This is a genomic window from Nostoc sp., from assembly GCF_036919495.1.
GTDB lineage: Bacteria > Cyanobacteriota > Cyanobacteriia > Cyanobacteriales > Nostocaceae > Nostoc.
Window position 1 is genome coordinate 1 of record NZ_JBALBZ010000210.1, and the last position, 47,253, is coordinate 47,253.

The 47,253-nt window shown below is 40.3% G+C and carries 40 protein-coding genes, 1 pseudogene and 1 CRISPR repeat array; of the genes and pseudogenes, 16 read left to right on the forward strand and 25 right to left on the reverse strand.

Features of this window, described 5'->3' with window-relative positions; translation table 11 throughout:
• Positions 1–139 precede the first annotated feature (139 nt).
• The 3 genes from V7K25_RS29885 to V7K25_RS29895 all read left to right on the forward strand — a co-directional run bounded on the left by V7K25_RS29885 (position 140) and on the right by V7K25_RS29895 (position 5,487).
• Positions 140–532: an endonuclease domain-containing protein gene (locus V7K25_RS29885; protein WP_335163275.1), complete on the forward strand. Its 393-nt coding sequence runs from the start codon at positions 140–142 to the stop codon at positions 530–532.
• Between the two features lie 483 nt (positions 533–1,015).
• Positions 1,016–3,904, forward strand: coding sequence for an isoleucine--tRNA ligase (gene ileS, locus V7K25_RS29890; RefSeq protein WP_335163277.1), 2,889 nt, complete (start codon positions 1,016–1,018; stop codon positions 3,902–3,904).
• A 431-nt stretch (positions 3,905–4,335) separates the two neighbouring features.
• Positions 4,336–5,487, forward strand: a complete 1,152-nt coding sequence (locus tag V7K25_RS29895; protein WP_335163279.1) for a histidine decarboxylase — start codon at positions 4,336–4,338, stop codon at positions 5,485–5,487.
• Between the two features lie 316 nt (positions 5,488–5,803).
• On the opposite strand, the gene V7K25_RS29900 is transcribed toward V7K25_RS29895, so the two are convergent.
• Together V7K25_RS29900 and V7K25_RS29905 are read right to left on the reverse strand one after the other, a co-directional pair.
• Positions 5,804–9,187, reverse strand: coding sequence for an amino acid permease (locus tag V7K25_RS29900; RefSeq protein ID WP_335163281.1), 3,384 nt, complete (start codon positions 9,185–9,187; stop codon positions 5,804–5,806).
• Between the two features lie 227 nt (positions 9,188–9,414).
• Complete coding sequence (locus V7K25_RS29905; RefSeq protein WP_335163349.1) at positions 9,415–10,299, reverse strand: ParA family protein; 885 nt, start codon at positions 10,297–10,299, stop codon at positions 9,415–9,417.
• Positions 10,300–10,541: 242 nt separating this feature from the next.
• Between V7K25_RS29905 and V7K25_RS29910 the strand changes: the two genes are divergently transcribed.
• The gene (locus V7K25_RS29910) at positions 10,542–11,717 is read left to right on the forward strand and encodes a homospermidine biosynthesis protein (RefSeq protein WP_335163283.1); all 1,176 of its coding nucleotides are present in this window, start codon (positions 10,542–10,544) and stop codon (positions 11,715–11,717) included.
• Positions 11,718–11,777: 60 nt separating this feature from the next.
• On the opposite strand, the gene V7K25_RS29915 is transcribed toward V7K25_RS29910, so the two are convergent.
• The gene (locus tag V7K25_RS29915) at positions 11,778–13,679 is read right to left on the reverse strand and encodes an adenylate/guanylate cyclase domain-containing protein (protein WP_335163285.1); all 1,902 of its coding nucleotides are present in this window, start codon (positions 13,677–13,679) and stop codon (positions 11,778–11,780) included.
• A gap of 532 nt (positions 13,680–14,211) precedes the next feature.
• Here V7K25_RS29915 and V7K25_RS29920 point away from each other — a divergent pair.
• From V7K25_RS29920 to V7K25_RS29935, 4 genes are all read left to right on the forward strand, one after another.
• Positions 14,212–14,520 (forward strand): tetratricopeptide repeat protein, encoded by a 309-nt coding sequence (locus V7K25_RS29920; protein WP_335163287.1) that lies wholly within the window; start codon positions 14,212–14,214, stop codon positions 14,518–14,520.
• Positions 14,521–14,613: 93 nt separating this feature from the next.
• Complete coding sequence (locus V7K25_RS29925; protein ID WP_335163289.1) at positions 14,614–15,018, forward strand: Uma2 family endonuclease; 405 nt, start codon at positions 14,614–14,616, stop codon at positions 15,016–15,018.
• 33 nt (positions 15,019–15,051) lie between these two features.
• Complete coding sequence (locus tag V7K25_RS29930) at positions 15,052–15,411, forward strand: VOC family protein (RefSeq protein ID WP_335163291.1); 360 nt, start codon at positions 15,052–15,054, stop codon at positions 15,409–15,411.
• A gap of 64 nt (positions 15,412–15,475) precedes the next feature.
• A complete protein-coding gene (locus V7K25_RS29935; RefSeq protein WP_335163293.1) occupies positions 15,476–16,801 on the forward strand; it encodes a recombinase family protein in 1,326 nt (441 codons plus the stop codon).
• 8 nt (positions 16,802–16,809) lie between these two features.
• Here V7K25_RS29935 and V7K25_RS29940 read toward each other — a convergent pair whose 3' ends face one another.
• Complete coding sequence (locus V7K25_RS29940) at positions 16,810–17,973, reverse strand: hypothetical protein (RefSeq protein ID WP_335163295.1); 1,164 nt, start codon at positions 17,971–17,973, stop codon at positions 16,810–16,812.
• A gap of 523 nt (positions 17,974–18,496) precedes the next feature.
• Here V7K25_RS29940 and V7K25_RS29945 point away from each other — a divergent pair.
• Together V7K25_RS29945 and V7K25_RS29950 are read left to right on the forward strand one after the other, a co-directional pair.
• A complete protein-coding gene (locus tag V7K25_RS29945) occupies positions 18,497–20,116 on the forward strand; it encodes an ArnT family glycosyltransferase (protein WP_335163297.1) in 1,620 nt (539 codons plus the stop codon).
• A 242-nt stretch (positions 20,117–20,358) separates the two neighbouring features.
• A complete protein-coding gene (locus tag V7K25_RS29950) occupies positions 20,359–21,363 on the forward strand; it encodes a hypothetical protein (RefSeq protein WP_335163298.1) in 1,005 nt (334 codons plus the stop codon).
• Positions 21,364–21,527: 164 nt separating this feature from the next.
• Here V7K25_RS29950 and V7K25_RS29955 read toward each other — a convergent pair whose 3' ends face one another.
• The 3 genes from V7K25_RS29955 to V7K25_RS29965 all read right to left on the reverse strand — a co-directional run bounded on the left by V7K25_RS29955 (position 21,528) and on the right by V7K25_RS29965 (position 24,231).
• Positions 21,528–22,550: a zinc-dependent alcohol dehydrogenase gene (locus V7K25_RS29955; RefSeq protein WP_335163351.1), complete on the reverse strand. Its 1,023-nt coding sequence runs from the start codon at positions 22,548–22,550 to the stop codon at positions 21,528–21,530.
• A 371-nt stretch (positions 22,551–22,921) separates the two neighbouring features.
• Positions 22,922–23,107, reverse strand: coding sequence for a hypothetical protein (locus tag V7K25_RS29960; protein WP_335163300.1), 186 nt, complete (start codon positions 23,105–23,107; stop codon positions 22,922–22,924).
• 53 nt (positions 23,108–23,160) lie between these two features.
• On the reverse strand, positions 23,161–24,231 hold the full coding sequence (locus tag V7K25_RS29965; protein ID WP_335163302.1) for a glycosyltransferase family 4 protein: 1,071 nt from the start codon (positions 24,229–24,231) through the stop codon (positions 23,161–23,163).
• Between the two features lie 455 nt (positions 24,232–24,686).
• Between V7K25_RS29965 and xth the strand changes: the two genes are divergently transcribed.
• Positions 24,687–25,469 (forward strand): exodeoxyribonuclease III, encoded by a 783-nt coding sequence (gene xth / locus V7K25_RS29970; RefSeq protein WP_335163304.1) that lies wholly within the window; start codon positions 24,687–24,689, stop codon positions 25,467–25,469.
• 45 nt (positions 25,470–25,514) lie between these two features.
• Positions 25,515–26,199: direct repeats of the CRISPR family, unit length 37 nt; unit sequence GTTTCAATCCCTAATAGGGATTTTGATTAATTGCAAT.
• Between the two features lie 268 nt (positions 26,200–26,467).
• On the opposite strand, the gene cas2 is transcribed toward xth, so the two are convergent.
• The 5 genes and pseudogenes from cas2 to V7K25_RS29995 form a co-directional block, all read right to left on the reverse strand.
• Positions 26,468–26,755 (reverse strand): CRISPR-associated endonuclease Cas2, encoded by a 288-nt coding sequence (cas2, locus tag V7K25_RS29975; RefSeq protein WP_335163309.1) that lies wholly within the window; start codon positions 26,753–26,755, stop codon positions 26,468–26,470.
• Positions 26,756–26,804: 49 nt separating this feature from the next.
• Positions 26,805–27,808, reverse strand: a pseudogene (gene cas1d, locus V7K25_RS29980) (type I-D CRISPR-associated endonuclease Cas1d).
• A 170-nt stretch (positions 27,809–27,978) separates the two neighbouring features.
• Positions 27,979–28,572: a CRISPR-associated protein Cas4 gene (gene cas4, locus V7K25_RS29985; RefSeq protein ID WP_335163311.1), complete on the reverse strand. Its 594-nt coding sequence runs from the start codon at positions 28,570–28,572 to the stop codon at positions 27,979–27,981.
• A 31-nt stretch (positions 28,573–28,603) separates the two neighbouring features.
• Positions 28,604–29,470, reverse strand: a complete 867-nt coding sequence (gene cas6, locus V7K25_RS29990) for a CRISPR-associated endoribonuclease Cas6 (RefSeq protein ID WP_335163313.1) — start codon at positions 29,468–29,470, stop codon at positions 28,604–28,606.
• Entirely contained in the window at positions 29,460–30,080 is a 621-nt protein-coding gene (locus V7K25_RS29995) for a 2OG-Fe(II) oxygenase (protein WP_335163315.1), read from the reverse strand. Before V7K25_RS29995 ends, cas6 begins: the two co-directional genes overlap by 11 nt.
• Before the next feature lie 109 nt (positions 30,081–30,189).
• Between V7K25_RS29995 and V7K25_RS30000 the strand changes: the two genes are divergently transcribed.
• Positions 30,190–30,600 (forward strand): hypothetical protein, encoded by a 411-nt coding sequence (locus V7K25_RS30000; RefSeq protein WP_335163317.1) that lies wholly within the window; start codon positions 30,190–30,192, stop codon positions 30,598–30,600.
• Here V7K25_RS30000 and cas5d read toward each other — a convergent pair whose 3' ends face one another.
• The 8 genes from cas5d to V7K25_RS30040 form a co-directional block, all read right to left on the reverse strand.
• A complete protein-coding gene (gene cas5d, locus V7K25_RS30005; RefSeq protein WP_335163319.1) occupies positions 30,601–31,308 on the reverse strand; it encodes a type I-D CRISPR-associated protein Cas5/Csc1 in 708 nt (235 codons plus the stop codon).
• Positions 31,308–32,324: a type I-D CRISPR-associated protein Cas7/Csc2 gene (cas7d, locus tag V7K25_RS30010; protein ID WP_335163321.1), complete on the reverse strand. Its 1,017-nt coding sequence runs from the start codon at positions 32,322–32,324 to the stop codon at positions 31,308–31,310. Before cas7d ends, cas5d begins: the two co-directional genes overlap by 1 nt.
• 65 nt (positions 32,325–32,389) lie before the next feature.
• On the reverse strand, positions 32,390–35,674 hold the full coding sequence (gene cas10d, locus V7K25_RS30015) for a type I-D CRISPR-associated protein Cas10d/Csc3 (RefSeq protein WP_335163323.1): 3,285 nt from the start codon (positions 35,672–35,674) through the stop codon (positions 32,390–32,392).
• 17 nt (positions 35,675–35,691) lie between these two features.
• Complete coding sequence (locus V7K25_RS30020; protein WP_335163325.1) at positions 35,692–36,711, reverse strand: PDDEXK nuclease domain-containing protein; 1,020 nt, start codon at positions 36,709–36,711, stop codon at positions 35,692–35,694.
• Positions 36,712–36,898: 187 nt separating this feature from the next.
• The gene (locus V7K25_RS30025; RefSeq protein ID WP_292819790.1) at positions 36,899–37,090 is read right to left on the reverse strand and encodes a hypothetical protein; all 192 of its coding nucleotides are present in this window, start codon (positions 37,088–37,090) and stop codon (positions 36,899–36,901) included.
• Positions 37,091–37,113: 23 nt separating this feature from the next.
• The gene (locus tag V7K25_RS30030) at positions 37,114–37,347 is read right to left on the reverse strand and encodes a hypothetical protein (RefSeq protein WP_292819787.1); all 234 of its coding nucleotides are present in this window, start codon (positions 37,345–37,347) and stop codon (positions 37,114–37,116) included.
• 196 nt (positions 37,348–37,543) lie between these two features.
• Positions 37,544–39,721 (reverse strand): type I-D CRISPR-associated helicase Cas3', encoded by a 2,178-nt coding sequence (gene cas3, locus V7K25_RS30035; protein WP_335163327.1) that lies wholly within the window; start codon positions 39,719–39,721, stop codon positions 37,544–37,546.
• A 63-nt stretch (positions 39,722–39,784) separates the two neighbouring features.
• Complete coding sequence (locus V7K25_RS30040; protein ID WP_335163329.1) at positions 39,785–40,033, reverse strand: DUF433 domain-containing protein; 249 nt, start codon at positions 40,031–40,033, stop codon at positions 39,785–39,787.
• A gap of 169 nt (positions 40,034–40,202) precedes the next feature.
• Here V7K25_RS30040 and V7K25_RS30045 point away from each other — a divergent pair, with 169 nt between their 5' ends.
• From V7K25_RS30045 to V7K25_RS30060, 4 genes are all read left to right on the forward strand, one after another.
• Complete coding sequence (locus tag V7K25_RS30045) at positions 40,203–41,069, forward strand: WYL domain-containing protein (RefSeq protein ID WP_335163331.1); 867 nt, start codon at positions 40,203–40,205, stop codon at positions 41,067–41,069.
• A gap of 333 nt (positions 41,070–41,402) precedes the next feature.
• A complete protein-coding gene (locus V7K25_RS30050) occupies positions 41,403–41,537 on the forward strand; it encodes a hypothetical protein (protein WP_335163333.1) in 135 nt (44 codons plus the stop codon).
• A gap of 200 nt (positions 41,538–41,737) precedes the next feature.
• Positions 41,738–42,976, forward strand: a complete 1,239-nt coding sequence (locus V7K25_RS30055; protein WP_335163335.1) for a phosphotransferase family protein — start codon at positions 41,738–41,740, stop codon at positions 42,974–42,976.
• A gap of 81 nt (positions 42,977–43,057) precedes the next feature.
• Positions 43,058–44,134, forward strand: a complete 1,077-nt coding sequence (locus V7K25_RS30060; protein WP_335163337.1) for a T3SS effector HopA1 family protein — start codon at positions 43,058–43,060, stop codon at positions 44,132–44,134.
• A 20-nt stretch (positions 44,135–44,154) separates the two neighbouring features.
• Here V7K25_RS30060 and V7K25_RS30065 read toward each other — a convergent pair whose 3' ends face one another.
• From V7K25_RS30065 to V7K25_RS30085, 5 genes are read right to left on the reverse strand one after another with little or no spacing between them, the layout of a single operon-like run.
• On the reverse strand, positions 44,155–45,354 hold the full coding sequence (locus V7K25_RS30065; RefSeq protein WP_335163339.1) for a tyrosine-type recombinase/integrase: 1,200 nt from the start codon (positions 45,352–45,354) through the stop codon (positions 44,155–44,157).
• The gene (locus V7K25_RS30070) at positions 45,351–45,704 is read right to left on the reverse strand and encodes a hypothetical protein (RefSeq protein ID WP_335163341.1); all 354 of its coding nucleotides are present in this window, start codon (positions 45,702–45,704) and stop codon (positions 45,351–45,353) included. The genes V7K25_RS30065 and V7K25_RS30070 overlap by 4 nt, the downstream gene beginning before the upstream one ends.
• Positions 45,705–45,717: 13 nt before the next feature.
• Positions 45,718–46,047: a hypothetical protein gene (locus tag V7K25_RS30075; protein WP_335163343.1), complete on the reverse strand. Its 330-nt coding sequence runs from the start codon at positions 46,045–46,047 to the stop codon at positions 45,718–45,720.
• Positions 46,048–46,091: 44 nt separating this feature from the next.
• Positions 46,092–46,343, reverse strand: a complete 252-nt coding sequence (locus V7K25_RS30080) for a hypothetical protein (RefSeq protein ID WP_335163345.1) — start codon at positions 46,341–46,343, stop codon at positions 46,092–46,094.
• Positions 46,309–46,992, reverse strand: a complete 684-nt coding sequence (locus tag V7K25_RS30085; RefSeq protein ID WP_335163347.1) for a hypothetical protein — start codon at positions 46,990–46,992, stop codon at positions 46,309–46,311. The genes V7K25_RS30080 and V7K25_RS30085 overlap by 35 nt, the downstream gene beginning before the upstream one ends.
• Between the last annotated feature and the right edge of the window lie 261 nt (positions 46,993–47,253).

A 47,253-nucleotide genomic window follows, 5' to 3' on the forward strand; every position in this document is an offset into this window, starting at 1 on the left:
TCTCAAAAAGGAAAATTGTATTTTCAACATCAGATGACGACACAAAATTTGCATGAACTTTTCTGAGTGGTTTTCCCACAAAGTCAACACCCTAGATTAAGGGGGGTAATCCTGGGAATAATAAGCAGAGTCCAGGAATATGAAAACGCTGATGACAAAGCTGTATAACCAAACCTCAGAAAAGCGAAAACGGCAAACTCTCAGAAACAATATGCCCCCATGTGAAAAAATAGTTTGGGCAAAACTTAGAAATCAACAAATTGAAAGCTGTAAATTTCGCAGACAATACAGTATTGACAGGTTTGTAGTGGATTTTTATTCTTCGGAATTGAGACTTGCCATAGAAATTGATGGTGATAGTCACTATCAAGATGGAGTTCTAGAATATGACCGCGATCGCCAAGCATTTTTGGAATCAAAAGGTACGAGGTTTTTGAGATTTACGAATCAAGAAGTTTATCAAAATATTGATGGTGTGGTGGAGAAGATTAAGGAAGTTATTTGTAGGTTGAGGGAAGTTACCCCACCCTAACCCTCCCCTTATAAAGGGGAGGGAATTAGATTTCTTTTTTCCCCCCTTTCTAAGGGGGGATTAAGGGGGGTAATTCGACTTGTGTGTACGCCGTAGCTTATAAACGGGAGGGAATTAGCGTCAACTAACGGTAAAAGCACAACTCCTTTGCTGCAATAATCCACTTCACTCATAAATCTAGTGCCGTGTCAAGCTTATATTTAATGCATCTGAATTTTATAGTGGCGATGTCTACGATGGGCTATGACGCTCGATAGCGCAGCGTTAGCGACGGCAGGCGTCTGACTCGCTACCGCTTCTCTACGAGACGCTGCGCGAACGCTATCGGCGTCGCCCTTGTGGAAGAGTCCTATTGCAACTTTATTAACGAAAATTCAAGGTAGGGAGAGGTTTATCAAACTCGCGTTCAAATAGCAAAATTTGGTTTTGATGCCATCTTCTATAATTGATAAAACCTGCACACCTATTTTTAGGCATGAGACTGTGACCGAATCAGGAAGTTACAAAGATACTGTAAACCTACCCAAGACTAATTTTGATATGCGGGCAAACGCCATCAAGCGTGAGCCTGAAATCCAAAAATTTTGGGAAGAAAATAAAATTTACGATCGCCTTTCCGAAAATAACCCTGGCGAATTATTTATACTGCACGATGGGCCTCCCTACGCTAATGGCTCACTCCATATTGGTCATGCCTTAAATAAAATTCTCAAAGATATTATTAATCGCTACCAACTGCTACAAGGGCGTAAAGTTCGCTACGTCCCTGGTTGGGATTGTCACGGTTTACCAATTGAGTTAAAAGTTTTGCAGAATATGAAGTCAGCAGAACGGCAAAACTTAACATCTTTACAACTGCGGCAGAAAGCGGAAGAATTTGCTCTAAGTACGGTAAACGACCAGCGCCAAAATTTTCAACGCTACGGTATTTGGGGTGATTGGAACCACCCTTATCTAACTTTGAAGCCAGCTTATGAAGCGGCTCAAATTGGCGTGTTTGGTCAGATGTTCTTGAAAGGCTACATCTATCGAGGTTTGAAGCCGGTTCACTGGAGTCCCAGTTCTAAAACCGCTTTGGCTGAAGCTGAGTTGGAATATCCTGAAGGTCACGTTTCCCGCAGTATCTATGCAGCTTTTGCAGTTACAAGTTTGGCGTCAGCTGTAAAACCATTGTTGGCAGAATATCAGTCCGATTTGGGTGTGGCTATTTGGACAACTACACCTTGGACAATTCCAGGGAATTTGGCTGTGGCGGTGAATGCAGATTTGAATTATGCAGTGGTGGAAGTTTCCCGCCCAGAAACGGAGGCGCAGAGTAATTTTAAATATCTCATCGTTGCTGCTGATTTAGTGGAACGTTTATCTTCAACCTTGGGAGTTGAGTTAACTGTAAAAGCCACGTTTAAGGGGAACGATTTAGAACATACTACTTACCGTCATCCTCTATTTGACCGAGAAAGTCCGATTGTTGTGGGCGGTGATTACATTACTACTGAGTCGGGTACTGGATTGGTACATACTGCACCTGGTCATGGTCAAGAAGACTACATTGTTGGCCAGCGCTACGGTTTACCCATCCTTGCACCAGTGGATGACAATGGCAATTTTACCGAAGAAGCGGGACAATTTGCTGGGTTGAATGTGCTGGGTGATGGGAACCAAGCGGTGATTGATGCACTGGCGGGGGCTGGTTCCTTGTTGAAAGAAGAACCATATCCCCACAAGTATCCTTATGATTGGCGGACGAAGAAACCAACGATTTTCCGCGCCACTGAACAATGGTTTGCTTCCGTAGAAGGATTTAGAGAAGAAGCATTAAAGGCGATCGCAACTGTAAAATGGATTCCAGCCCAAGGTGAAAATCGCATCACGCCAATGGTAGCGGAACGTTCCGATTGGTGTATCTCTCGTCAACGGAGTTGGGGTGTACCTATTCCCGTTTTCTATGATGAAGCCACGGGGGAAGTACTGCTGAATGAGGAAATTATCAACCACGTTCAAGGAATTATCGCTGAAAAAGGTTCTGATGCTTGGTGGGAACTTTCAGTGGAGGAGTTATTACCCGAATCTTATCGTCAAAATGGTAAATCTTACCGCAGAGGTACAGACACAATGGATGTATGGTTTGATTCTGGCTCATCTTGGGCGGCTGTCGTCCAACAGCGTCCAGAGTTACGCTACCCTGCTGATATATATTTGGAAGGTTCCGACCAACATCGTGGCTGGTTCCAGTCAAGTTTGCTCACCAGTGTAGCGGTAAATGACATTGCACCTTACAAAACTGTACTAACTCACGGCTTCGCTTTGGACGAACAAGGGCGAAAGATGAGTAAGTCAGAAGGAAACGTGGTTGACCCAAATACAATCATTGAAGGCGGAAAAAATCAAAAAGTAGAACCGCCCTACGGTGCAGATGTATTGCGATTGTGGGTATCATCGGTAGACTACTCTGGCGATGTCCGCATTGGCAAAAACATCATCAAGCAGATGAACGATGTCAGAGGCAAAATCCGCAATACGGCGCGGTTTTTGTTGGGTAGCTTGGATGATTTTGACCCGGAAAAAGATACAGTCCCCTTCGAGGAATTGCCAGAACTTGACCGTTATATGCTGCACCGTATCACCGAGGTATTTGAGGAAGTAACCGTTGCCTTTGAGAGTTTCCAATTTTTCCGCTTTTTCCAAACAGTGCAGAATTTCTGCGTGGTAGATTTATCCAACTTTTATTTAGATGTTGCCAAAGATAGGCTGTACATCAGTGCAAAAGATGCTTTCCGCCGTCGCAGTTGTCAAACGGTGCTGAAGATAGCTTTAGATAATTTAGCACGAGCGATCGCACCAGTACTATCCCACACCGCCGAAGATATCTGGCAATATCTCCCCTACAAAACACCTTACAAATCGGTATTTGAAGCTGGTTGGGTGCAGGTAGAGGAAAAATGGCGTAATCCAGAGTTAGCAGAATTTTGGAAAACATTGCGACAACTTCGCACCGATGTTAATAAGGTTTTAGAGCAAGCTAGGGTAGAAAAAATTATTGGTTCTTCTCTAGAAGCAAAAGCGTTAATTTATGTCAATGATGAAAAATTACGCATTGCTATTAAAGCTTTAAACCCTGTTAATGGTGATGGTGTTGATGAAATGCGCTATTTATTCCTTACCTCCCAAGTGGAATTATTAGATACTGCTGACGCATTGCAAGGATTGAAAACCTTAAGTGTTCAAGGTGAGGATAACTGGGGAATTGGTGTGGTGAAAGCAGACGGTCAAAAGTGCGATCGTTGTTGGAACTACTCTACTTACGTGGGAGAATCAGCAGAACATCCCTTAATTTGCGAACGATGCGTTGCAGCCTTAGCCGGAAAGTTCTAGTAAATATACGTTAGTTCAACAAACCTCTCCCTAACTCCAACTAAAGTTCAAGTTTTTCCCTCTCTGACTCAGAGAGGGAATTTTTTGGCTAGTAAAACCTCTTAGTGGTCTTTTCAATTCAGCTAATTAGATAGACACTACATCATCCGTAGAATTAACGTTAAATCAGGTTCCAGTCACCGCCTGAAATAGATATTTTGCGTAATACACATTATGGTTATTTTCTTCAGTACGTAGGTTCTAAGTGTAATAGGCTTTTTAGCAAAAAATTTAAGTATTATTACTGGATTAGTCTAAGTATTATTATGGAGATTTTCTAATTAAATAGCCCTATAAAGAGATTGTTAAGAAAACATGAAGGTATGGATTAATACGTATAACCTAGATTAAAACATGTATTAAGCCAATCAAAATTTAAGAGATACAAAGATATGTCAAATAAAGTTGCTAAAGACTTGGCAGATTTTTTGGTGCAAATAGAACAGCGATCGCAGTTTCATGCAGGCTATCCATATAATTTAAGTTGTGATTATAGTGCGATCGCAAAATTTTTCAATCATCTATTAAATAATGCTGGAGATCCATATATTGAGCCAGATTTTGGTCTTCATTCTCGTAAGTTTGAGCAAGAAGTCTTATCTTTTTTTGCTCACCTCTATAAGATTCCAGAAGATGAGTTTTGGGGTTATGTTACTGCTGGCGGAACTGAAGGTAATTTATATGGAATGTTCTTAGCAAGGGAAATCTACCCGAATGGGATTCTTTACTCATCACAAGACTCTCATTACTCAATTCCTAAAGCAGCTAAATTATTCCGCATTCAACATAATGTTATTAATTCGCAAATTAATGGAGAAATGGATTATCGCCATTTTGAACAACTACTTAGTGAAAATCGTAGTTATCCAGCCATCATAAATTTAAATATTGGGACTACTGTCAAAGGTGGAATTGATAACTTAGACAAAGTTCTAAAAATTTTAGAGCGCAATCAAATTAAAGATTACTATATTCATTGTGATGCTGCACTTTCAGGATTAATATTACCATTTTTAGATGGCGCTCCCCAAATTAACTTTCAAAAACCCATAGATAGTATAGCTATTTCTGCTAAATTCATTGGTTCTCCGTTACCTTGTGGTGTAGTTTTAACTAAAAAGAAATGGGTAGAAAAAGTTGAAACAGAAATTGAATATATTGGTTCATCAGATACAACTATTCTAGGATCTAGAAACGGTCATACTCCCCTAATTCTCTGGTATGCAGTGCAAACAAGAGGTCATGATGGATTAGCTAGAGAAGCAAATACTTGTATTGATAATGCTCAATATCTTTTCCAACAACTTCAAATAAGAGAATATCCATGCATGTTAAATAAATTTTCTAATACCGTAGTATTTCAAAAACCTTCTCAAAGGTTAATTAAAAAGTGGCAGTTAGCAGTTTTTGAAGATTGGGCACACATTATAGTCATGCAGAATATTAATCAGAAGAAAATCAATATTTTTATTAATGAACTTTTGCAAGAAGAAGGGTTACTTGATAACGCCGAGGATTTCCAGCTACAGCCAGTACTACACTAATGTAGATTATCAAGCAATCTTAATCGCCCAATTTTACGAGATTTTTTCTAAAGAGAATTTAATTCCAAGATTTTATGAAAAGAATTCAGAACCCAGGGGCGGAGCCGGAGACGCTCCGCCGAGGCGTCAGAATTCAGTATTAATTCTGTACGACTAGCTTCTAAATATTGGTTTAAAACCATACTTCTCTACGAGAGGCTACCGCGAACGTTCCGCCACGCACCTTTGCCCCTGATAGAAGCAACTAGCATTAAAAATTTTCCTCTTAAAACTTTATCCTTTTATGGGTAGAGTATTCTGAATTCTGACTCCTGTTTTATTTCTTTAAAAAGTTTTTATAACACAAGTTAGCAGCAAGTAATGTTTCTACTTCTGCACTTTCCATAGCTGGGAAGAAAAAATACCCTTGTCCATAATCACATTGTAAAGCCTTCAGTTGTGCTAATTGCTCTACAGTTTCTATCCCTTCTGCTGTTACAGACATATTTAAATTATGAGCTAATGTCACAATAGCTCGAACAATTTCTAAATTTTCTCCTCGACTACCTATATTACTGACAAAAGAACGGTCAATTTTAAGGGTTTTGATTGGTAGGCGGTGCAGATAATTCAAAGATGAATAGCCAGTACCAAAATCATCCATGTGCAACTCGACATTCAGAGCTGTTAACTGGGAAAGTACGGTGGTAGCTAATTCAAAATTATCCATCAATAAGGTTTCAGTAATCTCCAATTTCAAACTGCATGGGTTCAGCCCAGTCTGCTCTAAAATATATTTAACTTGTTTAAATACATCAGGTTGGGTGATTTGTTTCCCAGAAAAATTAACGCTAACTGTCAAAGGTAATGAGCTAGGAAATTGTTTATGCCATTTGTGCATTTGATGACAGGCTTCATAAAGCACCCATTGGCCGAGACTAACAATCATTCCAGTTTCTTCTGCCAAGGGAATAAAATCTTGAGGGGAAACAAGCCCTCGTTCTGGATGATGCCAACGTATCAGAGCCTCAAATCCAATAATTTTGCCAGTTGTCAGTGAAATAATTGGCTGGTAATCAAGGCAAAATTCTTCTGGTTTGAGCAGTGCATTTCGCAGAGCAGTTTCTAACTCCAAGAGCAAAGATGCACCCTCGTGCATTTTTCGGTCAAAGACCTGATAGCGTGCCTTACCAAGTGATTTAGCGCAGTACATTGCCACATCGGCATCGCGGAGAATCTGTGCTGCTTGCTCATAATCTACTTTACTTAAAGCGATGCCAATACTAGCATTAGTAAACACTCTATGCTCATTTAATTGAAATGGTAAAGCTAGCACTTTTTTAATGCGCTCGGCTACCTGTATAGCAGTGCTGATATCCTCAATTTCCTCAATTAAGATTGTGAACTCATCTCCACCAAAACGGGCAACTATGTCTCCAACTCGTAAAACTGATTTTAGCCGATAAGAAATTTCAATTAAAAGTTGATTTCCCTGTAGATGTCCAAGACTGTCATTAACAACTTTAAAACGGTCTAAGTCTAAGAATAGTACGGCAAATAAATATTTATTTTGCTCTTTAGTACGTTCTATTGCCCCCTGCACTCGCTCCAAAAATAATCGTTGATTAGGTAATCCAGTTAGCCCATCATGAAGACTATTGTGCAGTAATTGCTCTTGTGCTTGTTGACGCTTGATAATGTCTTGCTCAAGTTGTTGATTCACTCTAATAAGTTCAACGGTGCGTTCTAGAACCATCTGCTCAAGCTGATGACGATACTGAACTAATTCTTTTTCTACTAACTTACGTTTAGTGATGTCACGGATAATAACAACATACTCTCGTAGCTGGGAATTAAATGGCTGTGAAATAGTCGATTCAACAATTAGTAGACCTTGGTTGATTTTTAAGGTTTGCTCACTTCTAATAGACCATTGCTCTGGTTTGCCGCGATAGCTGATTAAGAGTTGATTCAATTTTCTGCCAAGTAGCTGCTGAATAGTTGTTTGAAATAATTCTTCAGCAGCAGCATTTGTCTGGCAAATTTTACCGTTTTCATCTAAAACTAAAATAGTATCAGGGACGGTATCAAGAGTAGTAATAAACAGGCTTTTTGCTTGTTTGCGTGCATTATCAATAGCAACAATTTGTGGTAAGGTTGTCCAGCAAGCGATCGCAACCCCTGCAACAGAAAGCGTCACTAACAGAATAGCTAGCAAAGAATTATGAACGTTATGATAATTTTTGTCTAATAAATCGCGGAGAAGCCAACTGCTTGTGGCAGTAATACAAATTAATGAGACTAGGACAATCACCTGTAGTACAACAAAATCCTGGTTGTTTCTATTAAACCTAACGTTGTAATGCTGTCTCCACCATTTTAGGTGTAATGGTTCTAAATTTAAGCGACGTAGCGCAACATCTCCTATCATCAGAATAATGGGTAATAATAAACCCACTAAAAAATCTCTCCAATTCCAAGCTAAACCTCCTACTATTAAAACTACTGCTTCTATACAGAAAAAACTAAGTGACCACCAAGGCCATAACACCTGCGGTTTGCCCCGACACAGCCATAATCCCAGATGTAGACCCATAATCGACACGAGATAACATGTGCCTGCTACTGTGACAAGTTGAGGTACATTTCCCAAATTTAGACAAAGCAGACTGAGTAGAAAGGTAACTAAGATAGCGGGCCCAAGGACACCTTGGGGGGAAACTAATGTAAATAGAGGAGAAAGCTGCTCGTCTAAAGCAAGTTGATATAATATCCGAGGAGAGTTGGAAACTGCCGTAGTAGCACTTAAAAGGCAGGATACAGTAATGAGAAGTGTAACTATAAAAGAGGCAGATTCACCCCAAAAAGGCTTAGAAGCCGCCACTAGATTTAAGAACACATCGCCATCTATTGCTGGGTTTGGAGACGAACACATTAATACCCAAGAAGCACCTAAAAACACCGCAGGAATGAGCCAAGCAGCTACGGTTAAGAACTGCAAAGTTTTATATGGGTGGCGGCTATCAGCAACAAAAGAAGAAGTGGTTTCACAAGCATAAATTGAATAGCTAGCTAGAAAAAACCACTTTGCCCATTCTTCAAAGCTCAGGCTCTCTGTGCTAGTTAGGATAAGTTTAAAACTAGTAGTTGAGAAAGCTGACCATACTACGCCTTGAAAACAAAACAAAAGTAGTAATAAAATGGCTGGGAATACAAAAAATAAATGCAGAAGTGCTAAAGCACGAGTGCCACTGAAAGCCAAAATAAAAGGAATTACTGTAAAAAGAACTTTTAAAAAAGTTTCTGGACAAGAAATATCTAATGTTTCAAAATTGACTTTGATTAGGTCTGTAAGAATAATTGCATATAGTGCTGGTGCTGCTGCCCAGCTAAAAAAGTATCCTAATGCCACGTAACGGCCTAAGCTAGGAAAGTTCTTTAGTAGCCTTGTGGTATAGTTTGGTGTTCCCCCAGCGACATCTGGCCAATGTCTACCTAGACTTTGTACTTGCAAGTTGAGTAAAAAGGAAATGATCGTGCCAAAGAACCAAACTAAGATAGCTTTAGGTCCTAACGCTGCATGAATAATGGGGGCAGTACCAATCCACCCCACATGACCCGTTAAGCCAAAGCCCCAGGTTTCGAGATAACTCAGAGTTCGTGGTAAATGCATTACCAAGCGTTGATTTTTTTCTGCCTGTACAGAATTGTTTGTAAGCATTGTTTCTTAGCGAGATTTACTGGCCTTTTCACTCAATAGCCGAATATTGCTGTAGATAGCTTCAGTATAAACGCTGGACTTATCGGAAACATCACTTAATTATTACCCTTTTTATCAAGAAAGGCAGGAGGCAGAGTGTAGGCTTTGATAAGGTTATTATGGGGTCATTTACTCAAGATTTATCCCCCCTTTCCCCTGCCTCTTCGTTGAAATCACCAGTTCTAGAGCTATAGCTTTTGCAACAACTCCTGAGTTAATTGAAAGAACGCTTTTGAACCAGCTGATTGGGGAGCATTTAAAACAGCTGGCATAAAACTATCAACAGCCTTAGCAACGTTGACATCAACTGGTATTTGTACCTTACAAATTTTTTCTACACCGAAATCTTCAACAACGCGGTGCATCACTTGTTTATAGTATCTGCCAGTGAGAAGGTTAGCGCTAGACATGCTGAATACAATTCCCAGCATTTTTATATTTATTTTGGTTTCATTTCCGTGACTGTCTTTTAATTGGGCAATGCGTCTTTCTAACAGTTGAATACCCACCACAGATAAGGGTTCTGGTTTAGCAGGAAGTATGTAAAAATCACTCGCAGCTAAAGCGCTACGAGTCAATAAATTATATCCAGGCGCACAATCCAAGAGGATAAAATCATATTCTTGACGTACAGATTTTAAAATATTATTGATCAAGACTCTTTCAAAGCGATTCCAAATTGTTTCAAAGTCTTGTTCACCCAAAGCAGTTGCTTGCTGATGCAGCATTTCTGACACAACAAATTCATCATATAAGTCGATATCTCCTGGTAATAAATCTAGTCCGGGAAGATTACAAACCTGGGATTGAATGATATCTTGAATTGTCAATTTTGCGTCTGGTTCTGGATTGATAACCTGGTCGATCAGATACCTAAATGTCTTACTTTGTTTACGACGTTTGGCAAAATCTAAAGGCGACATCAAACTGAGTGTGGCGCTAATTTGGCTGTCTAAATCAAGGACAAGCACCCGTTTACCATGATTTTTAGCTAAACAGGTAGCTAAGTTGACAGTGAGGGTGGTTTTACCAACGCCACCTTTCATATTTGCAGTAGCAATTACATATCCCATTGGTTGAGTCCTCTGTTGACGCATTTCCATGTAGGTAGCGTACACCTGTCTCGATCTATTAAATCTTCCATTAAATTTAATCTTTTCAGAATCTCAATGAAGAAGTAGAGGGCAGGGGGAAATGACCTCTTGTTCGTATTGTGGATGGATTTACGCGGTGCTGTACTAGTAAAATTGCTGTCACTTTGGTTGAAAGCTAGATACTATTAGATTCGGCGTGTTTACTGTTCGGGAGTGCCAAAATGTCTAAACAGCTGGGTCAAAAAATCGCACCTACACCTATATCAAATGATATCAATGTGGTGGATTTGATCGATCAATACTTTACCGCTTACAACTCAGCACGGTTGCGAGAAATCTGCCAACTATTGAGTCGTGATGTGCTAACAGAAGGTGTGACGGTGGGAGTTAGCCTTTCCGGTGCGATGACGCCAGCAGGATTCGGGGTTTCAGCGCTTGCACCCTTAATTCGCAACGGCTTTATTGACTGGATGATCAGCACTGGTGCAAATCTTTACCACGATATGCACTACGGTTTGGGTTTTGAACTTTTTGCTGGTAATCCGTTTTTGGATGATGTGAAACTGCGCCAGGAAGGCACTATTCGCATTTATGACATTATCTTTGGTTACGATGTACTGCTGGAAACTGATGCGTTCATCCGCAAGATTCTGCAAGGGGAAGCGTTTCAGAAGCGGATGGGAACTGCTGAGTTTCACTATTTACTGGGTAAGTATGTTCGGGAAGTAGAAAAGCAATTGGGTGTACAGCATTCCTGTTTGCTTGCTACAGCTTATGAGTATGGCGTGCCTATATATACGTCTTCTCCAGGAGATAGCTCAATTGGGATGAACGTGGCAGCTTTGGCTTTGGAAGGTTCGCAGTTGGTGTTAGATCCATCAATTGACGTAAATGAAACGGCTGCGATCGCATATAATGCTCGTGAATCTGGAGGTAAAAGTGCGGCTGTAATTCTTGGTGGCGGTAGTCCCAAAAACTTTTTGCTCCAAACCCAACCGCAACTTCACGAAGTATTGGGGCTAGAAGAACGAGGACACGATTACTTTGTGCAGTTTACCGATGCGCGTCCAGATACAGGCGGTTTGTCTGGAGCAACCCCATCGGAAGCTGTCAGTTGGGGTAAGATTGACCCAGAAGAGTTACCTAACACAATTGTTTGTTATACCGACAGCACGATCGCTCTACCATTGGTGACAGCATACGTCTTGAACAAGTGCGAGCCTCGTCCACTGAAGCGTATATACGACAGGCGAGAAGCTATTTTGGATAAACTGCAAAAAGACTATTTAGCAGCCAAAACCCAATCATCGGATCAAATTCCAACAGCAGTGGCTGAAAGTGCCCAAAAGCAAACAGCGACCTATCCTTGTGGGCGGTTGATTCCGAATACTCCGTAGGGAGTGGGGGGAGATGAGGGAGGAGGGGGAAATAGGGAAGTAAATTCTTCCTCATCCCCCTCATCCCTTGTGTCCAATCAACAAATAGGTGGTCATTTTCTCTTTGCCTTGAACTTCGATTTCGCCCCGCTTTTCAAATACAAATTCATTACACAAAGACTTATAAGTATCTTCTGTAACTTGGATTTTACCAGCAATACCTTGGTATTCTATGCAGTGGGCGATGTTTACGGTGTCTCCCCAGAGATTATACGTAATTTGTTTGAATTCAATTACTCTCGTAGCTACGGAACCAGTATGGATGCCGATACGGATGCTAAAGTTTTGGTTATTCTCAGTATTAAATAGAGCGATCGCAGCTTGCATCTGGAGTGCCATTTGAGCGATCGCTTGAGCATGATCCCGGCGGCGTGTGGGTAAACCACTAACTACCATATAAGCATCGCCAATGGTTTTAATTCTCTCTAAACCATGTTGTTCGGTGAGGCGATCGAAAGTTGAGAAAATCGAGTTGAGTAAGTTTAGCAGTTGAATTGCACTCATAGAAGCAGCAATTTCGCTAAAGCTGACAATATCTGCAAATAAAACTGTGACATCAGCAACGCCTTCGACAATGTTAGTTGTTTCTTTCAAGGGTTTGGAGATTGCTGCTGGCAAAATATTCAGCAAGAAACGTTCGGTTTCTGTCTGCTGATGGTGCAGCACTTCTGCTGCTAGTCGCTGGGTGACATTGCGAAAAATGCCGCGAATTGCAACTGGATGACCTTCGACAAATTTACAGTTAATATTACCTTCTAGAAAGATTGTTTGACCGTCTTTAGTAACGAATGCGGCTTCTACTTGCCCGAGCTTTTCTCCTGAGAACACCCGATAAAATCTTTGCAAACAGTCTTGTTTAAATTCTGAATGTATAATATCGAAAACACTCATATTCGCAATTTCAGCTTCGCTATACCCCAAAGCTTCTCGCCATGCACGATTGACATACAAAAAATGACCAGATGCATTGACGCATTGAATCAGATCGTTAGCATTTTCAAATAAATCTCGATATCTTTCTTCACTTTCTACAAGAGCATCTTCTGCTTGTTTGCGTTTGATAAATTGGGCGATTTGACTACCAATAGAACCCATCATTTGCAATAAGTCTTTATCCTTTGGTTGGACATCCCGGCTAAAGAAAACCATCACTCCTAAGATTTCACTATCGTCTAAGATGGGGAAGCCAAAAGCTGTGTGCAATCCAGCCTCAGCAGCAGGTTGCGATCGCCTTTGGTCTCCATCTTCTGTAATATCTTGAATCCACAGAGGCAAACGTCTGATCCAAATTCGGCCAGGTAAGCCAACACCGGGTGTATAGGTAGTTTGCCAGGTGATTGCTTTAAACTCTCGCGCAGAAATTACTCGACTTGACCAAATTTCGACACACCTTAATACTGCATTGAGGCTATCTCCTTGTACCGAAGTGCCAATATATTGACTTGGTGCCCAAAGTTCGCCTAAATCCCATCCTAAGTTTTGACAAATCAACTGCAAAATTTTCGGAATTACCTGTTTTACAGTTTGGGATTCTGATAATAGACGAGTGATAGCATACTGGGCACTTGTCCGTTGTTCCCGTTGCTGCCGAGCAGTGATATCCCGACCAATGTAGACAATTTCTTCTAATCCTTTTATTTTTTTCGGAATTACTGAACAAGAAAAAGCAATCAACCGCTTTTCTCTAGTCTTGGTTCGGCAAACTAGCTCTAAATTCTGAAGATTTTTCTGAAAAAAAGAATGCTGATGAATGGCTTCTATTAAAACTTGCTCTTCATCAATTATCAATGATATTGGTTTATTAATTAATTCTTCTTCACTAAAACCAAATAATTGTTGGGCAGCACGATTTACTTTTTTTATTTCTCCTATATTATTAGTTATAAACAAAGCATCTGCCATTGCAGTAATTACTTGATCCATGTAGTTTTTGTATTAAATTAAAGAAGATAATTTTTCAAGATATAGTAATAGCAAAGTTAAATTTTTCGCCGATGAGGCAATCATCACATCGAAATTAATAACTTAGTAACTAGAAATAATAATTAATGATTATTTTAGTTATTCTTTCAAATGTTTGAGCAATATACAAGCTTGTTTGGGTAAATTTTTTAGAAGTTACTAATACTCAGTTGTCTTACTGAAATTTATATTAATTGATTAATTGTGCTATTTTTTCACATCAACCCAGTGTGGTTGAGCGAAAATAACCATGAGCAACCTTTTAATTTGGTTGATCAAAATTAACTAAGTAAGCGAAAACAACATCTATTATACCTTTTGGAGGATTGACAATTAAATATAATTCTGGATTATGTTAGAAGATTATACTCAATAGTGCGATTTATAAGCGATCGCTATTTTAATAAAACCACTCTTGTGCAATCCAGCGCTGGGTAAAGCTGAAAGTCATATTGTTATCCATTTTACTAAAGTATAATATATTACAAATGCATTGACAGTTCAAGGCGATCGCTATTCTCAAGCTGTCACTTACCACAAGTTGGGAAGAGTTGCCCAAAATTTGCGGGAATTTGAGGAGGCGCGGCGCAATTACCAACAAGCTTTGGCGAGCAAAATTGAATTTGGCGATCGCTATTCCCAAGCCAGCACCTACGCTCAATTAGGAAGGCTTGCAGAAGCAGAAGAAAACTACGCAGAGGCGAGGGTTAATTTGCAGACAGCGTTGGAGATATATGTTGAGTATAAGGAAGAATATTGGGGTGCGATCGCACGGGAGGCGTTAGAGAGATTACTAGAGTGATGGTAAGGCGATCGCTTGTTTGACATAGTTATATTTATATGTTCATAAGATAAGATTGCCGTATAGGTCAAGTAGTTGCCAAGGTAACAAATTATGACTCAAGCCATACCCAAACTAGTAACCTTTGAAGATTTTGCAGCGTGGCGACCCGAAGGTGGAAGATACGAATTACATGATGGGGTGATTGTTGAAATGGCACATTCTATTCCTTTAGTGATTGAAGTTGTTAGTACTTACTGGCGGGATGATTATCATAAAAAGCTAGGGGAATACGAAGAGATAGGGATAAAAGAATATTGGATTGTTGATTATTTAGCTGCCGGTGGTAAAAAGTTTATTGGTAATCCTAAACAACCCACTATCTCTCTTTACCAATTAGTTGACGGTGAATACCAAGTTACTCAATTTAGAAGCAATGAGCGCATCGTCTCGCCTACTTTGGCAGAGTTAGATTTAACCGCCGAACAGATTTTTCAAGCTGGTGCATACCCTGCATAGTTATTTAAATAAACGCGATCGCACTTACCGACAATGCAGATTACCCAAAGTCTCCATACAGCAATTCTCGTGACTGACTTAGAACGCTCTGAACACTTTTATGGCAAAGTATTGGGATTATCCAAAATAGATCGTTCCCTAAAATACGCTGGTGCATGGTATCAAGTCGGCAACTATCAAATTCACCTGATAGTTGCACCTACTGTCCCCACCGAAAACCCCAACGAAAAATGGGGACGCAACCCCCACTTCGCCTTCTCAGTAGATAACTTAGATGCTGCCAAACAAGAGTTGCTCAATCATAATTATCTCATTCAACCCAGCGCTTCTGGCCGCCCTGCCTTATTCACTCAAGATCCTGATGGGAATATTATCGAGTTGAGTCAGGAGTGAGGGGGGTGCAGGACAAGGGGACAAAGGGAATAACCATGCCCAATAGACAAATGACTAATGACAAATGAAAATCATTGCCTACTCTTATACCAATCCTCTACTAGAATCTTCTCCCGATCAAGCTGATTGGGGATGGGAGGTGGATCGGGTTTATGAAGATTTAGGTAAGCCAGAGTCACGCTGCGCGAATGGACACGCTACGCGATCGCAATTACAACAATTATTTACCGATTGCGAAACTGAACCAGCAGATTATCTGTTGATTCGTCGGTTAGAAGAATTAGGGGATACTGTAGAGGAAATTAGCGATCGCTTACATAAACTCGAAGTAATGGGAGTAGCAATAATTGCCACAGAACAACCCTACACTTCCGAAAATTACCCTCTGGGCGCTGACTTGCTAAATTTGCTAAATGCAATCCAACGTCAACAACGTAGTCGTCGCATTCGTCAAGGACACGCCCGGAATCGTCTTGAGGTTGCACCGCCACCCGGCAAAGTTCCCTACGGTTATCGCAGAGGTAAGGGAAAATATACTGTTGATCGCAGTACTTCACCAGTAGTCAAAGACTTTTTTGAACACTTTTTACTCTATGGTTCCCTGCGGGGTTCAGTTCGTTACTTGGCGAAAAAATACGGCAAAAAAATCTCTGTCACCACAGGAAGACGCTGGCTGACTAATCCAGTTTATCGCGGCAATACAGCTTACCAAAATGGTGAAATTATCTCTAATACCCATATTCCAATAATTTCTAAGGAAGAAGCTGCCCAAGTTGACCGACTTTTACGCCGTAACAGCCGTTTACCATCCCGAACTGCTAGTGCTAGGCGCTCTTTAGCTGGGTTAGTTGTCTGTGCTGAGTGTCAGTCACATCTAACAGTTACTCGTGTTACCCAACGCAACCAAGATAAAGAGTATCTTTATTTACGTTCTACTAGCTGTCCTCAACGCCCCAAGTGTAAGGCTATTCCCTACCAAGAGGTTTTAGAACATACAATTGAAACCGTTTGCCGTGATTTACCCTTAGCCGTCGCGGGGATGAATTTTCCCCAGTTGGATGCAGTCAAGAATAGTTTAGGACAAGCGATCGCTCGTCAGCAAGAAATACTTGCTCAGTTACCCGCTTTAATTGAAACTGGAATTTTAGATATTGAAACAGCAAAGTTAAGGGCTTACAAACTCCGCACAGAAATTTCTGCACTCGAAGCAAAGTTGGCGACTCTTCCCCCAGTTAACTTGCGTTCTGTTGCTCAAGCTGTTTCCATACCACAATTTTGGTTAGATTTGTCAGAAACAGAGCGACGATTTTACTTTCGAGAATTTATCAGGCAAATTGACATTACTGTTGAGAATAAAGAATTAAAACTCCAAGTTATTTTTATTTTTTAATTGAAACGCTATTTCTGAGGCGGTTGATCCTTAGTATACGCAACAGGTTTTGGCCCCGCATTTCGCACATTGACAAATTTATTCAGGATATCAAACCAAAAAGGCGCACCTATCGCAATAGCCAAACCACTCACAATCCAACCGCAAATTAATTTCCAACCCTGCCAAATTTTGATTAATATAACCTTTTCACTGTTCGAGTCTTTAATATCTAATAACTCAAACTGCTGATTGATATTTTGCCATCCAATGGGAACAGAAGCATCTCCTAAAAGTTTCTCAATTTGCCTTCTGGCTTCTGGATCGTTGATAAAATCGGCTCGTTGACTAGCACTTTGAGTAATAGCAGAGCGGATAGCCGAATCCTGCGACAATCTACTAACTAGGTGAAATGTATCAGTATTGGTGAATATGGCAACAGATATCCCAATTAAAATTGCAACTCCTTTTGCATTGCGTTTATAAACGCCACTGGCTCTATCCATAGAGCGATCAAACCATGTTTCCACTTCATTTTGAAACTGATTTATTTCTTCGGTGAGGTCGCCAATTTTTATTCTACTCCGTTGAGCAATCACGCTAAGACTCTTAATTAAATTATCAGGTACATCATCCGGCAAATCTTTATTAACAAAATCTATAAATTTTTGGTCAATATCTCCATAAATAGCTTTAATTTTTTTGTATTCTTCACTATCTTGATTGTTAACACCTATTTTAAGTTCTTTGTAAAATGCTAATATTATAGATAAATTAGTTTTAGCATCTTCACTAGGATGTTTAACATAATTAATTAGCTGGGGAATTTTTAAGGTATCTAATAAAGTAATTGCAAAGGTTTCAGAAGGAAGATATGAAGGGCCGCTTTGTTTTTTTCCTAATCCGTTTGTATCAATACTTTTACTAATTCCCCGAAACTTATTTTCTATTTTCCCTTTGGCTTGTTGATTCAATGTATTAATTAAAGGATCGTTATAAAGTTTATCTACTAAGTTTTCTGCTTTAGTAATATCTGAGTCTTCAGTTTGGCTACCACCTGCTAAAAGTAATTCGATTGATTTTTTTAAATGTTTAGCTCTCCATTGTAAGCATGTAGAAATTAGCTCTTGAATTTCAGAAGCTATCAGGCTCAAAATCAAGTAAATAACAACTAAACCAATAGCAATATCCACAATCACAGGTAAATTCATTGACAGACTCCCATAATTTTATCGGGGCTTATTATTTTAAAAAATATTATAACGGGATGTTATAACATAGATAAGTCAATTAGATAATTACTTAATTAAATTTAAAATTATTTAATTAAAAAATCTACTTCAATAACTATTTTATTAATTAAAAAAGCTTATGATTTTTGACATTAACTAAACTAGATTGGAATTTAATCAAATAAAAACTAAGTATCTAAATTTAAATTCAGTGTTCCATTTAAATAAATACAAGTTAATTCACGGACTGTCAAAAAGGTAATAAATAATTTATTGATTGTATTATTTTTATCATTTATTAGCTAAAATGTTATTTAATTAACCAATATAAATTTTTCAAAAAATAGGGCTAATTAGAGAAACTTGAGTTAATCTTGGAAACTAGCAATTGTTAATAAATACGTTGTTACTGGGTGACAACATTGGAGATTCGCTAGATGTCTCTATGTAATCAAACCAGAAAGTAAAATGATTAACATAGAATATGCAAGAAGGAAGCTTTATTTGGAGTCATCTAGAAAAACAGCATCGCACGGTTGGCAGATGGATTGATTGGGTATGGCTAATGATATTGCTATTGGCAGCAGTATTACTGTTTAGCATCAATCTGGGAGGATTGCCGTTGCGAGATTGGGATGAGGGGACTGTGGCACAGGTTGCTCGTGAAATTTGGCACGCTCCAGCAGGATCAATGCGTTGGCTTTACCCAACGTTAGGAGGTGAACCATATTATAACAAGCCGCCTTTGATGCATTTGCTAATTGCTTGGGCATATTCTTTAGGAGGCGAAAATGAGTTGACAACGCGCCTGCCTGGAGCAATTTTAACAGCGGCATCTGTACCTTTACTGTATTGCATTGCTAGAGAGATATTTCGCCAACGTTGGGCTGCTATTTATAGCGCGTTGATTTATTTAACAATGCTACCGGTGGTGCGTCATGGGCGGTTGGCAATGTTGGATGGGGCGATGGTAAGTTTTTTGATGGTGATGATGTTGTGCGTGTTGCGATCGCGCCGGGATTTACGTTATTGCCTTGGTGTTGGTATTAGTTTTGGGCTGATTTGCCTGACTCAAGGATTATTAGGCGTATTACTAGGTGCGATCGCGATCGTATTTCTGTTTTGGGATACACCACGACTGCTCACTTGTTACTATCTCTGGATAGCAATCTTCATTGGTATTCTGCCTGTAGCTGCTTGGTATAGTGCCCAATTAATTCACTATGGTTACACTTTCGCCCAAGTTGGGCTTGTAAACCCATCACTAGGCCGAATTGGTTCATTTGTAGAAGGGAATCCTGAACCACCTTGGTACTATGTTCTTGAACTTCTCAAATACACATGGCCGTGGCTATTATTCTTACCACAAACTATCCGCTTAACCTGGGAAAATCGCAACCTTAGTTGGGCAAAACTAGTAATGGCGTGGAGTGGTGTTTATCTGCTGGTAATTTCTTTCATGATTACCAAAGTTCCTTGGTATTTATTCCCGATTTATCCTAGTTTAGCTTTAGCTTTTGGTATCCAATTATCAGATACAGAAAATTCGCCTTTACTCTCATCCTATCCCCGTGCTTGGGTTGCTGGTTTGGCGATACTTGCTGTAGCCGCTTCTGCTGGTAGCATTTATTTTAGTTGGGGTACAACACCGAAAATAGACTTACAACTGATTTTTGTAGCTGTAGCTTTAACTATGACCTTAGCAGCTATTTTGGCAGAACGAGGTGATGGGCAATTTTTGAAGATTTTGTTTTGGGGAAGTTATATTTCGCTGCTACTGTTAATGAAATCTAACTACTGGGTTTGGGAATTATCTGAAGCTTATCCAGTTAAACCAGTCGCCGCGATGATCGTGCGGGCAAATCCAGCTACGAGGAAGATTTACACATCTTTTCCCTATCATCGTCCCTCGTTGGATTTTTATAGCGATCGCACCATCATTCCCGCCTCTGTTGGCGAACTTGAATATTATTGGCACTACAACGGGCAACCCTACTTTCTCCTTCATGCATCTGCTTTCAACAATCTCGAACTAGAGTCAATGAAGCTAGTTGATCAAGCTGAAGGCTGGAAGTTAGTTACAAAAGATACTAATCGTCTTTAAGTTTTGGGCATGGGGAAGAGGCGGAGGGGCAGGGGGAAGGGTGCAGAGGAGAGGAATTTTCCCCCTGCTCCCTACTCCCCACATCTGGCGATCGCCTTGTTCCAAAAAATTTAAAACTGGGATTTCATTTGAAGAAATAATAAAGTGCGTAATTCTGCGGTTTTGCGGATGATATAGATTTCTCTATGCTTTGAATATTACGAAATATTTAATTCATTAAATTTAGCAATTTGGTGCTTATAATGCCGCAAAATCTTTCATTGTTACCAGAACCAGTAAGAAGGCTTGAAACAGTAGCAAATCAACCATTTTCAGAAGCGTGGGCGAAGAAGTATTTGCGAAATCTAGCTGAACAGGACGATCGCATCGAAGTCCTCAAGCATAGTGAAATCGCAAGTGAGGTTGCAACAACGTTAAAACAGGCACTCCGAACCACGAGTCTGCAAGCGTGGGGAAAAACAGAAGCGCTTTTGTCTCAAGAGGTGATTCGGCATCAAATTGACCCTGAATTAATTGATCCGTGGGAAGTTGCAAAGGATACCCACACGATTTATCAAACAGCTCTCTCAGCCTATGCCCAACAGATTCCCCCAGCGAAGTTTTCTACTAAGATTGCCAGGGATTTAGGAAAAATTCGGCAGAAGTACACAGCAAATGATCCTAGAGTTATCGGGTTCATTAGTATGCAGTTTCACTACGGCGGACAAATACTACTCAACTTGACACCGCCAGCGCAGCAAGCATCGCTGAGTGCTTACTTTAAAGTGATTGATGACCATCTCTATATGCCACTCCAGCGTGCTTACCAGGCAGCAGCAGAATATGCTTATGATGCGCCACAGTTAAAAGCTGTCCAGCAAATTTTGCCGTTGTGCAGCGAGATTGCGACCAAGATCGCGGAACGGGTGATGCAAATATATCCTAACTATCAAAGCCATACAGGTCGTTTAAGTCACACTAACGTTCAGATTTCGAGTGTCCGTGATATAGAGATGTTCCAGGTGTATCTGTGGGTCTGTGTTTTGGAAAATAATATTAGCGCCATACAACAAGAGCTATTTCCATTGTGTATCATGCTGTATCCCCGATTAAAGGTGCGCTGGGAATTGGTGCGGCAATTGATTCACTTGCTCGGCACTGAGATCCGCTCTTATCTGGAACCGGAACAGGCTGCTTATTTTGTCCCCTACTATGACTCGTTATGGGCAATGTTTTCACCCGAAGTATTACCGGACGAGAAATTGTAGCTTCTCTGGTGTCCAGATTTTCCACATTAGACATCTGGTGAATTTAAATATGCGTTACCCAGAACCCTTGTAGAGACGTAGTAGTGCTACGTCAAAACAATTCTTTGTCACTAAATGTCTATTGTTTGCCTAAACCCAGAGCATTTGTTGTATTTTATAAAAAACTAAGGAATCATCGCTACCTTAATTACCTGACGCGCTTTCATTTCACAAAACACCTGTTTTAAATCTTTTAATGGCCGGTGTTCACTAATAAGTAACTCAAAGGGAATTTTGCGACTAGCGATTAGTGCAAGCGCCTCCTGCACATACTTTGGTGTATTATGAAATACGCCTTTGATAGTTAGTTCGCTGTAGTGTAGCTGTTCTGTGTTGACAGTAATGCTGGTATCGCGTGGACATCCACCGAATAAGTTGACAGTTGCACCAGGACGGGCGCAGGCGATCGCAGTTTCCCAAACACTTGGTACACCTGTTGCTTCAATCACTACATCTGCGCCCCATCCTTGGGTAAGTTCTTTCACCACACTAGGAATTTCTGGAATTTGATGATAATTAAAAGTCTGGGCTGCACCCAATTTCTGACCAATTTCTAGCCTGTGGTGATTACCTCCCCACAGCAACACCTCAGCTTTCTCACTCAACGCCGCCACAAACATCAACCCGATCGCTCCATCTCCTAAGACGACTATTTTATCTTTGGCTTTGACGTTAGAACGGGCTATACCATGCAATACACAAGCTAAGGGTTCCGTCATCGCTGCCAATTCCCACGGCAACTCATCGGGAATCTGCAACAAGTTATGCTGTACTATCGGTGCGGGAATTTTCAAGTATTCGGCAAAAGTTCCATTATTCCATGTCAAATTCGGACATAATGAATACTCTTTGCGTTGACAAAAAAAGCATTTTATGCATGGTGCGGAATTATTAGCGACAATGCGATCGCCCACTTGCCAATTTTTCACCCCTGCACCCAAGGCAACAATTCGCCCAGCCCCTTCGTGACCAAACAGCGTTGGTGGTATCAGCATTTTAGCATGACCACCACGCCGCCAGACTTTCAAATCTGTACCACAAGTTGTTGCTGCCCCCACTTGAATTACAACTTCGCCAGCCGCAGGAGTGGGGTCAGGAACTTGCTCTAGGCGTAAATTTTCTTGCCCATAAAGTAATGCTGCCAACAAAGCTTTAAACCTATTAATTAGCTCCATCCAATTTTACCAGTTGAAGCTAATGGTTTGTCTCATTAATTTTGCTGAGTTGGTAGTAATCACTGAAGTGTTTAAAAATCCAAGACTAAAGTCCTTACTACGAACTTGTTTACTCCTCGTAACTAATGATAAAAACCATTGGTTGATAAGTTTAAAGTAAATTAGTCTTAATTTCGTAAGAATTCAGGAGTTAAAATTCAGGATTCAGAATAGTTAGAGAATCAAAAGAACATTTGATGAATAAATATACTAATTATTCTAGATTCCTTATAAATTATGACTCCTGGGTGCTGAATTCTTACTTAATTTCTAGTAGGTTTTTATTAATCTAAAATGCCGTCAAACTAAGAATTTACCGCAGGCTGTGGAACTACTCCAGTGTTCCGGGTTTCCACATTAGGCAAGCGAGTAGCAGTTAATAGTGGTACTTCTTGTCGGCACGACAGGCAAAACCAATATAGTTCACTATGTCTTACGTGGCGCAGGAGGGAACCACCGCAGCATGGGCAGGTGTTGGCTCTTGTACTCATACCAATGTCCTCCTAAAAAAAGTTATTGTTTAAATTGGATAAAAAACAGTTGATTAAAACTGAATGTTAGCTGCACAAATGCAGCCATTCGATTCTATGCGGTCTTTAATAATTTGTCTGTAAACAGCTTCATATCCATTAACCATTTGGCTAACACTAAAGTTGTTTTCTACGTGTTTTCTACAGGTTTGACGATTGAGTTCCAAAGCTAGTGGAATCATTGCCGCCATTTCTGCATAGCTTTTAGAGATAAAACCTGTTTTACCGTGGGCAATCACTTCAGGTACGGAGCCGAAATTCATGGCAATTACTGGTGTACCAGTTGCCATTGATTCAATCATTACTAACCCAAAAGGTTCTTGCCAGCTAATGGGAAAGAGAGTTATGGCAGCATTGCCCAGAAGTTCAGTCTTTTCGGCGTGGTTGATTTCACTTAGATATTCAATTTGCTGACCATCTATAAGGGGGGCAATCTCTTGTTCAAAAAACTTAGAGTCTTGGACATCAACCTTTCCTGCCATCTTCAAGCGCCAACCACTCTGTTTAGCAATAGCGATAGCATGTTGTGGCCCTTTCTCTGGCGAAAAACGACCTAAAAATGCCAAATACGGAGGTTCCGATGGTTGGGCTACGAATGGATAATCTGCTAGCTCAATTCCGTTATAAATCGTGTCAATATAATTGAGATCGATTTGACGCTGCGAGTTACTAATGCTGACATAAGGTTGCTTTTTGTGGTAGTTAAATACGTGGCGGTTATCCCTTGTAAAGTCATTGTGCAGGGTATGCACTGTAGAAGTTGCTGTTATCAAACTCGCTAAAGGTAATGCCGAAATACCTACATGGGAATGGATAATATCGAATTGGGCAGCACTCTGGTAAACTTGGCTTAGTTCTAGAATTTCGTACACTGCATACTCTTTGATATTTGGATCTAAGCGCAATGCCCGTGGATAAACTGCTTCTAAATAAGCCAAAGTTTGAGAATCGCCAGAGGCAAATAAGGTTACCTCATGACCGCGACGAACAAGTTCATCAGTCAAGCGACTCACTACCAGTTCTATTCCTCCATAATTAGGAGGTGGAACCCTTTCCCATAAGGGGGCAACTTGAGCGATTTTCATAAGTTTTTTTGGTTCAGTCTATCAAATTCTCCTCAATATAATGAGTTGCATCATTATTGGATGAGGAGAGAGTATTTGTACTTACTCTTTTGACATTTAAATTAACCTAACAAGCTACGAAAAGCGCAGTAATGGTTAACCGTACTGGAATTTTTTTACCGATAAATCTAACGGACTATCGGCTAAACTCAACTCTGAGCTATCTTTCTAACTTAGAGTAAATCAATTACTTGTTGCATCTGCCTTGGGTATCATAACGAGGTAGAATATTTTGTAGTAGAACTTACAAAAAGGAATATTTTGTAGCTAAAACTACTAAAATATCCAATGGGATCAAGCCATTAAAGCTTGGTTTAAATGTAATTGGTAAATAGGACAGAAATTATAAATATTAAGTAACTGTACAATAATTACATAATTTGTAATTATTAATTTACAAAAAATTCTGATAACTAATGAAAATCGCTACTTGGAATGTCAACTCAATTCGCACTCGTCTAGAACAGGTTATCAATTGGTTAACTACCAATCCTGTTGATGTTCTCTGCTTGCAAGAAACCAAAGTTGTGGATGCCGAGTTTCCGCGATCGCCTTTTGAGCAGTTAGGCTATAACCTTTATGTATCAGGACAAAAATCTTATAATGGCGTAGCCATAATTAGCCGCCAGCCACTCGCAGACGTAAGTACCGGGTTTAGGGCGATTTTGCCAGATTTACACCACGAATGGGATGAGCAAAAGCGGGTGATTACAGGTGTAATTGATGGTATTCGGATTGTTAACTTATATGTTCCCAATGGTGCAGCAGTCGGAACTGAAAAATATGAATACAAAATGCGCTGGTTAACAGCACTACACGAGTATTTGCGATTGTTGGTGTTGTCAGAACCTGCAATTTGTGTGTGCGGTGACTTCAACATCGCCCTAGAGGATAAGGATATTCACGAGCAAGTAAGTACAGAAAATCACATTATGGCAACAGAAGCAGAGCGCCAAGCCTTACGGGATATCCTGAAATTGGGATTTGCTGATGCTTTTCGCAAATTCACCACAGAAGGCGGAAATTATAGCTGGTGGGATTATCGCGCCGCCGCTTTCCGTCGCAATTTAGGTTGGCGGATTGACCATCACTATCTCACACCTATCCTGTATGAGCGTGCTACAAGTTGCATTATTGATGTCGCGCCCAGAAAATTAGCGCAACCTAGTGATCATACGCCGGTAATTGTGGAATTTTGAATCGGGTATTGGGTATTGAGCAATCCTGGGATTTTTAGAAATATAGTTTCAATCCCTAATAGGGATTTTGATTAATTGCAATGTAACGGACGACGATGTTAAACAGGCTATAGCGTTTCAATCCCTAATAGGGATTTTGATTAATTGCAATAACGATCGCCAGTGGAGTACCTAGATGAAAAATGTTTCAATCCCTAATAGGGATTTTGATTAATTGCAATCTGGGCCGGGCTTGAGGTCATCGGCAAGGGGGAAGTTTCAATCCCTAATAGGGATTTTGATTAATTGCAATTAATTTGATGCGATAGTGTTTCCCATCACTAGCGTTTCAATCCCTAATAGGGATTTTGATTAATTGCAATACTCAGTTCGGCAAGTTTATTGCTACAGGAGAGAGTTTCAATCCCTAATAGGGATTTTGATTAATTGCAATCTTAAAGAAGAAATATATGATTTAGTTTCTACTGAACAGGAGAGAGTTTCAATCCCTAATAGGGATTTTGATTAATTGCAATCGATCACCCCCCTGAAACTCCTCAAAGCATTGCCAGGTTTCAATCCCTAATAGGGATTTTGATTAATTGCAATGCGAGGTTTAGTTTGTTCAGCTTCAAAAGCCAAGTTTCAATCCCTAATAGGGATTTTGATTAATTGCAATTACAAGTGTTCCAGGCTAGTGGTTAATTCCTGCTTGTTTCAATCCCTAATAGGGATTTTGATTAATTGCAATTGCGGGAGCCTGAAACGCAAGCTATATTTAGTTTTCAAGGTGCGGTTGCGCGATTCAAGGGCAATCATAGCATTAGAGAATTCGTTTGGAAAGAGCGCCAGGAAAATTTAAAGGCTGAAATCGCATTTTGTTAAGCATTTCAGAGGTTGCGCGGATGAGGATTAGGCGACTAATAGGTTGAAAACCTTGCTGGAGTTGGGATAGAAGCATTTTTTTGAGGCTGTGGAATTTGTACACCTACCCTTCCGCGCATTTGAGATACAGAAACCTAGCCAGAAGAAGACTCAGCAAAGAAAATTGTTTCGTCTCGTGGCTGTTCTCCGCCAATGCGTTCGACTTTTCGCTGACAACAGGCACAGAGAAAATAAAAACGAACGCTATCAGTGTCGGGTTTTATCAATTTAGATAAACGCGATCGCAGTTTAGCATACTGAGTGGGAGTGATATCGCACTCAAAGACACTCAGTTGCATCCATTGTCCGTAAGACTTCAAAACCGAATGGATTTTAGTCCGACGCTTATCTTCTGGAATGTCGTAGCTGACAACAATATACATGAAGGGAGTGGGGAGTGGGGAGATGAGGGAGATGAGGGAGAATGAATAATTACTTGAGAATTAAAGGGGGATATTTATCGATTTCGTTCATGAGGTACTTACTTAATAATCTCGCTTGAATTTCAAAGGCTTCTTGATAGGTGCATTTGTTTCCCATGACTGGATGTTTGAAATTCGATAGTTTCTTTTGTTGGTAGGCGCGAAGAATGTATGCAGTCCTTCTTTGGTTAAATTCACAGCACCACTGAGCGGTTCGGTGGTAAAGTCAGTTAGGGTTAGCGATCGCTTGTTAATCAGCGACAACACTACAGCATCCACTATTAAAGGACGAAATTCTTCCATCAAGTCTAAGGCTAGGGAAGGTCTACCATAACGTTCGACGTGTAAGTATCCTAGATAAGGATCGAAACCGACAATATTTAAAGCACTTTGCACGTCATGACGTAGTAATGAATACCCGAGACTCAGTAGGGCATTAACTGGATCGGTTGGTGGGCGGCGGCGTCTGGCTTCAAATCGAAATTCTGGGGTTTTGATTAGCTGTTGAAAAGAACCAAAATAGGCTGCACTACCAGCACCTTCTAAGCCTCTGAGAGAATCAATACTGCTGGTTTTTTCGATTGGTGCGATCGCGTTTTCCAATCGAGTGATGTTATTATTCAGGTCAGTATCAGGATGTTCTCGTTGAGTGCGAAGTAAGCTATGGCGGTAATTTTTCAATTTACCCCGCACAAATCCTCTGACTAAATGTATTGCTGGTTCTGATTCTCCCACAGCTTGCCATTGGGCTTTCCGAACAAAGATATTTTTAGTAGCTTCTGGTTCTAAACGCCCTAAATATCGTCCGTTTTGCGTGAGAAATGTTAAACAAATGTGACGTTCTAAAAGTTCACTGACGACGGCAGGAGAAATAGTAGCCCGTCCTAGTACTACTATTCCCTCTATTTTAATTAAAGGGATATCCAAGATTGTTTTTTGTTCAGCTTTGACGGTGAGACGTTCGTCAACTTTACCGATAAAAGCATCGGCTTGTGTTACGTAAAGTGTTCCCATTTTTGATGATTTCTAGTAATAGTTTGGGCTTGGGTGAATAAATTTATTAGGTATAATTCAATACGGCTGTTAAGGATTGTTGGTGTAGATAATTGGTTTTTCAAGACGCGATAAATCGCGTCTCTACATGATGGTTTTGTTGCTCATCCTTAATTGTATTGGGGTATAATTTAATGCACTTCTTGGTAACTTCTGACTTTATCAATTGCTTTGGGTAAACATTGCGAATAAAGACTGCATCCTTGGCAGCGTTTGCTGTAAACTGGTTTTGGCATTGCTCCTGTTTCTAGGAGATTTGTGACAGCTTCAATAGTTGCGATCGCACTTTGCCGTAACTCTTGATTAATCTCTACTAATTGCCGTTGATGGGAGTGGGCATAATAGATATATCCAGTGTTAACAGGTTGTCCTGTCATTTCTTCCAAACATAAGGCTTGGGCACAAACTTGCAACTCATCGTTATCCCATTCGCCTTTGCGTCCTCGTTTGTATTCCACTGGATAAACTTGACCAGATTCGGCTTCAATTAAGTCAGATTTGCCGATGAGTTTGTATTGCTCAGACTTTAGCCAAATTGCTCGAATTTGCCAAGTTTCTCCTCGCTGTACATCGCTTGTGGTGTGGACGCGATCGTGTAAAGTTGTACCTTCAATTGTGTATTGATTATCAGTAAATTCGCCTGCACAAAACATCCGCCAACAGCGATGCGGACAATAGGCATATTGATTCAATGCCGCAATGGAAATATATTCAGTTTGATTCATAACTTAGGTGGTTTTTAAATGATTATTGAAATTAGGGAGAATATAGCCGTCGCGTCATTCCCATACCCATTGTTGTTTTTCTTCCGACACCACTATATAAAGCAAAGTCAGCTAAAGCGTTAATTTGCTTAATTTGTATTGGTTCAACTGTCCCTAAAATCTTATAGGTAACTTCGCCAATAATGCCAATGAATTTGCTGCGAGAGTCGGCTAAAATCTCTGTGTGAATGTTGACAAAAGAAGGGAATATTGACTCGATCGCAATCTGAGGAAATTCTATGCCACTGTATTTATTCCACCGCGAAAGTAGAGAATTGAAAACAGATTCTCTGGTAGGAAGAGTAGTATCATACTGTCCTTGACGGAAGGCGGTGGGCGTGCAGAAGCTAAGGTTGATGGAAGAATTGCGTAGGCGTAGCCCGTCGTAGACATCGCTAGCTTCTTCGTATAATTGAGCATAAGTACTGGCATTTGCCCAAGGTTGAATAGATTGGGGTGTGCCTTGAATGCTGGTAATATACAAATCAGCCGGGCCAAGATGCCAAGGGCGATTGGGATTAAGATTTAGCCAGAGTTGGGTAAGTTTGCCAAATAGAGTGTCATTTAATAAAGAGATGCGCCACCAACAAGGAGTTCCTGCGGGAATGGGTTGTTGATGTAAATATTGCAATTTAGATCCACTTTTACCTCCCTTCAAAAGGGGAGAATTTGTATTATTAATTTGTAAAGGGGAGAGGGTAAAAGCTTTATCAGCAGTGGAATCGTGCAAGCGATCGCCTAGTTCTTTATCTACAGAACTAACAAGGGTTAAAAATAGGGCGTGGAGATGTCTACCTGTGAGATACTGTGGTGGAATGGGCGATTGAGGTAGCAAATTCAACACTAAACTATGAGGCATATTTTCTCTTTTTGGTTGTAGACTGAGTGCTTCTTGACTCTACAGTAAACTCAGGGATTTCCTGGAGTTCAGCATCACTCAAACTATACTGTTCACAAACGAGACTTAGACGATTTCCTGGGGTTTTTACAGCGTTAACCGAATGGGTTAAATCACCTTGAAAATAAACTAAAGTATTGATTTGGGGCTTAATTTGCCCAAGTTGGCGTTTGTGCGATCGCAATACCAGTTCTCCCCCTTCCATATCCGCAGGTACGCGCACATAAAGCACACTGACAACCGCAGGTGGTTCAATGGTTTTGGAGTAGGAACGCAGGGAGCGATCGATATGCGGATCGACGCGGGAGCCTTCTTTTAGCTGTAAAGGATTGAGGTAAAAAGCATTACAATTCGGCTGGAGAGCCAAATCTAGGTAAGGCTTGAAGTAGGGAAATTGCTGTTCTACCTTTGCAAATCCAGAACGCTGGAACACTACAGAAAATCCTTTAGTGGCGACAAAATCGCGGTTGAGGTTGTTGATAGCAAAGTAAGGACAAGCTTGGATTTCTCCCCACAAGTTGTTTAGGTAGTCGCTGGGGAAAGCGTTGGTTTGTTGTTGATAGTGTTTCACGGGGGATAGAGGAGCGATCGCTGAATGTGGTATCTAAAATTTTAAAGACTATCGAGTGATGATAGTAGTATTCTTTTAAGTTAGAAAAACTACATAAGGAGAAAGACCAATGAGAATTGATGATTACAATGCAGCAAAGGCACTAACTGAAAAACTTAAAGAGAACTTACCCATTAAAGCACGAGCAGGTAAGGAGTTTTTGAAGACATTAAAGCAAAAAGGAGTAAACGCCGATCCAGACAGAGAATTTGAAATTGATTTCGTTGGCTATTCAGGAGATGAAGGCGGGATTATGTGCGGACTAAAAGAGCCAAATAATCCCGAAAGTGAAGAAAAATATGTTTCTTCTATTACTCATCTCAATATTGATCCTAATCATCCTCTAGCTGTTGAAGTCCAGACTTACCAACGCCAGCGAATTCATAAGTTAATGTTGCAAGATTCAAGAGGTTTTAAAGCCGAGTTAATGACACTAGAGCCTCGAAAAAATAAAAACCGTAGTAAAGGTTTTGGGAAGTGATTAACTCCGAAAACGATATTCTATCAGAACTGGAATTTTTAAGTTTTGAATGCCGTCAAATTGATAGTATTGACCTCGCATTTGGACATTCTGAATTAAGCTAACTGGAGGCATATTCACAACATCATAGCTAATCACTTGATTGGTGAACATGACATCTAAAGGATTTAATGGATGTGTACAAGTGAATATACCTTCAGAAACTTTAGGTTTCGGTAATGGTTCAACCGTCACTTCGGCTTTGCTCATCCATTTACCCAAGCGAATCCACTTTGGTAGTTTGAGTTCTTTTTGAGATATGACAAAAAACTCAAATTTGCTTTCTGCGGCTATTTCCTTTGCTCTGCCAAAACTGGGGATATTTTTTTGGGTTTTCTCCATTTCAACGTGGTAGTTGTTGTTAGCATACTTCCAGGTGTTGAGGATGGAAGAATGATTGAGCGATCGCGCCGGAGTTACGTAAATTTGCTGTTGATTAAGTGGCGTTAGATGCTCCTCATATTTTGGCACTTGTTCGGGGCAAAAATATCGATAGGAATGTTCTTCAGCAACGGTAGTAGAGTAGATTTGGCTATCAACTAAACCCAGTGCGTAACAGAGGGCGTAATTATGAATTATTGGCTCTGTTTCATACAATCGCCCGATTTCACGAGTAGCAAAATATAGGCTGTCATGTAGTTCTATTTGACAGCGATAAATAAACGCCATTACTCTTTCCCCGCTTTAGCAGCAGTTTTCTTCTTGCTGATATGCTTCTTGGCATAATTTTTAGCTTCTGCATCAGCTTTTTGCAAAATTGCTTGAATTCCTTTCTCGCTTCCTGTTAAAGTCTTTACTTCATTAATTAGGGATACAAAAGCATCACCAATTAAATCTGTGTGAACAATAAACTCATCAGCCATTAACGCTTCAATAGCATTTTTAGCGGCAGTAATTACATCATCTTCATCTAATGGATCGGGTGGATTTATTGTGTTATTAGCCTTCATTTGGTCATATATTGCTTGAGTCCATCGCAGGTTACTGGTAATTTCTCCGTCAGCAAATATAACGCCAATTAACTCATTTCTAACGCGACCTGTACGGGTTGTTTGCGCTCCATAATGACGAGTTCGCAGAATATTATTAAAAACGTAAAGGAAGCTAGCTTCAGTGGGGTCTTTCAACGTGACAATGCTAGGAAAGAAAACTTGCGGTCTAATGTGATCTTGTTGATTAATTCGACTAGTAACTTCACCAGGTTTAGAACCATTTTCACCCTTGGAAGCCATCGTGCCATTTTCATAAGGAGCGTTGAGGGTAAAAGTTTCGTGTGATTCATCAAAAGCTGTAATTGAAAATGCCGTGTCTACTACAACTTTCGATTTCTCAGAACCAGAATCACCAATAGCAAATCCGTAAATGATGCAATCAGGATTATCCATTGCAAAATTAACGTTATATTCGCATTCTTCAGCCGTCATCAAGCCATAATTACGCAGCAATTCCCGACCAACTAAACGCTCTGGAGTAGACTGTTTGCGCTTGAACATTGACAAACGGCTAATTGTAGTTTTGTCTTTTACTCCTGCTCTCACCCTTGCTTTATTCAGTTCTGCATCTGTCTGGAATAGTGGATAAGATTCAGTAATGCGAATAGTCAAGAAATGAACATATTTACCCATTGGTTTGTAAGGAATCTCAGTTTGAAAGAATTTAGGTTCAACAGTTTTTAAAATCGCCATGATTATCTCCAAGAAATTATTTACTACTTGTTTACGTTTCTAGCAAAAATGGTAAAGGGAAATCCCTACTCATTCTCGTTATCTATTTCCGCAGATTTTTCATTTTTACCTGCATTTTCTTTATCATCTTCAAGACGATAAAGAAATTCGCAAGTATCTCGAATTAAGTTGAGTTGACGACCAGCTAAACGAGCGCGATCGCCTGAAAATGAGTTATCAAACACCTCCACTACAAAATACTTGGCAAAATCTAGAACAGCTTGCCGTTCTTCTTCTCGTTTGCTCATGATCCAACGTCCTTCAGCAGTAGAAGAATGAACGCGATCCATGAGTTTAAAAACTTCTGCTGCAACAGCCACAACTAATGTTTCTCCCTGAAACACACTTGACTCAGCTTTGAGTATAGTTTCAGCCGCAATATCAACTGGTTTCAACACAGCATTAGACTTAGGATTATAACGTTTATTAGCTCGGTAAAATCTGCGGTATAAATCTGTTAATTTCTTAGGATGATTCAGACTTGATGCTTCTCCCACAATTAATTGCTCCATATTTTTGTCATATTTCACATAAGGATCAAAACAAGGATAAAAATGATAGGCATAAAGCCGGATTTTTTCAATTCGCGCTGTTTCTGATCCCTGGTTACGCACCCAGCGATTGAGATAAGAAAAGACGTACAACGGACTGGTTTCAAAATCTTTAGCCAGTTCTGTAAATCTCCCCCAGTTGGCATCGTAACCAGACTTACCCTGTCGCGCATTCACATCTAAATGAATGGCGTAAGCGGCAGTAAGTACATTTAAAGGTGCTGGGTATTGGATGCCGTTTTCATTCCAGCCTTCGAGGATGTAGTCAAGACGGAAGCGATCGCGCCTTACTAAAGCACGGAAAGCATGAGGCGCACTATCAAGGAAAACGCTTTCCTCAAACTCAGCCCCATCATTAAAAGGTGGAATTGGCGACTCTGAAACCACAGTTTTAACATCTAAAATCATCGGGAAAGCAAACGCTAACCAAGTTGGCATTACCCAAGATTCTGTATCGGTGCTGTCTCTTCCTGGCGGGAGTGCCATGAAGTAAAATGTTAAAGGCTGGTCTTCAGGATAGGAAAGCTTAAAGGTGCGATCCTTGTCACGCTGGAGGTTTTCATCAATTAAGAAACTATCTACACTTTGGTAGCGATCGCGCCCCAAGTTCGCCTGTAAATCCTTACTGATAAAATGATTGCGAACGCTCGTATCAAAGCGAGTTTGAGCAATACCATTGTATGCTTTCTGCAAAAACTTGTTAGTCTCTGGAGTAAAGTAATAAGTAGGATAAAAATAGAGATAGCGATATTTACCATCTTCAAATCGCTTACCTACAGCTTGGGTTTGATTCATCAATATTTGCCTCAGCATCATCTCCACACCTGCAATACTGGAGATATTGCGTTTAGCGTTAGAACCTCCTAACATTTGCTTGTTTGTATAAACTTGAGGCGTAAATAAAACTGCTGATTCCATTTGCTCCGTAACCGTGTAAGCAGAATGAGAAATTGAGCAGATTAATTGTTTCCCCCGCCCTGCTTTTTTCGCCGCGTTGTAATTGTCTAACTCATTTAGAAATGTTTCAACTTGAGTTTTAACAGATGGCTCTTGATTAGTGCCTGGTAACATGACAACTCGTTTTACCCAAAGCCTTAAATCATCCCAACCATCAGGTAATTGATATTGAGAAATTATCGGAGCAATTAAGGTTATCAAATAGTCGATTACTTGCTGGCAAGCTTCGCGGACATCTTCAATTCCTGGATGATGTTCTAAATATTTAGCCGCCAGATAATACCATTCATAAGGTACTCCTCCAGTATTTCCCTTTAACTTGTTTTCTTTGAGACTTTCATTAATGCGTTGAATTTCTCTAATTTGGGGTAAACATTCTGCTAAATTCCAAAATTCTGCAACTTTGTGAGTTAAATCAAAATCGGGAACTGCTGGCAGCTTTTTATCTTTCTTACGAACAGAATCAACACGATTAACTGTCTCTTCCCAAATCTTCCGGCTAACTAAATCACCAAATTCTGCTATTTGGTCAATGCGGATATCGTCTTCAAATTTGAAATCATAATCAGCAGATAAAACATTTTGTTGCTGAAACTTATTTAGATTTTCGCTGCGACTTTTAGCGACAGAACCTTTATTAGGGTTTAAGATGCGTAATGTAGCATCTAACGCTACTTTCATCAAGCCTATATCATCAAAAAATAAGTTGTAATATTCGGCATATTTCATGCCTTTACCATCTCTACCAAATCCTGTTTGTCTGAGGCGTAATTGACCTGCACAAAGCGATTTAATACTGTTAACTACACGGTCTGGTAAATCTTCCGGCGAGATAGCTGGAGCATTGCGCGAAGCCAAGTAAATTACGCCTGTTGGCAGATATAACAAAGGTTCATAGTAGGTATCCTCATCAGTATTGAGACTAGTATGAGCCTGAATTAAAGCATTGTTCACTACATTAGTTAGAACCCCACGATTCTCAGCAATGCTGTGATAGGTAAATTTTAATTGCCCATCACTGAGGCTGTGGATAATTTCTTTAAGTCTAGGATGTTCTGCATCCTGGGGATGTTTAACAATTGAGGCGAGAGAATCAGCTAAACAAGTTAAATCAGATAAACTGCGAAGGGTGCGGTCTTTGAGAACAGGATTCAACCCAAATTCAGAAAAATTCCAGTTAGTATCCCAGCGACGTTGAGCATTATAAGCCATGCACAACAAATCATCTAGATACTCTCGATAAGCTTCAGTATTTTCTGGATTTATAAAGTTATCTAGTCCTAACTGATGAACTTTGTTATCAATAATTTCACGATGTTCTGTTAGCGGTAGCTTGCGGCAGTTTTCAGGTACATCAGGAAATTTTTCAAAATCATGTAAAATAAATCCAGCAATTACTAATCTACGTTCTCGCTCTTTCACTACTCGCTGCACTGTGGTATTGAGTTTTTCTAAACGTTTCTCAATTAAATTTGCTGGGAATAATCCATTGAGTAAGTGAGTATTCAGCGATTGGTCAGCAGCATTATCTCGTCTAACTTTAGTTTTTCCTTCAGCTTCTCGCTGTTGGTCAATTTCATCAAAAAACTTACCGCCTTTCGCAGTTACACCAATGGCTATCCGCAACAGATTTGGTAAAACATATTCACCAAAATCTGCCATTACTTTATCATCTGGATTTTGAGCCTGAATTGCCTCTCGTAATAACTTGAGTGTTAATAACTCGCCTTCGGTTTCAATAGTGCGGTCTGAAGAATCACCATCAAAACCAAAATCACCTGATAACCAATCATCATTAGACATTTTCAAACTCCATTTTTTTACTCCACGCCTTCTAGCAACTTGGCAACTTGCTCTGGAGCCGGAAGCTGATTTTTTAATTCTTGAGGCAATGTAGAAAACAGTTTATAAGTTGCTATACCAATTGGTTTATTCGATTCTCTCAGTGCATACTCAACAATAGTTTTATCCTTGGATTTGCAAAGAATAATTCCGATTGAGAGATTTTCGTCTGGGAATCGAGATAAATCATCTAAAGCCGCCAGATAAAATTGCATTTTTCCCACATACTCAGGTAGGAACTCTCCAGTTTTTAACTCAATCGCAACTAGACATTTTAATTGGCGGTGATACAGCAATAGGTCAATAAAAAATTCTTTATCGCCAATTTCTAAGCGATACTGACTACCAACAAAAGTAAACCGCCCACCCATTTCTTGCAAAAATGGTTCAACTCTTGCCAAAATCGCCTGTTCTAGCTGTCGTTCACTGTGTTCATCTGCTAGTTCCAAGAAATCAAAAGTATATTCATCTTTGACAGCTAGTTTTAATTGGTTACGAATCTCTGCTGGAACAGTTTTATCAAAGTTAGTCTGATTCAACAAAGTCTTTTCATAGGTTTGATTTTCAATTTGGTGAATCAAAACATTCTTTGTCCAGCCAAATTTACGAGTCATTCTGATATAGAATTCCCGTTCTAGGTTATCTTTGCACTTCTCTACAATGACCAGATTGTGAGTCCATCCAATTTCTCGCACCATTGGTGCGAGTTTTTCATTGTTGACATAAGATTCATAAAAAAGCCTCATCCGCCAGAGGTTAGCAGCAGAAAATCCGCTAATTCCTGGAAACTCTGCTTGTAAGTCTTTTGCTAACTGTTCTACTACGGATTTTCCCCAACTAGCGCCCTGCTGTTGAGTAACAATTATCTGTCCAATGTCCCAGTAGAGGTTAATCATTTCCCGATTAACCGCTTTTAGTGCTTCGTACTGGGCTGAACGAATACGCTGTTTGAGTTCCATTAGCAAATGTCTGTAATTGTCTGAAATCGGGTTACTCATACTAAACTCCAATTTATAGAAGCTCCTAAATTATATTTTTATTAACTTGCTTGTAATCACATATAACTTGTAAAAAATAATCTACTGTCTATTAGGGCAGAATGCCTGCCCTAATAGATATTTATAAATTCTGAAATTGAGGAGGTTGGTAAACAAAGAAATTCTTATTTACAACCTCCTTAACTAACTAAGCAGCCAATTTTATAAACTCTAGAGGAGTAATACAGATTTGCTGCGGAAATAGATTAAGTTCAAGTTGCTCATACTTGCTTGATTGCTGAATCTCTTCAACCAATTCCGGTACATCCTCAGTTACAGAAGGTTGTTCTGAAGTGTAAGGTTGCAGGTCAAAGAGTTCCAACTGAACATAGTTGTCCATCAGTTAGAACCTCCACTTAATTTTTAGGAATGTTTTCTCAAGAAAATGAGATTTAAAAGGTCTTTTATTACGTCAGAACCTCCATTTAGATTTTGGGCTTCTGCTTGCTTCATAAAGAAGCGAAGCATTAGTTGGACGGCTGTGATTATCAGTTCAACTACGGGAGAAGCATAGCGTCGGACGGATGCAAGCATCGGTACAACGAATCTCCTTCTCTGTCCTTGTAGGCTGACACCAACAAGTAAAGAATAGCACATGAAAGTTTTCTGACAATAAATTCAAAGACCTTATAAAATTCTTGTGAATTCTCCTATATCATTGAGGGTGGAGAGCGATAAAGTATTGAGCAAACTAGAATCCCTATCAGGGATTGAAATCTCCTTTTCTGCACTTGAAGGCTTACGCCCTCCTACTGTAAATCAGTAACCAAAATCCCTATCAGGGATTGAAACCTTAAGCAACCCATATCTCATTTCCTTTGCTTTTAAACGTATAAGCAAGCGTATCTAGCAGCAGCGCAGAGTGACCAAAAGCGATCGCACACGGTGCAGTTGCATCATGAAAGCTATACTGATCGCTGATGCCATAAATCTGAAAATTCATCGGTAGCCTTAGCCGCATCCGCACTTCAGCAAGAGGACGGCGAATCACGTAACAAACCAAACCTTCCTTTTTTAAGCGTTTGTTAATTTCCCCAACCCAATAGTTATCAGGTTGCCAAATTTCCACACCTGTCAAAACCTGAACTTTCCAAGCGTCAGCAATTGGCTGCAAGTTGCCAGAATAGGTAAACTTCCAGTTCAGCCGTTCCTCTCGGTAAGAACGCAACTTCATAAATGCTAGACAATGAGTAAATCTACCTTTGGCTATGGGTTGTCCCGTTCGTTCTGCGGTTTCTTTAAGTGTCCGTATAAATGCTGCTTCCGTCCACATTTCAATTTCTAAATTTCCCAAAATACCCGGTAAATCGTAGGTTTTAAACCTATCTGACTCGTTTTCTTCCGTTAAGTCGTATAAACCACATTGCAAAGGACTTGAACCTCGAAAACTAGCAGCATCCTCAGCAATGGGATTACCTGATTTACCAGAAAGTGCTTGCCAATCTTTCGCCCATCCCGAAACACGTCCAGCCGCAGACTTCAGACTAGTTTCAAATACTTGTTCACAGGCTTCTTGAAACTTGTCTCGGCTTTGTGCATACTGTTGTTTAATTGTGCGATCGCTCAACTGATAAAACAGCCAAAATGATTGCACAGCCCCCCATCGACGATAATAACCACGAAAATCGTTGATTTGTCGATAATTCTCAGTAATTGTATTGTGAAAAAAGGGGCGATCGCAAATACTATTCACTTCTAACGGTGGAGTATCCCCCTTAAACAATCGCTCTACCAAAAAGTTAGGAACTAAAGAAAAAGCTGTGAAGTTCTCAAACTTAATTTTTTGACCATCTTTCTCATATTCGTCATGTCTTCCTAAGCGTCCTAAACGTTGGATAAAGTTACCTGCATCTGATGATTCAAAAATTAGGAAATTGATTTTGAAATCAACCCCTACATCAATTGTGCTAGTACCAATAACCAAGTCAGCAACAAGACTTCGCTCCTTTTCTCCTTTTCCCGATAACCCTGTATTCTCTCCAACTTTCAAGCCGTAAGGCTGTAAGATTTCCCGAAAAAATTGAGTGAGGCGTTTGACTGCTGCAATTGAGTTAAGGATGATTGCGCCTTTACTTCCTGGATACTGCTGAAACTGAGCCAAAATCAAATCACTATTTTCTTTTAGCCAGGTTTCCGAAGCTTTAAAGGACGGTTCCAAAGGAATAAAATTCAGCGTAATTGTCCGCGCTACTTGTCGCCAGCCCTGTGTTTGCAGTTGCTGCCCTTCTTCTTGTGTATCGGGAAATTGATATTTATTTTGTTTTAAAGGATCAATTTCTTTACAACGAAATCCTGCTTTTTCTAATCGCCCAATTAAGTTTGTATCTGGTGTGGCTGAGAGAAACAGAAATTTCTTGCGGCGATTTGTACAGCGAATTAACAACATTGTGTTAATCACACTAGCAATTTGTGGAGCAGCAAAAACATGGAATTCATCAAAAATGAATAAGTCAAAATCTTTATCAATTCTGCCCCATAATTTATCTGGACTATCGCCACGAATTATATAAGCACCTCGATGTAAGTAGTGAAAAATATCAGGGTTGGTTAATAATGCTTCTCTCTGGTTAGTGAGAGTTGCGATCGCAGCTCCTTTTTTCAATCCTTCGTTTTCTGCATAAATCTCTAAATCAGCCCCACTTAGTCGCACTACACGCGGCTGATTTTCTGGCTGGAATTTCTCAACATATCCTCTAATCTGCGTTTCTTGATCGCGGGCGAGTTCATTGGTTGGGTAAAGTCCGATCGCAGAAAATTCGCCCTGAAGAACTTCTAGGTAAGCCGCGAGACTTTTACCATCACCAGTCATCGCAGTGTTGAACACGACATCAATATTTGGATCGCGCAATGCTTCTAAAGTTGCGGCTTGATGCCAAGAAAGTGACCAATCTTTAGGTAATTTAACCCCGTCATGTGTTGGGACGGTTTGCGAGTAAACGGGTTTGAGAGTAATTTTGTATGCTTGCGTCATTTGTCTTTTCTTTTTGAAAATGCGTGATGTCCAGATCCCCGACTTCTTCAAGAAGTCGGGGATCTAATTTTTCACGAATGATTTAGGATTGCTATAGCTATCTCTTGTCATCTCCGCAGCATAAGCAATACACGCCAGGATATCTTCTCGTTCCAAACCGGGATATTCTTGCAAAATTGCCTCTATTTTTTCTCTACTTGCAAGAAGGTCGACAATTAAACTAACCCATATACGATGACCTTTAATACAAGGTTTACCGAAACAAATATTTGAATCGATGGAAATTCGAGATAGTAAATCGTTTTTAGTCATTAAAACTTCTCCAAATTTGTCGTCATTCTTCTCAATGAATCCCCTTCTCCTAATTCTATATTCGGACTTACACTTAAATAGTGTCCGTAACTAGTTGTTAAAAACTATATTGGCACGCAAAATAGAAGTTGACAAGAGAGCTTATGTATAAAGTACACGGACATTTTTAATGAGTCGAAAAGGTCAATCTATTACACTGTCGATATCAGAACGTGATAAAGCCGAGCTAGAAGCGATCGCTCGTGAATTCGGTATGATGTGGGGAGAAGAACCTAATATCTCTAAGTTAATTAAAGCGCTCGCTCAACGTAAGTTACTCATTGGTAACAATAACGATTGGAAAGAACCACGCATCAGGGCATTACATAGATGTATCAATGCGTTGACAGATATCGGGCAAATTGAACAAGCCCAAATCATTGCAAACTTACTTCTCGAACGCAGCGAACTATCATTACCGTTGCGTGGCGAAATCGAACGTTTTTTAGAGAATTTGCCCCCACCTTGGCGCTTAGAGATAGACCGCTATATCTTGCGCGAACAGCCCTTTCAGCTTTCCTATCAAGATGCAGCAGAGCGTGTGTTTAATTTTACCGTTCGCTATGCCAAAGTTACACCCCACGAAAAGCGGGTATATCTTGATTGCTGGTGTGAGGAAACAGAAGGAAATTTTGATATCCCAGAACTGGTTCACAACTGGAGTTTACGATTAGACCGAATTACGGATGCGGCGGTGACTTCAATTTCCGGTGAGTGGCGTACTAATTTGGATGAGATAAAAGTAGAAATGCACTTATTAGCAAATTTGGCTTTTGCTTATCAAGCTAAACCAGAAGATGATATCCATGAATGGCTACCAGATAAACCAAAAGTTCGACGAGTGATTAGGCGAGTATCGAGTACATTTTGGTTTATGCGGGAAGTCATGCAATATGCGCCAGATTGTGTAGTGATATTACCAGAGAATGTGCGCGATCGCCTAAAACAAAAACTTCTCACCCTCTGCAATTTATACGATATAGAAACCAAGTCTTAACTCTTTCCCTCTCCGAGTCGGAGAGGGACGATTTTACTACGTAGTAAAACCTTCTTAGAGGTCTTTTCATCCTTGACAAAAGTACACTTCCATAAGATGCACTCATGTAGCCGTTATCTGCGATCGCCTATAGCCATTTACAATACGTAAGTAAGACAAATGACGTAATAACAAGCCTTCTAGACATCAATTCTAAAAATTAAAGAAAAAAATAATTACTAATTGCTTAAAAATTCCGGTTTATTTCGCTTTGGGATGATAAATAAAAATAATAGCGTTGAATGTCATGCCTCCTAACACGAAGGATTACTGAAATTCTTCGCTGCTTTCAGAATGACTACTCAGCATCAAACAACATCTGCCGCCAATCAGTTTTTTGCTGGCGATGCTTCTGCGCTACCAAGCCTTTTGATGCAGCTACATCAATGGGCTTCTACCACAAAACTTGCTCTAGATGTATCTAAGTAACTATGCTGATAAAGTCTAAAGATGCCACAGTATCTAGGAGCAAATTCTAAAGCAATTGTAAAGGACTTGGTGCCATTTTGGCAGGTTTTGATCCCAAATATGGGATATTAGTAGATTGTACAAATCTCTATTGTTATTCACTATCTACCGACAACTGCTGAGTACAAGTTTAAGTAATTTAATGAAGTAGGAAATAATACATGGTATTATCACTGTCTTCTCATAACGTTATCCAGTATCTGCTAGAAGCGGGGCTGTGTAGCTCAGAAGATGACGCATCAGATAAATCTGAGTTGCCAGGAAGTAGTAAGAACAATTTCGGTTTACTAGTGACTCTAGCAGATAATCGTCAATTGCTCATTAAACAAGAACGTAACGTTAACAACAATGACGCAGCGCCCCATGAATTGTTTCATGAGTGGCTATTTCACCAGTTGCTCCAGCAGTTTCCAGTTCTTGGCAATATTTCTGCCATCGCACCATTAGTAGTCCATTTTGACCAAGAAAATTCTATCCTTGTCCGCAACTACTTAGGTGATTATCTGGAGCTTGCGACATTCTACCACAACAATGATATTTTTCCACAAGAAATTGCCACTGCGATCGGCACTACTTTAGCGGGACTCCATTGCGCAACCTATAACCGCCGAGAATATAAGGATTTTATGGCAACTGCTCCCCAAGGAGAGTTTCGCTATGGCTTTTACAATCCGGCGCAAGGGGTAGAGTCAATTGGGCCGGAGATTTTTGGAACGGTTCCCACGGATGCGTTGAAATTCTATTTACTATACCAGCAGTCGGAGAGTTTGGAATCTGCGATCGCAGATTTGGCATACGACTGGAATCCTTGCTGCTTGACTCACAACGACCTGAAATTGAATAACATTTTGGTTCATTCCAGGTGGGAGAAACTAGACAATTGTCTAGTACGACTAATTGATTGGGAAGCTTGTTCTTGGGGAGATCCAGCTTTTGATTTAGGTACTTTACTAGCAAGCTATTTAGGAATTTGGCTCAAGAGTCTTGTAGTAGATCCCACTATTGAGTTAGAAGAATCTCTAAATCTAGCATTGACACCGTTGGAGAGTTTACAACCTTCAATCATTGCCCTAATTAGGGCTTATCTAAATGCTTTCCCCTTGATTTTGGAATACCGCAATGACTTTATTGTACGAGTTATCCAGTTTGCGGGGCTAGCACTGATTCATCAAATTCAAGATATGATTACGTGCCAAAAATCTTTTAATAATTCTGACATCTGTATGCTCCAAGTAGCTAAAAGTTTACTCACTATGCCGCAGCAAGGTGTACTGACTATTTTTGGAATATCAGAGTCAGAAATTCTAAATCAAGCAAAAATTCATAAACTTCCTCAACCTGTAAAAGAGCCACAGTTACTTCGTCTTTATTACGAAAAAACTCGGCTTCGCGGTTGTTAATGGCAGGGAATAGAGCAATTATGAATTCTGGTTCCTGACTCCTGAATTCTGTTTTTTAAAGTTTAAGTTCTAAATGGATTAATGCTAAATTACTCTATCAATCAACCGCTAACTTCTCTATTCGACATTGCTAAAAATATCCAGATTGAGTCTAATTTTTGTATTTATCATCCCAATTATCAACCCTTTGGTCTGCCGACTAAAATAGCTGAGAGATTTCAGCACAATTCTGTAGATTTACAACAGAAATATCTCACTCTACTGCTGCGGAACTTTCTCTATGGGATCTATTACAATGGCTCTCTACAAAGTACTTTAGCAGTCAATACTGATACGCCAAAGCAGAATTTAGCAGATAATTCCATTTTGGAAATTGATTGGGACTTTTACGAGCAATTGCACGCCAGTAATCACGGCATAGGTTACTTTGACCCCCGATGGCAGGTGTTGCGTAAAGAACCTGATGGTACTATGGCAGTGATTAAAGGCGGTTTAACACTTTATGTTGAGCCAGGCTGCCATCTAAAATCCAGCAAAAAATCTACCAAAGTCGGTGACATGCTAGCAATCTGGATGCCCAAAAATAGAATGCAAAATGGCTATTACTTGGCAGTTAGCAATGTCGGACAGGAACGCCAGAGCAACCCTGATGCTGATTTGGGAGCAGGGCGAATTTACTTTAACTTTACCGCATCTGGTGCGATCGCTCTCATGGAAAGTCTGACACTGCAATTGAATGCAGCCTCGATTCCCTTTAGCTTTCAGGTTCTCCACAATCCCAGTGGATATGGACGCTATGATTCGGGGCTACTCTACTTTGAACTCCCCGACTATCCAGCAATTCGCACAATCCTTCAGGCTATTTATCTAGAAAATCAATCCTATTTCCAGCCGGAAATTCCTTTGTTTACAAAATTTTTAGCACCAGGGTTAGGTTTAGCCGAAGAACCAATCCAAAAATTTGCAGCACAAGAAAGTTTTGGGATGAACCGTTGCCAAATTGTCGCTAATGCTTTATTTGAAGCTTGGCAAAAGGGTAAGAATGCAATGGAAGAACGGATGAGGACGATTGACCAACACTTTGCACGCCATACAATTGACTTGCAGCGTCCCTACCTTAATCCTAATTCTCAAGACATTTATTTACCTTTGAATTAAGTAGCAATTAAGTAGCACCATTAGAAGTCTGGACATTTAGCAATTACTACATTGGGGTGCGTGTAGAAACGTAAAACTGTCTCTACGTTGTCTCCAATCCACATTGCGACCTTATCGGGGGTGACGCCGCTACTAATAGCCCATGTGGCGAATGTGTGTCTCGTAGCGTATGGCTTGAGGTAGTAGGGTAGTTTATGTTGTGCTACCAGTTCACTAACCACGCCAAGGTAAGAATATTTTCTTTTATAAGTTGATGTCGTCCCCTTCCAAATATCGTTAAGTCCATAGCTAGTCATTCTGCTACCTAGCTTAGTCAGAAAAACTATTTCGTCTTGGTTGGGTGATTCTGGTCTAATTTCTAAAAGCAGTTTTTGAAGCTTTGAATTTGGAAATGTAGGAAAAATTCGCTTCTTCCCATTTTTGGTTCCTTTCAATATTCCATGCAGGTTTCTTGATTTGCTGATCGATATTTGGCAACAGTCTGGCGTGATATCTCCCCAAGTCAATGCAAAAGCCTCGCCCGTTCTACAACCAGTCCAAAACATGAATTTTACTAGAGGCGCGTAGTAGGAGTAAGTAGAGTGATTTTCAAACGACTGAATGATAATATCTCTCTGCTCTAAGGTGAAAGCTCTGTAGTCATCAACATCTGTCGATTTTTTCTTGGGCTTGCCAATAACTAATGAGGAGAAGGGATTGTTAGCGATCAGTCCTGAGTCAACAGCCCAATCGCAACATCTACGGTAGTAATTTAAATTATCCCAAGCCATGTGCAAGGAAATATTACTCAGGAGCCAATCACGAATTTTCGGAGCATCGGTCAATTCTTTGGTTGGCAACCTGCGGATGTAACGAGCGATCGCGGCATAACTCCCCCTAATAGTAGTCTCTTCAAGTTGGCTCGATTTAAAATCTGTAAATTTTTCCCAAAGTTGCTGTAAGTCCATTTGGTGCTTATCTTCTAGCTTTTTTAGTGGCAGTGCTGCGGGGTTAATTTGTTGGGTCGATTTAAACTGGTAGCTGGCAAGCGTGGGGTCAAAGCGTTCGAGTGCAATATCATTTGCGATCGCGTCCCTCTTGCTCCTCACAATCTCCCGATTACGCTTGGTATCCTTCAGCCCGGTGCTGATAAAAAATTGTTTGGGAAATCCTTTTACCCAGAAACGAATAACCAGTTTCTTTGTCCGGGCATCAGAGGTAATCCACTTATCTTCAGTCACGATTGGTCAGTTTTATGGATATCTTCAAAGGTTAGGTAAATTCTGCTCTCTAGTTGATTAGGCGGACGGCATGGATAGGGTGCAGATTTTTCTATTAGTCTCAGCCCATTGCTCTCGGCATTTTCTAAAAATAGTTCTGCTGCATTTTCCACAGTTTCTTTAGCAGCCCATACCCGAACTCTGATTAATTTAGTTGCTGCTTTGGCTGGGGTATCATCCCTTTCCCACTCCTTCTTCCCGGATTGCCAATACCAGCCCAATCGATTTAGTTCAGAGTAAAGTTGTTCTTGTGAGGAGTGTGGAAAGGTTAATATTTGGCAGGCTTTTGAGTACTTGGCTGTTCTTTTCATAAACTACTGTTAACTAAAAATCATCTGCATTAGATGATGAGTTAGTGTTATCAGCTTCAAAAGGGATATCATCTGGGCTGACCTCCTCCTGTGGTTCCAATGCTGATTTTGTTGCTAATTCTTCCTTCTTTAGCTCTCGTAGTTGTTTTCTTAGCTCTCTAATCTCTAACTCGATTTTTTGAGTTACATCTTCCCTAATTTTTCTCTCGACTTCTTCCATTAATCGGGACATTTCAGCGTCTAAATCGTCTCCCTCGTGAACTTCAGCAGATAGTTCTAAGTGCTTACTCTCGTAATTTCCTAAATTTAAAATTCGTTTGTAGCTGATAGTTTTGAATTGCATAATTCCTCTCCAAAATTGTGAAAATTACAGCTTTGAAATTTTGTCTACAGCCGCCAGAATCCGCCTTGTGGGCTATTTTCGGCGTCTACAGCCGAAAATTTGGCGCTAAAAAATTGTAGACGGTGTAGACAGACTTTTGAGTGTTTATCGGCAAGGTATTGAGCGATCGCACTTCCACTCAACCACTGCTTATTTAATCGGTAATTTATCTGTAAAGCATTGCCTACAGCCTGTAGATGGACTGTAGGCAAGCTGTAGACATTACTTTGACCACCTCCAGCCCAAGCGATCGCCACTATCTACCACTTCCCCCAGCCTCCTGTCAGCAAGGGATTGAAAGAGAATCCTGATATTTTCTGGGTCATCTTTCTTAAATTGCTGGCTTGCTTGCTGGAGTACTCGGGCCTTCAAAATCTCCCCTGGATGCTCTTGTCCCCAGGTGACAATGATTTGCTCATATTCATTGAGGTCTTGAGGCGATCGCACCTCCTCATTTCCCCCGCCGGAGTTTTCCGGCTGCACCATGCCCCCTGCTCCCCAGTTGCTCAGGTCAAGCTCACAGGGTTGGTCATCGACCATAAACCGCCTTTTACCACCAGCTTTCAACCACTGCTCTAGTTGAGGATCTTTAAGTTTAGTCTTGGCGTGGTCACGCCCAAACTGCCCCAAACGCACGAGACAGAAGCAGCTGTAGAGCGTGTCTTTATCACCTTGTAAGCCGAAATTTTCAGCCGTGTCATTTTGAGCTAACGCGCAAATAAACTGCTTGTATCGCCTACCCCGTTTGGCGTGGCGTTTTATCCAGGTAGCGGCGTGGTCACACTCATCTACTAATATTGGGAACTCCTCAGCAATTAGGAATCTCTCACGACCTGCGATCGCGTTATCTCCCCCCTCTCCGCGAAGCTCTACAAGCTCCTCTAAGGTTTTGAGGTCATTACCCATCGCGGTGTCGATGGCTTTGAAATTTCCTTTTCTGCCAATGACATCAGATTGATCCAGCCATGCCCAATCATCCGGTTTAGCGTCGCTGTCATAGACGACTACACGACCGCCAATTTTAGAGGATAGATACTGGGTAAAGGTTGATTTCCCATCGCCCGTGCCACCGACTAAGGGACTTCCAGAAAATAAATTATTCCATTAACAATAATGATAATCATTTTAAAAGGGGGGATGAAGGGGCTGCCGACGGCAGCCCCTTCA

Excerpts from the sequence above, each read along its gene's own strand:
- V7K25_RS29910 (WP_335163283.1), top strand. The coding sequence starts at position 10,542 with ATGTCTAAACAGCTGGGTCAAAAAATCGCACCTACACCTATATCAAAT.
- cas10d (WP_335163323.1), bottom strand. The coding sequence starts at position 35,674 with ATGTCTAATGATGATTGGTTATCAGGTGATTTTGGTTTTGATGGTGAT.
- cas6 (WP_335163313.1), bottom strand. The coding sequence starts at position 29,470 with ATGCCTCATAGTTTAGTGTTGAATTTGCTACCTCAATCGCCCATTCCA.
- V7K25_RS30000 (WP_335163317.1), top strand. The coding sequence starts at position 30,190 with ATGAGAATTGATGATTACAATGCAGCAAAGGCACTAACTGAAAAACTT.
- V7K25_RS30085 (WP_335163347.1), bottom strand. The coding sequence starts at position 46,992 with ATGGGTAATGACCTCAAAACCTTAGAGGAGCTTGTAGAGCTTCGCGGA.
- V7K25_RS30055 (WP_335163335.1), top strand. The coding sequence starts at position 41,738 with ATGGTATTATCACTGTCTTCTCATAACGTTATCCAGTATCTGCTAGAA.
- V7K25_RS29945 (WP_335163297.1), top strand. The coding sequence starts at position 18,497 with ATGCAAGAAGGAAGCTTTATTTGGAGTCATCTAGAAAAACAGCATCGC.
- V7K25_RS30060 (WP_335163337.1), top strand. The coding sequence starts at position 43,058 with ATGCTAAATTACTCTATCAATCAACCGCTAACTTCTCTATTCGACATT.
- V7K25_RS29950 (WP_335163298.1), top strand. The coding sequence starts at position 20,359 with ATGCCGCAAAATCTTTCATTGTTACCAGAACCAGTAAGAAGGCTTGAA.
- V7K25_RS29885 (WP_335163275.1), top strand. The coding sequence starts at position 140 with ATGAAAACGCTGATGACAAAGCTGTATAACCAAACCTCAGAAAAGCGA.
- V7K25_RS29935 (WP_335163293.1), top strand. The coding sequence starts at position 15,476 with ATGAAAATCATTGCCTACTCTTATACCAATCCTCTACTAGAATCTTCT.
- V7K25_RS30025 (WP_292819790.1), bottom strand. The coding sequence starts at position 37,090 with ATGGACAACTATGTTCAGTTGGAACTCTTTGACCTGCAACCTTACACT.
- V7K25_RS30045 (WP_335163331.1), top strand. The coding sequence starts at position 40,203 with ATGAGTCGAAAAGGTCAATCTATTACACTGTCGATATCAGAACGTGAT.
- V7K25_RS29900 (WP_335163281.1), bottom strand. The coding sequence starts at position 9,187 with ATGCTTACAAACAATTCTGTACAGGCAGAAAAAAATCAACGCTTGGTA.
- V7K25_RS30070 (WP_335163341.1), bottom strand. The coding sequence starts at position 45,704 with ATGAAAAGAACAGCCAAGTACTCAAAAGCCTGCCAAATATTAACCTTT.
- V7K25_RS30075 (WP_335163343.1), bottom strand. The coding sequence starts at position 46,047 with ATGCAATTCAAAACTATCAGCTACAAACGAATTTTAAATTTAGGAAAT.
- V7K25_RS30050 (WP_335163333.1), top strand. The coding sequence starts at position 41,403 with ATGACTACTCAGCATCAAACAACATCTGCCGCCAATCAGTTTTTTGCT.
- V7K25_RS29930 (WP_335163291.1), top strand. The coding sequence starts at position 15,052 with ATGCAGATTACCCAAAGTCTCCATACAGCAATTCTCGTGACTGACTTA.
- cas7d (WP_335163321.1), bottom strand. The coding sequence starts at position 32,324 with ATGGCGATTTTAAAAACTGTTGAACCTAAATTCTTTCAAACTGAGATT.
- xth (WP_335163304.1), top strand. The coding sequence starts at position 24,687 with ATGAAAATCGCTACTTGGAATGTCAACTCAATTCGCACTCGTCTAGAA.
- V7K25_RS30040 (WP_335163329.1), bottom strand. The coding sequence starts at position 40,033 with ATGACTAAAAACGATTTACTATCTCGAATTTCCATCGATTCAAATATT.
- V7K25_RS29905 (WP_335163349.1), bottom strand. The coding sequence starts at position 10,299 with ATGGGATATGTAATTGCTACTGCAAATATGAAAGGTGGCGTTGGTAAA.
- cas3 (WP_335163327.1), bottom strand. The coding sequence starts at position 39,721 with ATGACGCAAGCATACAAAATTACTCTCAAACCCGTTTACTCGCAAACC.
- V7K25_RS30020 (WP_335163325.1), bottom strand. The coding sequence starts at position 36,711 with ATGAGTAACCCGATTTCAGACAATTACAGACATTTGCTAATGGAACTC.
- V7K25_RS30030 (WP_292819787.1), bottom strand. The coding sequence starts at position 37,347 with ATGTGCTATTCTTTACTTGTTGGTGTCAGCCTACAAGGACAGAGAAGG.
- V7K25_RS29960 (WP_335163300.1), bottom strand. The coding sequence starts at position 23,107 with ATGAGTACAAGAGCCAACACCTGCCCATGCTGCGGTGGTTCCCTCCTG.
- V7K25_RS29965 (WP_335163302.1), bottom strand. The coding sequence starts at position 24,231 with ATGAAAATCGCTCAAGTTGCCCCCTTATGGGAAAGGGTTCCACCTCCT.
- cas5d (WP_335163319.1), bottom strand. The coding sequence starts at position 31,308 with ATGGCGTTTATTTATCGCTGTCAAATAGAACTACATGACAGCCTATAT.
- cas2 (WP_335163309.1), bottom strand. The coding sequence starts at position 26,755 with ATGTATATTGTTGTCAGCTACGACATTCCAGAAGATAAGCGTCGGACT.
- V7K25_RS29925 (WP_335163289.1), top strand. The coding sequence starts at position 14,614 with ATGACTCAAGCCATACCCAAACTAGTAACCTTTGAAGATTTTGCAGCG.
- V7K25_RS29895 (WP_335163279.1), top strand. The coding sequence starts at position 4,336 with ATGTCAAATAAAGTTGCTAAAGACTTGGCAGATTTTTTGGTGCAAATA.
- V7K25_RS29915 (WP_335163285.1), bottom strand. The coding sequence starts at position 13,679 with ATGGATCAAGTAATTACTGCAATGGCAGATGCTTTGTTTATAACTAAT.
- cas4 (WP_335163311.1), bottom strand. The coding sequence starts at position 28,572 with ATGAATCAAACTGAATATATTTCCATTGCGGCATTGAATCAATATGCC.